The sequence below is a fragment of the Neolewinella antarctica genome (genome assembly GCF_011927835.1).
In the GTDB taxonomy this organism is placed as follows: domain Bacteria; phylum Bacteroidota; class Bacteroidia; order Chitinophagales; family Saprospiraceae; genus Neolewinella; species Neolewinella antarctica.
Genome location: NZ_JAATJH010000002.1, coordinates 979,615 through 1,037,285 on the forward strand (window position 1 = coordinate 979,615; position 57,671 = coordinate 1,037,285).

Here is a 57,671-nt window from a genome sequence, read left to right on the forward strand (position 1 = left end):
GGTACTCCCTGAAATTAAAGCCATTCATGGTAAACTTAGCTGCTTCCTCGGTGGCTTCCAGTCTTTCCTCCGCGGCGGTTTTGCGGCGCTCCATCTGTTCGATCATGGTGCTCAGGTCATCGATTTCTTCCTCGGCCGTCCGGGCGCGGCCCTCTTTTTCACGGATCATTTCTTCCAGGTCGAAGGTCTGCTCGTTGAGGCGTAAGCCATTAGGATTGGCGCGGAGCATGGAGTCGAGGTTGAATTCGAAGGCTCTACTGTTATTACCATCGAAATCGAAGCGGAAAACACCACCTTCTTTGTCAAACTCAAACATTTTTTCGAAGCGTTCCGCCATGCGTTCGCCCATCTGCTCCCACTGTTCGCCCTGCTCTTCGAAGTAGCGTTCGAGGTGCTCGTTCTGTAGGTCGATCCCGTTCATGTCGCGGATAATGTCGAAAGTGAAATTGTCGGACTGCTTGCGGGTAGCCGGGCCGCCGCCCAGCATGCTTTCGACGTCACCGCGGTGCTGGTCGTATTCGCTTTCCGGGATTTCTTTACCGTCGACTTTTAGCATCACGATCTCACCATCCTCGACGATGAACTCGGTGGAGGCACCGTTGCGGAAGGAGCTCACCTGGTGGCGGCCGTGGGGTAGGCTATCCTGAACGCCGGTGGGCGCGGTCCCGATAGCTATCGGGAGTGCCAATGTGAGGGGGGAAGGAGCAAGGGTGGGATTCGCACTGAGGCTCGATCCGCAAAAAAGGAAGAGCCCGCAGGCTAGAAAAGTAGAAAATGGGTGTTTCATACGTAGGTGGTTAAATTGGTTTCGTGACGGCGGCCCCGTGGACCGACATCTACAAAGACGGGTTAATTCAGAGATCGTTGCACGGCTAAGTAAAGTTAGTGCGGAATTTTCTTGAATTCTCGTACAATAACGTTGGGGCTACCAAAACCTTGCTTACCCAAATATTCCTTGCACCCGCGACCGCGCATAAATCTAAGCGACGCCTTGAGAAGTAGTGAGAATGTACAACCGATCCGTTGCCTTGATACCATATTACCCCCGCTCACCGTCGGGCCGCTCCGTACGCTTGGCCTGGTTCAAGCGGTAGACGAAGCCAAGCGTGACCGACTGCGCGCGCCGCCACTGAAAATCCGACGTGCTTTTGTAATTGGGGAGGTCGATAACGCTCCGGCGGATGCGCGTATTAAATATATCCCGACCGCTGAGCGTCAGCGTACCCTTGCCGGCCAGCACGTCGAGCGAGCCACCCACGTCGAAGGAGTAGACCCCCAGGTCGCGCCCCTGAGGCGTATTCTGCGGCGCGTCGTAGTCGAAAGTTACCTGTGTCTGTAGCTTATCCGTAACGTCGAATTTGTTGGCCGCCCGCGCGCTCCAGGCGGTGATGTCGGCACTATAATCGGTTTCCAGGTAACGCCCTTCGACCTTGGCTTGGTAAAGGTTTCCGTCTGCGGAAAATTTCCACCAGGGAAGCAAATCATAGTTAAAGTTTAGTTCCAGCCCGTAAGCATCGCGCGACCCGAGGTTGACCGGAAAACGGATGGTCGTCCCGTCATCGGCCGGGAGGATCAACCGCTGGATTACGCCGGTCGTGCGGCGGTAATAAATGCTGGCGAGAACGGAGCCGGCGGGTAGGTACTTGAGCAGGCCGCCCTCGTAAGAATCCGTGTATTCCGGCCGTAGGGTAGGGTTGCCCAGGCTGTTATTGCGCGTATCGTTGAAATTAGAGAAGGGGAGGAGTAAGCGGAAATACGGCCGACTCAAACGCCGACTGTAGCTCAACTGGAACTGATTAGTCTCCGAAATCTGGTACGTAAAAGCCGCGCTGGGGAACAGGTTAAAATAAAATTGCTTATTCGAGTCGTCCGTTTTCAGCAGCGTCGCCCGCACGTCGGAGTATTCGCCCCGCAAACCGAGTTGCACGCCCGTCCGCCCGAACTCACCGCTGGCGATGAAGTAGCCGGCAGAAATATTCTCCTGGTAATCCAGCTCGTTGTCGAAGTTGTTGACGACGGTCAAATTCTCCGGGTTCAGGCCTTCCCGCACCTGAAACGCGTTCTCGATCGTCCGGAAAGTAGCCCGCAGACCGCCTTCGATCTTGATGCTGTCGTTGAAGGGGTGGACGTAGTCGGTTTGCAGCAAGAAATTGGTTTCGTATTCCGTGTTACTGCTTTTTTGGAATAGCGGATTTTGCTCCCCAACGACGGTTTCCGTGATGTCGCTCAGCTCCAGGTCATCGTCGAGGATGTACTGCATGACGGCCGTCCACTCCCGGTCTTTCCGGTCGAACGTGCGCTTGAAATCAAGGCTCGCTTCCAGGTTCTGGTTGCCGGAATCTTCGACGACGTCGCGCACGGTTTCGGAGAGTAGTTCGCGCCCGGCGTTAAAGTCGCGGTAGGTGACGTCGGTTAGGTTATTGTCTTCACTCTTCCGGTAGAGCAGGTAACCGGTGAGTTGCGTCTGGTCGTTGATGAACCAGTCCGTGCCGAGTTGGAAATTGCCACCGATGCCGCCGCGATCTTGGTCGGTGACGCTTTCGTAGAACTGTCGCAAACTACCGTCCCCGTCCAAAAACCGCTGCTCGTTGGTGCCGCCACCGGGCGCGCGGCGGTAGCTGATGCCGAAGTTAGAAAACAAATTAAAGTCATTACGGCGGTAGTTGAGGTTATAGCTGGCACCGAAGTTTTCGGGGTAGCCGGCGTTGAGCCCAAAAGATCCGTTGACACCCTTCTTCTTGTTTTTCTTGAGAATGATGTTGATGATCCCCGCCTCCCCTTCTGCTTCGTAACGCGCGCTGGGGTTAGTAATCACTTCGACGGACTCGATGATGTCACCCTGCATCCGCCGCAGTGCGTCGATGTCGCCGGAGCTCAGCATGGCCGATGGCTTTCCGTCGACCAGAATCCGTACCCCGGTGCCACCCCGCAGCGACACGTTGCCCTCCGGGTCGACGTTGACCGACGGCACATTGTTGAGGATGTCCGCCGCCGTGCTGCCACTGCCGGTCAGGTCTTTGGCCACGTTAAATACCCGTTTGTCGAGCTTCATCACCATTTGGCTCCGCTCCGCTTCTACCGTGACGGTTTCGAGCGCGACGCTGCTCTGGCCCATCACGATGGTGCCAATGTCCTGCGCTCCGGTCAGCGTGATCCCGGGTAATGACTTGTTGTCGTACCCAAGAAACTGAAATACCAAATAGTAATCACCCGCCGTGAGGGGAAGGGTAAATTGCCCATCCAGATCCGTAGTGGTGTTGGCCACCATGCTGCTGTCCGCCCGATCGTAGGCAATCGCCGTTGCGAAAGGGAGCGCACTGCCGTCGCTGGCCTGAGTAAGCGTACCGGTGAGGTCATAATTCTGCGCCGCAAGGTGAGGCGTTAGACCGCCAGCGGTGGTGACGAGCAGCAATAAAATTTGGGTAGATAGTCTCAAGCGCGCTTTTCGCGCCTAACGCGACCGGTAAGACATTGTTGCGGATTCAACCACTTTCGTTTACCAAACGCCCTGGACCTGGCTCTGCCGGAGGAGTTCGTGCACGTAAACGAGTTTTTTTCGTACGGATTGATTGATCACGAAAGGGTACAGATCTTTACGGCCCATCCCCCGGTTGAGGGTGTTAACGGCGAGGGTCAGCGGGATGCAAGCGTTGATGATGCGGTTAAAGTCGGTCTCCTCGTAAGGGTCGAAAGTGGCGTGCATGGTCATCATACCGTCCGGGACAAGCGCCGGGTCGGTGCGCATCCCGAAGGCATTGGCCGTCTCCAGCATGTCGAGCAGGTGTAAATAATGCGCCCAAGTTTCCGCCCAATCTTCCCAGGCATGGGTCGTGGCGTATTCGCTGATGTAGTTGTCGCGCCAGTTAGGGGGTGATCCATTGCGGTAGTGCTTTTCCAATGCGGCCTGGTAGTCTTCGCGGTCATCACCGAAAAGCTCGCGAAAGCCGGCCAGCGCGGCGGGGTTTTCGGACACGAGCACGTCCCAGTAATAGTGCCCAACCTCGTGGCGGAAGTGGCCGATCAGCGTGCGGTACCGCTCTTGCATTTGGATGCGGGTCGCTTCGCGGTGGACGGAGTTTGCCTCGTTGGTGTTGATGGTAATCAGGCCGGAGTCGTGGCCGGTCATAACGGGCTCGGTGGCGTCGTCTTCGGACAGGAAGTCGAACGCCAGGGGTAATCGCTTGCCGCCCATCTGGCTTTCCAGCGGAAGCTTGAGGCGACGCAGGGCGTAAACGAGCCGGTGTTTGGCTCTTTCCAGCTTGCGCCACTCTGGTAAGTGGCTGGGATCGGATAGGTTAGGAATAACGTTGTTGAGGTCGCAGGATTCACACAGGTTTTCCTTTCGTTCCGTAGGTAGTAACCAATTACATACACCGTGCTGGTGGTTGGCGCAATAACGCAGTCCGGCGGTTGCCGACGCGGGCGCGTCCCACACCGTGCCCCCGGGTGAAAGCGCGATCATCTCGTCGGTTTCGGGCAGGTAGCCGAGCCAGCTCTTGCATCTTTCGCAGGATGTATTGGCAAAATAGACGGGGTGCTGGCAGTTGCCGCACTGGTAAATCTTCATGGGGAAAGTTGTTGGATGGTAACGACTTCGTGGCGGTAGGTGTTCTGGATCCGGCCGTCAGTTACGCTTTCCGGACGACTTATTTCAGCGTCCTATTTCCGGGCGCGCCACGACACTCCACAATCCACCCTCACCAAGGAACGCGCCCGCATCCCGCTTTGTCGCTATCCGCCCGAAACCGTCCTTGCCGGAACCCCGTAACTAATTATTCGCCACCTTTGCGGCACCTACTAATGACGACCAATCACCCTACCGCCATTCTGCTGTTCAGCCGCACCGCTGAAGCCGAAGCCCAAGCCAAAAGTTTCGGGGCCGGCGCGGTCGGTGATGTACGCATTGCGACCGAACTCATCCGGTGTACGGAGCGGATGCTTAACCGCGCCGGGCTTCCGGTAATCCGGGCGGATGAATCGCGGCAACGCGGCCGAGATTTCGGGACGCGGCTAGCTACGGCAATGACGGAAGCGTTTGCGCTGGGTTACGAGAACCTACTGGTCGTCGGTAACGATGCGCCCGACTTAACGGTCGGCCATTTGCAACGGGCTTCGCAGTCTCTGGCGGCGGGAGTGAACGTTGTCGTGCCGGACCGCCGTGGGGGCATTGCCCTGCTCGGTATTTGCCGGGAAGATTTTGCTCCGGCGGCCCTGACGAGTCTGGCGTGGGAGACGGATGCCCTGCGGGAGGAACTACTTCAAATAATACCTAACGCCCAGCTGATGTCGGCCGTGCGCGATATCAATGCACTAGCCGATTTGCGTCTGGAATGGTCGCGCCTACGCTCGCGGCTCGGCCGTTTGGCTCATCTCTTGGTAGAGAACATCCTGGTATTTGCGGGGCGTTCCGCGACACCGGCAAGGTTGTTGCTTTCCACGGTGGTTCGCGGTCCGCCGGTCTGGCGCTAGCCGAGTCTTCACGACGCTGATTTCAAGCGTTCTTTCCCCAAAGATAATTTCTTATTTATGCTACACATTCGCTTGTGGGCCACGCTTGGTGGTCTGCTGCTGACGGTCGCGTTGGCGGCCCAAACCGTGGTCAACGGTCGTGTTTCCAGTGGTGGTGAAGCACTCATCGGTGCGTTCATTTTTCTGGAATCCGATCGTTCCGTTGGTACGACTACCGATCTCGGAGGCAACTTTTCCATCTCCGTGCCGACCTTGCCGGACGTGCTGCAAGTTTCTTACACGGGTTACGAGAACACGCGCGTGGAGTTGGGCGCGGACGCGGGTGCCAGGTTTTTACAAATAGATATCCTCGAAGGCTTGGCCCTCGGCGAAATTGTCGTGACCGCCCTCGGGCTGGAGCGCGATAACCGGGAGCTGGGCTACGCCGTCCAGCAAGTTTCCGGAGCCGACCTGGTCGACGTGCAGGCCGTCAACTTCCTCGATAACCTGGCCGGGCAAGTAGCCGGTCTTCAAGTAACGGCGGGCGCCACGGGCGTCGGCTCCACGAGCCAGATCGTTATTCGTGGACAGTCGAGTTTTACGAACAATAATCCACTCTTCATCGTCGACGGTACGCCGATCAACAACAATACCATCATTAACCTGACGAACGAAGCCGCCGCCGGCTTTCAGGAAGTCGATTTCGGAAACGGTGCAATGGAAGTTAATCCGGCCGACATTGAATCGGTGAGTGTGCTCAAAGGTGCTTCCGCAGCGGCTTTGTACGGCACCCGGGCGGCGAACGGGGTGATCGTCATTACGACTAAGTCAGGCTCCAAGAAAAAGGGACTGGGTATTAGTTTTAATTCCAATTTTACGGTTGATAGCCCGTTCCAACTTCCCGAATTCCAGAACGAGTTCGGTTGGGGCAGTGGCGGCCAGATCGAGTACACCGATGGCCGGACGGGCTCCAACAACATCACGCGCAGCTACGGACCGCGTACGGACGGCCGCCTCATCCGTCAGTTCGACAGCCCGGTCACCTTGCCGGACGGGACGGTAGTCCGCGGCGCCGACCTCGCCCTGCGTGGCGATGCGGAGATCACGCCGACTCCTTTCGTCGCCCAGCCCGATAACGTAAAGGACTTTTACGAAACCGGCACGACCAACATCAACAGTCTCGCGATCAGCGGCGGGAATGAGTTTGGTGATTTCCGGTTGTCCCTCGCCGATCTTCGGAGTAAATCCTACATTCCCGGCGTTAACCTGAAGCGGAAGAACGTCAGCGGTAAGTTTCGTTTCCGCCCGTCGGATGAGCTATCGATCAACGCTAACATCAACTACGTCAACAGTAACTCCGATAACCGCCCGGCGGCGGGCTACGGCTCCGAAAATATCGGTTACAGCCTCGTGGCCTGGTACCCCCGCAGCACGAATACCGAATCCCTGCGCGACTACTGGCAACCGGGCCTCGAAGGCCTTCAGCAGTTCAACTTCAACTACAGCTTTTTCGATAATCCCTTCTTCATCCTCGAAGAAAACCGCAATAGCTTCAACCGCGACCGCTTGTTCGGCAACGTCAGCGCCAGCCTGGAGATCGCTCCAACCCTTAAAGCGACGATCCGCACGGGAATGGACTACAGCAACGAAAACCGCGAGTTCCGGCGCAACTTCAGTTCGAACCGTTTCCAGAGTGGAGGCTACGCCACCAACGACGTGTTTTATCGGGAAATCAATACCGACTTCCTGCTCGATTACAATCCCGAAATCGTTGGCAACTTCAGCCTTAACCTGATTGGTGGAGCCAACCGCCTAAGCCAGGATGCATCAAACACCCAGGCTCAGGCTTTGAATCTAGCGCAACCGGGGGTGTTCCGCCTCAGCAACGCCGCCAATCCGGTCGAGATCTTTGACCAGACGGCGGAAAAGAGAATCAACAGCATATATGGTCTTGCCAAGTTCGGCTACAAAGACTATCTCTACCTGGACGTGACCGGCCGTAACGACTGGTCAAGTGCCCTCGCCACGCCGACGAACGCTGATAATACCAGCTTTTTCTACCCTTCCGTAAGCCTGAGCTTCCTGGCTGACCGAGTGCTGGCGCTACCTGAGGCCGTAAGTTTCCTACAGTTCCGGGCCAACTGGGCGCAGGTCGGTAACGATACCGATCCCTTTCGGACCAGCTCCACCTTCGTGGCCCAGACGCCCTTCGGCGGCCAACCTACTTTCAGTGAGCAGGCCGTGCTGGCCGCGCCGAACCTCGTCCCTGAGCAAACGACATCTGCTGAGTTTGGTGTCGACGTCCGATTATTTGACGACCGTATCGGCCTCGATCTGACCTACTACAATCAGACGACTAAGAATCAAATTCTGAGCCTGCCTACCCCGATCAGTTCCGGCTTTCGCCAGGAGATCGTCAACGGTGGGCAGGTTAGCGCAACCGGGTTTGAAGCCGTACTCAGCGCGACACCGGTGTATAATGATAAATTCCGCTGGTCTACCCGCCTCAACTTCAGCACCAATAAAGCCGTGGTCGACGAACTACCTGAAGGCACCGAGCGGTTTACGCTGGCCTTCAGCCGGGTGTACAACTCCGTGAACCAGACCGTCTTTGTGATCGCCACGGAAGGTGGTGAGATCGGTGACCTGTGGGGGACGGGCTTTCTGCGTAATGACGACGGCGAGTACATCCTCAACGGTGACGGCGGTTTCATCGCGGATAACAACCTGAAAAAGCTGGGTAATTCCAACCCGGATTTCATTCTCGGCTTCCAGAATAATTTTAGCTACAAAAACTTCAACCTCGGTGTCCTCCTCGATTGGCGGCAGGGTGGGGAGTTGGTGTCACGGACGCTGGCCCTCGCGGCGGGTGCCGGCCAGACCATCGAGACGCTGGATCGTCCGGAAGGAGGTTTTGTGATTCCTGGCGTCGTCAACACCGGCACCGAGGAAGCGCCCAACTTTACGCCCAACACCACGGCCATTTCCGCGGAAGACTACTACAAAAGCTTCTACGACCGAAACCACGAAGAGCACAATATCTACGATGCCAGCTACCTGAAAATCCGGGAAGTGGCGCTGACGTACCGCTTTTCCGATGCCCAACTAGCCAGCGGTGTTTTGAGTGGACTGGGTAGCCTTTCCCTGAGCCTTATCGGCCGGAACCTGTATGCTTTTTCCGAGATTCCTCATTTCGACCCGGAGCAATTCGCCATTCAGGGGCAGAACCTGGTGGGCGGCGTAGAGGATATTTCTTATCCGACGGCTAGATCGGTCGGGTTCAGTATTGGTGTAGAGTTTTAAACAGCCTGGAATCAAGCACACACGCTTCATGAACTGAGGTCCTGTTTAGCTGCTGACCTAAAGAAAATAATAATGAAACATATACTATCAGTTTTGGTAATCCTTGGACTTTTCACGGGTTGTACCGAGGATTTTGCGGAGATTAACACCAACCCCAACGGACCAGTGACCGTGCAGCCTGATTTGCTGTTCCGGCAGGTCATTTACGGGTTCGGTAATGACATGGGCCGGGAAGGCTTTGCCGGCGGCGCGTTGCTGAGTCAGCATTTCGCGATGACGGATTTTAACCTATTCGACCGCCACGCACTGAGCTCGCCACAAGAGGGTGGAGACCCCTGGCCTATTTTGTACACCGCGCTACGGGATAACGAGACGGTGTTGGAAATCAGCCGTGCGAACCCTACCGCGGCCGCCTACGAAGGCCCGGCTCTAGTCATGAAGGCTTACCTGGCGATGAACCTGACGGATATTTTTGGTGACGTACCCTACTTCGAAGCCTTCAGTGCCCGTACTAATCAGGTGACTAAGCCTGCGTACGATGCGCAAGAGCGTATCTACACGGAAGCCGGCGGCATCCTGGATAATCTGACCACAGCCGTAGAAGTGATGGACGCCGACGCCGGCTCCTTTCCACTCGGTGGTGACTTGTTGTTTGGTGGTGACCTGGAGGGGTGGATCCGATTTGCGAATAGTCTACGGATCAAGGCGCTAATTCGCATCTCAGCGCGTCGCGCGCCGGGGCAGGAATTACAGGATATTGTGAACGACGGCCGGTTCATCAAGAATGGCACGCAGGACGCTACGTTTGATTTTGCCGCTTCCCCACCCAACAGTTTTCCGATCGCGGAAGAGCGAGCGGGCATTTTCAACGTCTTCCTAATGTCCAGAACGGCGGAGCGAGTATATAACGCCCTAAATGACCCTCGCACCGGAACTATTTACCGGTCTACGCAACCGTTCCTAGGTTTTGCCGGCATTCAGAACGGCATCATTGGCGGAGCGGCCGTTCCCGTCGATACGTTCGCCCGACCCGGTTTGGTGTGGCGGGAAAACAGCCAGGACCTAGACTTCAACTACCTAACCGCCTGGGAAACGGACTTCCTGCTCGCCGAAGCCGTGTTGAAAGGTTTCGTAAACGATACCGATGGAAGTGCCGAACGGTACTACAACGGCGGCATTCGCAAGGCATTCGCCTACTGGCTGACGGACTTGCCGGAATCTTACGTATCCACCGGCCCCGCAGCTTACGACCCCGATCGCGCCCTGGAACAGATCATCACCCAAAAGTGGATCGCCAGCACGGCAAACGTCTACGAAGGATGGAACGAATGGCGCCGCACGGGTTTCCCCGCATTACTGCCCGTTGCCGAGAGCTTGAACAATAATATGATCCCGGTACGGATGCCTTACCCCAGCGAAGAGCAAGCGTTGAATTTTGAGAACTATTCTTCCGCGGCGGCCGCTACGGACGATAACTCGATTAATACTAAGGTTTGGTGGGATGGAGAGTAGGCCATTAGGCGGTAGGAATGTACGTGGTAGGAAGAATTAGGCGGTAGGCTAGTAGGTGGTAGGCGATAGACTCCCGAAATTTACCGCCTACCGCCTACCGCCTACCGCCTACCGCCTACCGCCTACCGCCTACCGCCTACCGCCTAAAATATATTTCAATCAAATCAATCACCAAAAATAAATATCCCCCAAAATTACCCTAGACCTCCCTACCCTCCAATGGCTCCTAGTAATCGGAAGCAGCCTGGCGCTCTTCGCGGTAGCACCCTTCGCCCGGACGGCAGCGGAGTTCTTCGGCGGACGTAAAGCGGATAAGGCGCCACGGATGGCGGCGTTGATTAGTAGTCTGGTGATTAGTTGGTTGTTTGCGAAGTCGATTACGAACGGCGCCAATTTGGGGCTAGAGTTTGGACTGGTCGGGGGCGTGGCGTACGCAGCGTATTACCTAAGTTTTGCGGTGGCCGGCTGGGTGATCTACCGAATGCGCACAGTTGGTGGCTATGCTTCGATTCATCACTTTCTGTCGAGTAAATTCGGGCGGGGGGCAATGGTATTGTTTTCTTTGCTGATCTGTTTTCGATTATTTAATGAAGTATGGTCAAATACGCTGGTCATTGGTAGTTATTTCGGCGGGGTGGGGGACACGGCTTATTACGTTTCCATCGTGGTGTTTACATTGCTGACCCTGGCGTACAGCCTGAAGGGCGGGATGTCGTCGAGCATTCTGACGGACGTGATTCAAATGATTTTATTCGGGGTATTGCTGATGGTGATTCTCGGGGCTATTTTACCACGTGTGGACTACGACGTAGCACCGATTCTTAGCACCGGAGAATGGACGATGGCCACGGGTGGAAATTTACTGTTGGTCGCCATCTTACAGAGTTTCAGTTACCCTTTTCACGATCCGGTGCTGACCGACCGGGGATTTCTGAGCGATCCGAAAACAACCCTACGCGCCTTCCTCTGGGCTACGCCAATCGGGTTTATTTGCATATTGTTATTCAGCGTTGTGGGTATGTACGGACAGCTGGCGGGTGTTACCGGGCAGGCACCGGTGGAGGTGGCTAAATTATTGGGTGGGCCGATCTTGTTGGTAATGAATTTTATTATGATTACCTCGGCGGCGAGTACACTAGATTCTACGTTTACTAGCTTCTCTAAGTTGGCGGTGGTGGACTTAAGGGTAGGGGCGAGGTCGCGGGTGCAAAGTTTAGACGGCGAGGCTAAAATACTGACGTCGTCAAAATTAAATCCATCCGTTTATCTAGGGAGACTAGCGATGGTAACGATCGTGATCCTCGGAACGATTCCGGTATTTCTGGACCCGGCTATTCTGTCGGCGACGACGGTTTCCGGAGCAATGGTATTCGGCTTGGCCCCAGTGTTCTGTTTGTGGCGTTTAAGTGTGCCGAGCCTCAGTTTCTATCTCTCCGTGGGCTTCGGTCTGCTCTGCGGCTTATTCTACGCGTTAGGTCTTTGGCCGACATCCTGGGCGATTACCGGGGGAAAGTACGCCGATTTGTTGTCCGTTAGCCTGGTTGAGTTTGTTGGGTGTTTTGTGCTGTACCTGGTACCCTTGCTCTTCCGAACATCCACTGCATCTACGTCCGCGCCCACTAATATAAACCCTTTCTAATGACCGAAAGAAACCTGACCTGGAAGGAATTCGAACGCGTTGAAATGCGCGTGGGCACCGTGATGGACGCTGTGCCCTTCCCCGAAGCGCGCAACCCCAGCTACCAATTGCGCATTGACTTCGGACCGGAGATCGGCGAACGCAAAACTTCGGCCCAAATCACCGCTAACTACCAAGCGAAAGAACTCATTGGCCGCCAAGTCGTGGCCGTCCTCAACTTCCCGCCCAAACAGATTGCTAACATGATGAGTGAATGCTTGATACTTGGTGGCGTGGAAGGCAAATCAGTCACGCTACTTCGGCCAGATATCGCCGTAGCAAACGGAACCAAAATAGGCTAATGCACGTACCCAGCACCACTCAGGACCTCGGCACCCTCACCGGCCCCCTCCTGATTTTCGGCGGCGCTTACTCCAATTTTCAGGCCCTCGTGGCCCTGAAGGCCGAAGCCGATCGTCTGGGTATCCCACCCCAAAATATTATTTGCACCGGTGACACCCCCGGCTACTGCGCCGACCCCGAAGCCACGCTCGACCTCGTCGAAGCCTGGGGCATCCACGCCATCGCCGGCAACGTAGAAACGAACCTCGTCAACGGTACGGACGACTGCGGTTGCGGCTTCGGCGACGGCTCGCGCTGCGACATGTTTGCTAAGTTATGGTATACCTACGCCGCCAAAAATGTAAGCCCGCGCAACATTCAATACATGGCTGCGCTGCCGGATTTTTTAAGGTTTACTTATGCGGGTAAGCAGGTGGTTGTGCTGCACGGTTCGCCGCGCAATCAATCGGAGTTTGTCTGGGCCAGTACGGACGCGGAATTGAAACGGCAGTTTTGCGCGGACGTGGATGCGGAGGTTTTGGTGGGGGGGCATTGTGGGTTGCCTTTTTTGGAGGAGTTGGGTTTGCCTGCTTCGATAGCCCTCTCCCCCGGCCCCTCTCCGGGGGAGAGGGGAGAAACCTCATCAGTTGTCGAAATAGGTCAGCGAACTGATGTTTATTGGGAGTTGCCGAAGGATCAGGCGCGTACGGTGCTTGGTTATGCTAAGGAAATGCGAAAGAATTCTACAAAAGCAGAAGCACTACTTTGGAATGAGTTGAGAGCAAAGAAGACCGGACACAAAATTGTTAGGCAAAAGCCAATGGGTGGTGCCATCCCCGATTTTGTCTGTTTGCAGAAGCGGGTTATCATCGAGGTTGACGGGGGCTATCATCAGGAGCCTGAAGTGATCTGGTCAGATGAAGTTCGCACTGGTAAGTTTGCTGACGTTGGTTATGAAGTACTGAGATTTGCTAACGAAGAGATTATCCGTTCGCCAGCATTGGTCGCTAAAACGATTAAGGGTATTCTTGACGAGGCTACCCCACGGCCATATCCATTTCCTTCTGAAAACTACCGCCCTACCAATCAATTCACTGGATCTAGTCCACCACCCCTACCCAGTCGAATCATTCCCCCCCTCGACGTCACTTCCTCCCTCTCCCCCGGAGAGGGCCCAGGGGAAAGGGCTACCCAACAGAATTCCCTAATCTACCTAAATCCAGGAGTGATCGGCATGCCAGCCAACGACGCCACCCCAAGAACCTGGTACACCCTCCTCGACGACAAAAACAACCTAAAAATAACCTTCCACCCCCTAACCTACGACCACCGAGCCGCCAAAGCCCGTATGTTGGACGACCGCCGCCTCCCCGTCTCCTACGCCGCCACCCTCACCACCGGTATTTGGGACAACACCGAGATCATGCCCGCCGCAGAAGCCAACCGAGAGGGAATACCGATTGTGGCCTCAGACTTGAATTTGACGGTGACTGATTCGCAATCACCAGCTAACCCGGCACCCGCGACAGCGCCCACTACCGTGAATAATGGCGCGACTAAAAAACAGCAAACCCCCATGAAAGAACTCAAAGAAACCAACAAATACACCGACCCCAAAGACCTGAAGTCTTTCGGTAAAATCGTCGAGTGGCAGGAAGACATGGGCAACAAATTCTTCGACTGGTACTCCGGCGTAACCGAAGGCGACACCGCCCTCACCGAGCGCGAAAAAGCCCTCATCGCCCTCGCCGTCAGCCACGCCATCCAGTGTTCCTACTGCATCGACGCCTACACCACCAACTCCCTCCAGGCCGGTGCCGACGAGGAACAAATGATGGAAGCCGTCCACGTAGCCGCCGCGGTCAAGGCCGGCACCACCCTCATTTACGCTCGCCAGATGCAACGGCAGGTAGAAAAAGTACTGATGTAATTTAAAATGTGTGATTGAATATTGAGTATTTGAAATTTGCGACCATTGTAGTCACCCTGAAAATTTTAAATGTCAAATTCTAAATCAAAAATGTTCAATACCCATGGCCATCAAGCAAAAAACAAAATCCCTCTCCGCCACCGGCTCCGCCCTCTCCAGCAGCTTCGTGCAACTCAACGTGCTGAACGGAAAAGACATTAGCGACGCGAAATTCCCCGTCTTTGCCGGCAAGCTAGCCGCCCTCGGCCACGCACCCTTCAAGCCGACAGAGATCGAGATTTTCCAACTCAACATCGGCAAACTCTGCAACCAGACTTGCGCCCACTGCCACGTCGACGCGGGGCCGGATAAGCGGATCGAGAATATGGACCGCAAAACGCTCGAACAGTGCCTGGACATGATCCGTGCCATCCCGACCGTCACGACCGTCGACATCACCGGCGGCGCGCCCGAGATGAATCCGCACTTTCGCTGGTTCGTAGAGGAATGTACGAAGTTGGGTAAGGAGGTGATCGACCGGTGTAACCTGACGATCATCATGGCCAACCCGAAATACCGTGATCTGCCGGAGTTTCTGGCCAAGCACAAGGTTCACGTCGTTTCTAGCCTACCGTATTTTTCCAAGGCCCGCACCGACGGCCAGCGCGGCGACGGCGTCTTCGAAGACTCCATCAAAGCACTCCAGCTGCTCAACGAAATCGGCTACGGAAAAGAAGGCAGTGACCTGAAACTAGACCTGGTGTTCAACCCATCCGGCGCTTACCTCCCTGGCAACCAGGAAACGCTGCAGGCGGAGTTCAAACGCCAACTCTCCCGAAAATTTGGCATCGTTTTTAACGAACTCTTCGCCATCACTAACCTCCCCGTCAGCCGCTTCCTGGACTACCTCCTCGAAACCGGTAACTACGAGGAATACATGCAGAAGCTAGTCGACGCGTACAACCCCAGTACGGTAGAAAGCCTCATGTGCCGCAACACCATTTCCGTCAGCTGGGAGGGCTACCTCTACGACTGCGACTTTAACCAGATGCTGGAACTGAAGGTCGCCGCCAAGGGCCAGCACATCACGGATTTTGACGTAGCGGAACTACAGAATCGAAACATCGTGATGAATCAGCATTGCTACGGGTGCACGGCGGGCGCGGGGAGTTCCTGTACGGGAGCGGTTGCGGAGTGAAGGAAAGTCTTTGGTATAGGGTCTAGAGTCTGCGGTCTATAGACTCCAGACCAAAGACCAAAGACCAAAGACCAGAGACCAAAGACCAAAGACTTTAGACCCCAGACTCAACCTCCCGCCGCTTCCCATAAGCCACCGCGCCCCGCCAAACCAAAAAACTAAAACCTGCCACTCCAATCCCCAGGTACAGATAGTTCAATTCGCCCGCTTTACCCAGCGTAGCGATGAACGGAATGGCCACCAGGAAGAACGTTGGCACTTCGTTCCAGAGACGTAGTTGCCACGCGCTCCACGGCCGTTCGCCGCTCCGCATCGGGAGCATAATCTTCGCCTTCGTGTAGAGTTGGTAGGCAACCATACCCGCGATAAAGACTAGTTTGACGGCTAGCCAACCCGGCGTCCCCGCCTGAAAATAACCGGGGTTCAGGACGACCATGACGGAGCCCGCCACCAGCGTGATGAACATGGCCTGCCTGACGATGATGCGGTAGACGCGGTCGGCGGTCGCGGAGTACTCTTCGTGCAGCACTTCGCGCTTGATCCGATTACGGATAGCCTCCGGCGTGTTGCCTACGAGGGGCGCAATCTTGTCCGTTTCCGCGTGGTTAACCAGCACGCGACCGAGGTAAAACAGCCCGGCGAACCAGCTGACGAAACCGATGACGTGGAGGGCCTTGGCGATGAGAATGGCGTTCATGGGGCGCAAGTTAGGGGCTGTGTCCACCCGCGGACCGTCACACGGTCGTTTTGAGCTGCCTTATGGCCAAATACTGACGTAACTTGCGCCCGGAAACATATAAGGTCTCGCATCAGTTATACCGCCGTCCCCGTCAACTGACTTTCCCGGGGCCTTCCTCCACGTTTCCACGTTTTGCTTTTACGGACTCATCATTGACCACAAGTGACCAATAACCAACCAACCACCGAGCAGCCGCCCGCGCCGAAAAAGAGCCTTTTTCGCCGGATTCTCAAGGTATTCTTGTGGATATTCGGCATCATCCTGGGCCTCGTCTTGCTGGTCTTTTTGCTCCTCCAGGTGCCCGCCGTGCAGCAGCGCGTTGCGCGCGAAGTGGAGAAAATTGCTTCTAGCAGCCTGGGCACGGACGTTGGCATCGGCGCGCTCGACGTCGATTTCCCGTCCCGCATCGAAATCGACAACTTCTACCTCAACAACCCCGCCGGCGACTCGATCGCGCGCGTCGGGCACCTGGGCGTTGGCATCAATATGCTGGCATTGTTTAAGAAGAAGATTCAGCTGACGGATATCGTGCTGCGTGATGTTTACGCCAACGTGATCACCACTGATTCTACGAGCAACATCCAGTTTCTACTCGACATGGGTGCGCAGGATAGCTCGGCCGTCGTGATGGCGAGTGATACGGCGCTGACGGAAGATACTTCGGGCGGGGGATTCGAAGTCGCGGCCGCGGGTGCAGAGTTGATTCTGGAAAGAGCGGATATTTATTACCAAGACGATCCGGCGGGCATCCTCGCGGACATCGATGCCCGTAGACTAGCCGGTAAAGTGAACGACGTTGATCTGGAAGGACAAGTGTACGATATTAACTACCTGGAACTCGAAGGCGCGAACGCGCTCGTCGGCATCGGCCCCAGTTCCACTCCGGTGGATACGACCGTGACGACGGCCGCCGCGATGCAGCTCAAGGCGGGCCGCGTCACCATCGAAAAATCCAACTTCGACCTACGGATGGAAGGGCAGAACATCACGACCCAGTTACCCTACGTCAACCTCGAAGGAGCCGATCTGGTGCTGGGCGAAGAGTTGCGCTTCAACGGTGAAGTCTTTCAAGTTAAAGATTTAGGCTTCACGCTCGACGCCGATGCCCCCGCCCTCGAGGGTCCGGGCATGGACTATAATCACCTGGCGCTCACCGACGTCCAGGCCGAAGCCACCGACGTGGCGTACATCGTAGATTCCCTGCACCTGCGGCTGCGCCAACTATCCGGCAAAGAGAAAAGCGGTTTGGTGCTGGAGAAAACGGAAGGTACCGTGGTGTACGACCCGAATTTTCTGAGCCTGCAAGATTTCGTGTTACGAACTAGCAATACGGAAATCCGTAGCGACAATACGGAGATCAACTACGACTTCGCCGGTGGAGACCTCGAAGATATGATCGCCCGCCTCCAGCTCGAAGGCTACGTGGGCCTGCGCGACGTAGCCTACCTCGCACCCGACATGCTGCAAACGTCCGTCATCGCCCGCAACCTGAACCAGAAAGTACAGTTTTCCGCCCGCGCGAACGGAACGATGGCGGCCATGGATCTTAGCCGCATTAAGCTGGACGGCCCCGGCATTAAAATTCGCGCCACCGGCCGGGTGGAAAACGCGCTCGACCCGAAAAGAATCGCCGGCCGACTTAATCTGGCGGAGTTCAGTATCGTCCCCGGTCCACTTCTACCCCTAGTGCCCGCCGGCATGTTACCACCCGACATCGACTGGCCCCAAAAGATCGTCGCCGAAGGCCGCGCCGATTACCGCAATGACCGCCTCCAGCTCAATCTCTACGCCCTAGAAACCAGGACGTTTGGCAACGGACTCGAGAGCCGCGTAAAAACAAACGGCGTAATCGAGGGCGTCCAGTCCTTCCCCCGCACCCGGCTCGACGTTTCCCTCGACACGCTGCTGGCTACTAAAGCGACCATCCTTGCCTACGTACCGCCCGGTTCCATTCCTGAAGACTACAAACTACCTGACTTCATCCGGGGCAGCGGCACCGTTTCCGGGCCAATGAATGACCTGATTGTGAACATCCGCCTCGGACTACCCAACGACAGTACGTACGCCAGCATCAACGGTAACATTGAAAATGCGCTCGATCCGGACAACTTGAACATCGACCTCAACGTGTCGGATTTAGCCATCCACATTGCCGACATCGAAGCTATTCTACCCGATTCTACCCTGCCGGCAAACATCAACATTCCCGATTTGCGCATCCGCCAAGCAAAAATTTCCGGCAGCCCCACTAACCTTACGTTCGACATCCCGATGGAGACGGATAATGGCAATTGGAAGATTGCCGGTCGGTACAACCCGCAGGATTTGGACGTAAGCGTGGACGTGACCGGCGTTCGCGTCGCCAAGCTGTTCACGGGCGCAATTGGTGATACTCTGGCTACGCTGGATCTCGGTCCCCTCAGCATCTCCGCAAAAGCGACGGGGCAACTGGAGCCGGCTATGGACCTCAACGTAACCGCGAGTATCGGGGAGACGGACGGTGTACAGTACCTGGACCTCTTAGCTACCGTACGGCAGGACTTTTACGAAGCGGATTTTAACATCACCCACCCTTCCGCCCTCGCGTTGGGGCAAGCGGTTTACGCCATTGGAGAGGACAGCATAGCCCGCGTGAAGGCGCTGGTGGACGTCAATCGACTAGACTTGGAGTACTGGGAAATTACCCAGGTGCCGATGTTGGTTGAAGGCCGCCTGGAAGCAGACGTGCAGGGACTCGATCCTTATAATATGGTCGCACTGGCGCGTTTGGATTCCGTCCGTTTACGGGGTGCCGAAGGTAGCAGCTACGTTGATAGCTTGGTAATAGACGCAAGTCTGGTGGACATGAATAACGAGGTCTACATCAAGTCTGACGTGCTGGACGCCGAGCTGCTCGGTCGCTTCGATCCTTTGAAGACGCCAGAAAAGATGGTCAATTTTATTATGGCTTACTGGGACGAAGATCTACGCCAGCCCGACCCGGTAGAAAATGGGGAGGAACTCGATTTTGCCATGCAGCTCAAGCGCCCCCAACCGCTCACGGGCGGTCTGATTACCGGTTTAACGAAATTATCCCAGTTCAGCGCCTCGTTTTTGTACCGAGACGGTACGCCTCAGTTACTGTTTAACTTCAGTTTACCGGAGATAGAATACATCGGCCTGGCCGCGCACGATCTGCAAATGAAGGCGATCGGCGACCTGGAAACCCTCACTTTTGAAGCGAACTGGTCCGATATTCAGTACGGTGATCAGGTTGGGTTGGGTCGTACCGCCCTCAGTGCGGAGTCGGTCGACGACCAACTCCTCGTCGAGTTGAAGCTCTACTCCACGGAAGATAGTCTACGGCATTACCTGGGCTTCGTGACCGACCCCGAGGCCGAAGAGTTCTTCGTTCAACTGGAGCCAGAGCAAATCCTCAACTTCGAAACCTGGACGGTGCCGGTGGATAACCGGATCGTGATGGCGGGCACCGACCTCACCATCGAGCAGTTCGAGCTGCGCAACGGCGGCCAGAGTCTTACGGCGCGCACGGACGAGCCCAACAACGTGATCGTCAATTTCAACGATTTCGACCTGCGTACGCCCAGCCGGCTGCTCCAGTCGGAAGAAGAATTTATCGGTGGAATCCTGAACGGCCGGGTAGAACTGGACAACGTGCTCAGTAACCTGGGTATCCAGACGGATTTGCGCGTGGACGACTTTGCTTACACGGGGACGAAAGTTGGCGACATCGCGGCCAAGATCGGTAGCTCCGACGAGCAAACTTATAACGTCGACGTCGCCATCACCGACGAAGGCAACGACGCTACGGTGAAAGGATCGGTCGTCCTGGACGGACCGGTCGACCTGACCGTCGACCTAAATAAATTTCAACTCACTTCCGTGGAGCCTTTCAGTATCGGTTACCTACAAAACTCCGAAGGGTACCTCGCGGGCCAGATTAAGGTTGGCGGCACACTCGTCGCGCCGAGCCTGAACGGGCAGGTTGCCTTTAAGGAAGCTAGCACCGTCATCAGCTTACTCGGCGAGCGTTTCCGTATGGACGACAAGCCCATCACGTTCCGCGACAAAACTATTTCCTTTGGCGATAACTGGCAGATATTTGACAGCAAGGGGGGGACGGCCACCGTCCGGGGTAACGTGGTAATGACGACACCCACGGACATCGACCTCGACGTGCGCGTCGTGGCGGATAATTTTCTCGCGATTAACTCCACCGAAGAGCAGAATAAGGACTGGTTCGGTGAAATGTACGTGGACGCGACGGTAGAGATTTCCGGGACGGCGCTCCTACCGATCGTGAACATCGTAGCCACCACGGCGAGTGAATCCGAGGTTACTTACATCTACCGGTTGCTCCAGCAGGGTTTGGTGGAGAGCGAGGGCATCGTCACGTTCGAAGAGCAGTACCGCTGGCGGGATATTCTGCGGCGGGACACGATGGGCGTGGATACCAACACCGTGCAGGTAGCCGGGATGGACATGACGCTCGATCTGGCGGTCGACCCGAATCTCGAAGTAACGGTGGTCGTCGACCCGGTCACGGGGCAGACCTTCGTCGGCCGTGCCGAGGGCGACCTCACGATGCGCATTTTTCCGGACGGCCGGATGGAGGCCAGTGGCCGCGTGGAATTGACGGAAGGTAAGTACGACTTTATTTACCAGGGCTTCATCAACAAGGAATTCATCGTACTGCCGGGCAGCAACGTATCGTTTCAGGGCGACTTAGAAAACCCCATCATGGACTTGCGCATCCGCCACGTAGTGGAGGCGACGCCGCTGCCGCTGGTGCAGGGTGTGCAGGGAGGGACGGCGGACTTGACGGGCCTGCGGCGCGACCAGACCTTTTACGTCGACATAACCATGAAGGGGGATATGCAGGCGAGCGACATTACGACCAACGTCACCTACCCCGAAGACGCTTACGGGAACCTGGGTTTAGCGCCCATCGAAAACTCACTGGCCACGCTGCGGCAGGACCAGAGCCGACTGACGACTACGGCTTTCCAGCTGCTTGCGTTCGGCGGCTTTAACGTGCCACTGCTCGATTCGGGCGGAGGGGGTGGCGGACCCGGTCTGGCGGCCACGACGCTCACGGGGCTGATGGATAACTACCTCAACAGCTTCGCCGACCAACTCGTCGGGTTTGTCGACCTGGATTTTGGTCTCGATAACTACGAAGACGAGGGCGGTAAGACACAGACCAACTTGCGGGTCAGCCTGCGCAAAACCTTATTTGACGACCGCGTCGTCATCAGCGTGGACGGCGTTGCGGGTACGTCCGACGACGAACTGGCGGGGACGCAGTCCACCTACCTGGACAACATCACGGCTGAGTACCTCATTAACGAGGACGGTACCTTCCGGTTAAAACTATTCAACGACCGGGACCGTACGAGCCTGATCGGTGGCAACGGTAACGTACTCCGGTTCGGTGGGCGGCTGACTTTTGGTAAGGATTTCGAGCGCTTGGGCTGGTCCGGAAAATCCGGTAAATAATAATTGTCGTGAAGGGAAAATTTAATAAACGGGAAGGAATGACCCAACCACATTTGCTATTTACCAAGGCACTTCGCACCTGCGCCAGCGCCCTGCTGCTGGTAACGATTTACGGCTGTAGTATTACCCAGTATTTGCCCGAGGATAAGTACTTGTACAACGGCTCCTCCATCGAAGTCATCGCGCCGGACGAAACGGCGACGGCGGAACTGACGGCGGAGGTAACCTCGGTGCTCAACCAGAACACCAACGGTAAAATACCCTTGCTGGGTTACTACGGCATTTACCGCTGGTACAAGTTCGAGGAGAAGTTGAAAGAGAAACCCGAAAAATTCCAGGACAAAGAACACTGGGGGGAGGAACCAATCTTCTACGACGAAAACGTGGTGGAAACAGTCAATACTTTACTTGAGAACCGCGCCAGCAACGAAGGCTATTTTAATAACGAGAGCGAGTGGGCGCTGGATACGAACCAGTCGCCACCCCTCATCAGTGCCGATTACGTACTCACCGTCGGCCAGGCCTACCGATTGGATTCCATCCGCCTGGTCTGGTCCGACTCCTCCATCGCGCGCAGAATCGATGAGTTGTCTCCCGAAACGCGCCTCGACAAGGGGGAGCGTTACGAACTCGACGACGTCAAGGCCGAGCGGCAGCGTTGGGAAAACAAGCTCCGCCAACAGGGGTATTACTACCTCCGCGCGGACGACTTCATGTTTCTCGCCGATACCGTTTCCGGCGACCACCAGGTGGACATGCTCGGCAAACTCAAAGACGACATCCCGACCAACCACACCAAACCGCAGCGCATTTCGCGGATCAACGTGTACGCCAACGCCGACACGCGCGACACCCTGAATGCTTACGGCCCGGGCGATACGATCGTCTCGGGTGGTCTGCACATCATCTGTAAGGAGTGCCCCCTGCGGCCAAAAATTATGGATGAGGCCTTCCAGCAACGGGAGGGTGACCTGTACAGCCCGGTATCCCACCAGACGACCCTCAAGCGGCTGGCTAACTACAATACCTTCCGTTACATTGCGATGGACTACCAACCGGTCCCCGGGTCGGACAGTACCCTAGTCATGAATGCCTACATGGAGCCCCGCTTACGCCGGCGTTTCGAAGGCGAACTGGGTCTTAGCTACAATAGCGCTGACTATTTCGGCCCGAACGTCAAACTAGCTTACGTTAACCGCAACCTACTGCGCGGGGCGGAATTACTGCGCATCGAAGGAGAGTACGCACTAGCCCAGTTCCTGGGTGGCCAGGGCGAGACACGCGTCCCACGGTCCAGTATTTTTGGGCTTAAGGCTACCTTATCCGTCCCCCGCCTGTGGTTGCCGAAGAAACGTAAACTCATCCCGCGGGTCACGACGAGTGGTTCGGTGATCGAGATTGGCGGGAGGGTGGAAGCACTGAGTATGAACCTTCAGCGCTTCAAGTCCGAGATCCAAACCAATCGCCTGACGGAGCTCGCGGAAAAACTGGAGAACGACGAAGAGGCAACGGAAAATCTTTCGCTCGGGCAGTTCACCGTCCAGTTTGGTTACACTTGGCGACGCCGGGTAACGACGAGCCACGCCCTTAACCCGTTGAGCATCCGGTTGCAGAACCCGACGGTAAGCACCGAAGAGGTGCTTGATCTGGCGCGCCTGAGCAACCTGGCGCCCTCCGTGGCCGGCTCCAACGGAAATAGTCGCTTCGACCGGATGCTCGTCTTTAGCCCGAATTACACTTACACTTACGACAGCCGCCTGGCGGGGTCGCGGCCGCACTCGTTTTTCCTCAACCAGTTCATTTCGGGCAACGTGAACAACGTCTTCCCGGTCGGTAGCGACTCTGAGTTGCGGGACCCGGAGACGAGCTATTACCCGTTAGTAGAAACCGACGCGCGGTACTACTTTCAGATAAACAAGCAACTCCAGATCGCCACGCGCTTCCACGGGGGCGTCGCCTTCCCGCTGGCGAGTAAGCGAGTTATCGTGCCCTATTTCGACCTCTTCAGTATTGGCGGGCCGAACAGCCTGCGTGGGTTCGCACCACGGCAGGTGGGGCCGGGCAACACCGTTCCGGAGCAAAACAGTCCGCTCTCGTTTGGCGGTTTTGGCAATCTTTTGTTGGAGACGAGTCTCGAGTTCCGGTACAAAGTCAATTCCTTAATCGAGTTAGCGGTCTTTGCCGACGCGGGTAACATCTGGACGTATAAATCCGAGCTGCAACCCATTCCAACGGATTTCAATACCCGCGCCTTTACCGGTCAGTTAGCGGTGGATGCCGGGATCGGCTTTCGTTTCGATCTCCAGTTTCTCGTCTTCCGGATCGATCTGGCGCAGCCGCTGCAAACGGCATACGGGGAGGAAGAGTTGAAGTTGTTGAAAATACCTTACGAGGGTGCCCGGGCGGCACCGGCGAATGATTTACGGTTGGTGGTGGCTTTTGGCTATCCTTTTTAAAGGCCGAGACGGCTACCTCCAACGGTGCCCCGGCCGGGTTGCCGGAAGTAGGTGGGCGCATCCGCAACTACATTTATTTGTATTTAATGTGTCGAGTTCCACGTGCCGGAGCACGGCTTGACGAATCAGCGTGAGTTTACGTTACTTTACTTTGAGCGGTACGGAAGCGTTGTAATTATCAGCATTAATCACTACGTCGTATTCGCCGGCGCGCAGATAATAAACGTCGTTTTCCGCCGCGTCTACGGTCGTTAGTGGCCGACCTTCTTTACGGTCTTTATCCAGCTCCGCCGCCATCATTTCCGCGAAGCGGCCGTCGAAACTTAGGTCGTAGGTGAATTGATTTACGCCCGGAATTAGCTTGACGTCCCGCCGGTAAAGAACCGTACCGTCTTTGCGCTTCACCGATAACTCCGCACCCGCGCCAGCGCCCGGATTATACACCGCAATCGCTACTTCCGGTTCCCGCGCGTTCAGGTCGAAATCCAACGTGCCGTAGCGGGTGGAATAGCGGGCCGTTTCCAGTGAATCCATCGCCATGCGGCCGGGCTCGATCGCAGCGCCCTGCAGCAAACCGATGTTTACCCGGTAAAGACTCCGCCCGTGCGTGCCGACGATCAGGTCTTTGGAGGGGTTGTGGATGACGAGGTCGTGTATCGCAACGGCGGGCAGACCACCGGACATCGTACTGAACTTGTTGCCGCCGTCGAGGCTGACGTAAAGCCCGTGGTCGGTACCGACGAAGAGTAAGTTGGCGACAAGGGAATCTTCTAGAATGACGTTGACCGGCTCCTCCGGCAGGAACTTCCCGATTTCCGACCAGGTAGCGCCCTTGTCCGTGCTTTTGTAGACGAGGCTGTTGAAATAGTCATTGCGGTAGCCATTCAGCGCGAGGTAGACGACGTTTGCGTCGTGTTTGCCGGCGGATACGCGCGAGACCCAGAGGTCAGTCGGCAGGTCGCCGAGAATGTTAGTCCAGGTGGTGCCGCCGTCTTCGCTACGGTGGATTAGACCGTCGTCGCTGCCTACGTATAAAAGGTCTTTTTGTATTGGGCTCTCGCTGATCGAGGTTAGCGTTCCGAAGGCTACGTCGCCCGGCTTGCCGCCATGGGTTAGGTCGTCGCTCGTTAACGTCCAGTCATCGCCCCTGTTCGTGCTCTTGTGGAAGCGATTGGAGCCGAGGTAGAAGATGTCCGGATCGTGCGGGCTGAGCAGGATCGGTGATTGCCAGTTCCAGCGGTAGGGGCGTTGGCCCAGTTCGTGTTTTGGCGTGAGAAATTTACTCGTGTCCGCGTTCATGTCGATGCGGTAGTAGTTACCGTACTGGTAACCGACGTAGGCGGTGTTGTTGTCGCGTGGGTCGATCTCGACTTGCATACCGTCGCCGCCGAAGAGCATTTTGTAGGGGTATTCGCCACCTTGCATCCAGCCGGGACCGGCTTCGTAATCGTGGGGGCCGCGCCAGGTGCCGTTGTCCTGCAGGCCGCCGTAAACGCGGTAGCCGTCCGGGTGATTATCCACCGCGATGCCGTAGAATTGGCCGAGGGGCGGGTTGTTGCACTTGCGCCAGTTTTTGCCGCCGTCGTAGCTGATGTTGATGCCGCCGTCGTTACCGTTGATGAGGTGGTCGGGGCGGTCGGGGTTGATCCACAGCGCGTGGTGATCGGCGTGGACGTTGTCGGCGTTGATGCCCTTCCAGTTGGCACCGCCGTCGGTTGATTTTACGATCGGGACGCCGAGGGCGTAGACGATTTCGGGGTCATTCGGGAGGGTACGGATCTGGCCGAAGTAGTAGCCGTAGGAGTTGTACAGTCCGTCGATGAAAGACTCGTGGGTACGTTCCCAGCTTTCCCCGTTGTTGCGGCTGACGTAGAGTTCGAAGCCTTTTACCGGGGTGCCGAAAAGCAGGCTGTTGGCGTCTTCGAGATATTCGACGAGGGCTTGCGGGGAGATTTTTTCGCCGCTTGCGTCGGCCATTAAAGATTCAGCAGTTACGTCTTTTGGGAAGCCGTTACCACGAAGGAAGTCATCGACTAAATAGGTCTCCAAGCGCTCGAAATCTTCGCGTGGCATGGTGCGGAGTAGTTCCTTGGTGAGGCTTTTGTCGCTCGTGTCGCGTGGTTCGGCGTCGCGTCGGAAGTAGTTGTCTATGCTGGCGTAGAGAAAGCGTTCGCCGTCGGTGTCGTAGCTGATGCTGAGGCCAATTCTACCTGCGCCTTCGCCTACGGGGAAGCCGGAAGTAGCGCCCGTAATCTTCGACCAGTTCGCGCCGCCATCGGTGCTGTGGTAAACGGCGCTGCCCTTGCCGGATTCTTTGAAATCCCAGGCTTTGCGGGTCCGCTCCCAGGCTGCGGCGTAGAGTTCGTTAGGGTTACGGGGGTCGCGGATGAGGTCAACGACGCCGGTACTGTCGTTGATGAATAGTGTCTTTTGCCACGTCCCGCCGCCGTTGGTGGTCTTGAAAACACCGCGGTCCGGGTTGTCACTGTAGAGGTGGCCGAGGGCGGCTACCCAGACGGTGCTCGCGTCGCGCTGATCGACGATGACGCGGCCCACGTGGTGGGTTTCGGGGAGGCCGACAAAGGTCCAGGAGTTGCCGCCGTCGGTGCTGCGGTAGACGCCATTTCCGGCGTAGGAGGAACGGCTGGAATTGACTTCACCGGTGCCGACGTAGATGGTTTTCGTGATCCAGTGCACGTCGATATCGCCGATGGTCATGACGGGTAAGTCGTCGAAGAGCGGTAGGAAAGTGATGCCGTTATCCTTCGTTTCCCACAGGCCACCGCTGGCGTAGGCGACGTAGAAGTGGGTCGGGTCGGCGGGGTCCACGGCGATGTCGGCCACGCGGCCGCTCATGATGGTGGGGCCGATGTTTTTGAATTCGAGACCGGCGGCGGGGCTGCTTTGGGCCAGGAATAAGCGTTGCTGGAAGGCCTGGTCGCGGACGGCGGCGGCGGTGGGGCTCTGGGCGCTTGTTTGGGCGTGGACGCAGGTGCAGAGCAGAAGGGTAAGGAGCAGGGGGAGGGGGCGCATCGGGATGGTTTGGGGACGGCTCAAGGTACGCGTTTGCGCAGGAATATGGAACGACGAAATCCATACGTCGATGCAGGTTAATAGCTGAGGCTTGTTGGTGATTTCTTGTAGTGGAACTATCCGATAGACTTCGCTCTTAAGGGACCTCCCCGGCACCCGCGACCGCGCCCCGAAATCCCATAACGTCAACATTACACGGACCTTGTAAAAATAACAATCCGCAACCGTAAATCTTCCCCCAAAAGCATAAACTCCCTTCGCTAACCCACGTCTCATAGTGGACGTCTCGGAGCTTTTTTGAGTTACCGGGGCGTCAATTTTGTAACCTTTTAAACAAGTCCATTATGTCTAATCAAAACGACCACCTCAATTCGACCATCGAATCCCTGAACCGGGGGCTAGAGAAAGCTAAGCCGGGCGCCACCCGCAGCCTCACCAGCTGGGTAAAGGCGCTCAAGGATAGCAAAGATGAGAAACTGACCAAGTTGGCCGACGAGCTCCAGCAGCTCCACGACCACCTCGGTAAGGACTCCATCGACACGGCCCAAGTGAAAAAACTGATGACGAGCATCGGTAAACACACGACGGCCGCGGCGAAAACCGCCGAAGGCACGACCGCCGAGAAGATCAGCGAACTGGGCAAGGCCCTGACCGACGCCGCGGGCTCACTGAAGTAAGCGCGCACTAGGTTAATTAAGGGAAGCCCCCGTAGTCCGACTCGTTTCGAGGGTGACTGCGGGGGCTTCTTGATGTTGGGGGTAACGACACCATCACGACGAAGCCTTCATGCGTTGAACGCAATGGCTCGATGGTTGGATCACAGTTTTTTTACTGACTCATCCGCCCCGATCCATCCCTCGCGCGCGTCGCATGGTCCAGTGACGATTGTTACGAGCATGGTAATATCAGTGGGGTTCCCCGAACGACTTTCCGCCGCCGAGCGTTCTTTGCTCCCGAACCAACTTCCCCCGCACCAGCGACCGCGCCCTTAAATGCCAAAAGAAAAACAAGTCACCCCTAAAGCCGAGTGCTGCCAAAAGTACCTGAAAAAGAAAGATAAATACTGCAAGCGCTGCCCGCTCATCCTTACCCCCGATGCGCCGGTGAAATTCAAGAAGAAGAAACAAAAGTAGGCGGCCCGACGGATGGGCACCACAAAAAATAGTACTTTTAAGGTATGCCTCAACACCCCCGTCTGCACGGCCGTGGCGCGCAGATCAATACCGCCAACCCCTACCACGAGCTCCGTTACGACGAGTTGCCCGACCCGGAAGACGAGTTGCGCACCCAGCTCATCCCCACCCACCCGAAGACGATCCTCAACAAGATCACCAGCCCGGATTTGGGAAGTGGGTATGGCCTGAATTGCTACCAGGGTTGCGAGCACGGCTGCGTTTACTGCTTTGCCCGCACGACCCACCAGTACTGGGGGTACAGCGCTGGAATCGACTTCGAACAGAAGATTTTGTACAAAGCCGAGGCCCCGGTTTTACTCCGCCAGCGTTTGCTCAATAAGGCCTACCAACCGCTGCCGGTCATGATGTCCGGCAACACGGATTCTTACCAGCCGGCGGAGAAGAAATTGCGGTTGACGCGTCAGTGCATCGAGGTATTGCGCGAGCTCGAACACCCCTTCGGGCTCATCACCAAAAATAGCCTCATCCTGCGCGATCTCGATTTGATCGCCGAGGCTGCCAAGGACGATCTCGTCCACGTTTGCCTCAGCATCACGACCCTCGACGAAGACGTCCGCCGGATGCTCGAGCCCCGCACGTCCAGCATCGCCCAACGCTTCCGCGCGGTGGAAGAGCTCAGCAAAGCCGGCGTCCCCGTAACCGTCAACATTGCCCCCGTCATCCCCGGCCTGACGGAACACGAAGTACTCGGCATCGCAAAGAGGGCCGCGGACGCGGGTGCCAGGAAGATTGGGTACAGCATTGTGCGCCTCAACGACGAGATTGGCGAAATCTTCACCGATTGGGCCCGGAAAGCTATTCCCGATCGGGCGGATAAAGTGCTTAGCAAAATCAGGGAATGCCGGGGCGGGACGCTCGAAGAAAAGCGCTTTGGCTTCCGCCACCGGGGTGAAGGGGAAGTTGCGCGAATGATCGGGCAGCACTTTGCGTTGGCGCAGCGGAAGTTCTTTGCCGGAGAAGCCGACTGGCCGGATTACAATTTCGAGTTGTTCGAGCGGCGTCGTCGGCCGCAGCTTAGTTTGTTTTAACAAGCGCTAGTCACTTTGGAAAGGCTTTTCGCTTAGGCTATTACCGGAAAGACGATCCGCCTTTTGTTGGCACCGCAATCCTAACTGTGAGATCAGTTTTTCACTTCAATGCTTTCTCACCAGAACCGGATAGAGGACCCAAAAACCAAACATCGGCGCGGCATTTTGCGTAGTACCTACACAACAATAACCGACGTTACGCAGATTTTTAGCCATATAAACACAAAAGCACAAAGAAGCTTTTTTCGGCAACGCCGAACCATTTTTTGCCCACGCTTTTGTGGTTCTGTGTTTTTGTGGCAGAATCTGGTTGCGGAACGTCAGTTAGTAACCAAAAAATAATTATTATGAAACGTACCGCACAAGCCGAATGGAATGGCACCGTCAAAGAAGGAAAAGGAAACTTAACGACCAAGTCCAAGACCCTCGACAAGCAAAATTACAGCTTCCACAGCCGCTTCGAAGACGGCAAGGGCACCAACCCCGAAGAACTCATCGCCGCCGCCCACGCCGGCTGTTTCACGATGGCCCTCAGCGCCGGACTTTCTGAGGCCGGTTACACGCCCGGTGACTTGAAGACGGACTGCGCCGTCGACTTCCAGGACCAAAAGATCATCGAATCAAAGCTGACTACTACTGCATCCGTGCCGGGCATCAAAAAGGACGAGTTTGATAAGATCATCAACACGGCCAAAGAAAATTGCCCGATCTCCAAGGTGCTGAATACTAAGATCACGCTTGAGTACACACTCAACTAGTCGTTTGTAGATAACTAATGATGCAATTGAAATGCCTCTTCGAAACATCGGAGGGGCATTTTAATTTTCGGAAGAGGAAAGAGGAAAGAGGAAAGAGGCTAATATTCTACTGCTTGGCCTCTTCTCCGCCGGTCCAGTTCTTGCTGGATGATGAAGCGCAGGCGTTTCGAGCGGTCCATGCAGGCGTAGTTGCGGCGGACGTGAATTTGGGTTAGCGCCAAGACGACCACACAGATAGGAATGACCGCCACGCAGAGGCTGACGAGGTATTTATGACCTACCAGCGCGAGTGAGCAGGCCGCAAACATTAGGAATGGAATGGTCAGGCCGATGCGGAACATAAAGTCCTGAATAAAGCTTAATCGCGCATTCGCCAATTTGAGGCGGCGGAGTAGTTGATGGAGCTCATGCGTAGCAAAGGCCTCCGCCCCACCGGTGAGGATGAGGGCGAAATCATTGTTGCCGGTCCGTTCCAACCGGTTAATTTGACGTCTGATCTTGCCTTTGAGCATAGTGCTTCAAATTTACGTCGTGTACTACCGAAATGTCAAGAGTGGACGTAAATAAGGTTATTTGTTAGGGATTAGGGTAGCGATTATGAGGACATGGGCCAATCGTTGTACCTGTTTGCACGGTTGCGGGTGCAAAGTTGCCGGGGAAATAGCCAAAAAATACCGCTAAATACATACATCTAGGCCCGGTAGGGTCGCCTTTTGTAGCGTGGGGTGTAGCCCCACGTTTTCGTTATTTGTTGTTATTTTGGTTGTGATTTTTGCCAAATTATCAAAGTCAATCTATACGACGGTCGCAAAATCAACCCAGTCACGCCGCCTTCCCCACCACCGCCATCAACTGGCCAAATTTAAGCGAGCCCAAAAAATATATTCCCAACAATTCCTACCATTCCCCCACCTTTTCACCATATTTGTATCCTTACAGCAGCTTTTTAGACACACACCATGACACCCGAACTCGCCAAAACGGCCCTGAAGAAGTACTTCGGCTACGACGGTTACCGCCCGCTCCAGCTCGACATCATCACTAAAGTTTATAAGGGTCAGGACGGCATCGTCCTCATGCCCACCGGCGGCGGTAAATCGGTTTGTTTCCAGATCCCCGCCGTGACGATGAACGGCACCGTCGTCGTCGTCAGCCCACTAATCTCGTTGATGAAGGACCAGGTCGACGGCCTAAATGCCGTTGGTATCCGGGCTGCTTACCTTAATTCCAGCCAATCGGGTGGGGAGAATCACCAAGTAGAAACCGCCTTTGAAAACGGCGAACTGCACTTACTTTACGTCAGCCCCGAGAAACTGCTGAGTAACGGCTTCCTCACCTTCCTCAAGCGCCGCAATATCTGCCTTTTCGCCATCGACGAGGCCCACTGTATTTCCTCCTGGGGCCACGATTTCCGCCCGGAATACACCCGTCTAAAAAGCCTTCGGGAAGTATTCCCGAAAGTTCCCATCCTGGCTCTCACCGCCACCGCCGACCGCCTCACCCGCCGCGACATGGCCGAGCAGCTAGGTATCCCCGACGCCGAGCAACACATTGCTAGCTTCAACCGGCCGAACCTGAGTCTGGCCGTCCGCCCCGGCAAGAAAAAGCGGGAACAGATTATCCAGTTCCTGCGCGAGCGCCCCGATCAGGCCGGTATCGTATACTGCCTCAGCCGCAAGCAAACCGAGAACCTCGCCGAGAAACTCCGCGAAGCTGGCTATAACGCCCAATCCTACCACGCCGGGTTGCATTCTCAGGAGCGCGCCGAACGCCAGGCCGATTTTATTAACGACCGGACGCTGATCATTTGCGCCACCATCGCCTTCGGGATGGGCATCGATAAGTCCAACGTCCGCTGGGTCATCCACTATTCTCTACCCAAAAACCTGGAGAACTACTACCAAGAAATCGGCCGCGCCGGTCGCGACGGTGCCGCCGCCGATACGCTGCTTTTCTACAGCTACAATGATTATACGGTCCTGAAGAGCATGATCAGCGAGAATGCGAATAGCGAACTACAAATCGCTAAGCTCGACCGGATGAAAGAGTACGCCGACAGCCTCGCCTGCCGCCGCCGCATTCTGCTCAATTACTTCAGCGAAGACCACTCCGAAGACTGCGGAAACTGCGACATCTGTGCCAACCCGCCCGAGCGTTTCGACGGGACGATCCTCGCCCAGCAAGCTCTTTCCGCCGTCTACCGCCTCAAACAGAGCACCGGTGTCAACCTGACCATCGACGTACTGCGCGGCTCCGCCCGTAGTGAGATCCGAAATAACGGATACGACCGGATCAAGACCTACGGCGCCGGCCGCGACACCAGCTCTTTCGACTGGGGGCAATACTTTAACCAACTCATCAGCCTGGGCTACCTCTACGTTGCCCATGAGGATTACAATAAAGTAAAACTCACGCCGGCGGCGCAACGGGTTCTGTTCGAGCAAGAAAAGGTCGAACTGGTGAAGATGTCCATCATCAAAGACCGACGGGAACAAGAAAAAGCCAAGACGCCGAAGCGAGAACGCGCGGCCCGTGTCGGTCAAATGAACGATAGCTTGTTTGACCTACTCAAAGAATTACGGAAAGAGACCGCCCGCGCGAAGGGCTTACCTCCTTACCTAATTTTCCATGATTCTACCCTCCAGGAAATGGCGACAACCTTTCCCGTCACCGAGGCGGATATGGCCCGCATCAGCGGGGTAGGGGAGGTGAAGCTGACAAATTATGGTGACGATTTCATGAAAGCCATCAAAGAGTCGGACGCTTACGCCGCCGAACAACGCAAGAAGGCCCGGCGGGTTGATAAGGAGCGCATCGGAGATGTGCCCACGCACGAGTTCAGCCTGAAGTCATTCCAGTCCGGAAATGATATCAAAACAATTGCCAAGAACCGTAGCATCAACGAAGCCACCGTGTTGGGGCACCTAGCTAAATGCTACGTCGGTGGGGCTGACATCGACCTGGCTCAATTCATCCCCGCCGGCGCGGCTACCTGGATTTCCGAAGCCCGCGCCGCGCTGCCCGAAGCGGAGGGTAACAAGCCCATCGTGGAATGGGTGAACGAAAAATACGGTACGCAGTCCGTGGGTTACGGAACGCTAAAGATTTTGGAAGCGCTGGAGACACGTGCGGCCGTCGGGTAGTTCATAAGTTAATTAGAAGAATCCAAGCAGAATTTTTAACACATGAAATGAACGCAGTAAAAACTATGAAGAGCTGAACTTGGCCACGGTGGAGTGCTTCTATCGGACTACCGGTCTTCCGTAGTTTACTTGGCAGTACGTCAATGCCGTGTTTTAGACAGCAAATTACGGTTGGATTAAAGTCATTATTTTAATCGAGCATCGTAATGATGCTAGCTGCGGGTAAGTCTCGGAGGGGCGTCTATCGTAGCGTGGGGTGCAGCCCCACGTTTTCGTTAGTACCTACATATTTTGGTTTGGACCGACGACCCAAACCCGGCGCGGCCCGTTATGATTGAAAAAAACACATCACCACCCATGAATTTATTCGTCTACGGCACCCTCCTTTCCGATGTCCCCAGTTCCATGGCCAAGTTTTTACGCCGCCGGGCGACCTTGCTCGGGCCGGCGACGGTCACGGGGAAATTGTATGACCTCGGTATGTACCCCGGTTTCAAAACTAGCGGTAGTGGAGAAGTATACGGTGAGTTATATGAGCTAGCTGCTGGAAGCGAAAAGGAGACGATTACCATGCTGGATGCCTACGAGGGCGTCACGGGAGAGAGCGAAGATGAATACCGGCGGGTGAAGATCGACTGTCAGCTCAATGGTCGGAAAAGTGTTGATGCACAGACTTACGTATCCAAGAACATTCCATCATCGGCCAAACGCATCGCGACGGGCAAGTACGCTAAATTTTACGCCACCAATAAAGAGCATCAGCGCTTCGTCAATGGCGCATAATCTTATTATTAGGTTAAACCGAATGGCTAACCAGATGAGTGGCGAACTTTGGGGGACGTACCTGCCTTAGCGGTGATATGTACGAATTTCTCCAACCAGACTGGGTAAGCATCAGTCAGATTCTCATCACCGCACCGTTATTATACCTCGTCGTTATCATCGGAATAAGAACGGTCGGTAACCGGTCTACCTCCGCGATGAATAATTTCGATTGGATCGTGACGGTAGCCATCGGTGGCATTTTTGCTTCGACGGTGATCATAGACAGCGCGAATCTACTTGATGGGGTGATTGGTATTTGTCTCCTCCTGGGCTTACAGTACTGCTTGACCCTGCTGGTCCGGAAATCAAAAATGGCCCGAGGTTGGCTTAAAGCCACGCCACAATTACTGGTGTACGAAGGGAAATTTTTGGAGGATAATATGGATGCAGAAAGAATTGTCCGTGAAGAAGTGTACGCCGCCATCCGCGATAAAGGGTACAAAAGTATTGACGACATCTACGCGGTCGTTCTGGAAACCAACGCCCGGCTCAGTATCATTCCCAACAAGGACGACGACCAGAAAGGCTTCTCTCTCGCCGACGTCGGCGGTCTGCCGGACGGGTTAACCAAAGACCTCGAGGACCGGGGCGATGGTGACGATACGGATGAGGAAGACCGAAAGGCGGAAATGACGTCAGCTTCATTAGTGACCGCGTAGTCAGCCCTTAGCTGAGCATATGCTTCACCTAACCCGTAAACGACTTATCTTTAATTAGTGAAAACACACGGCAATCTTTGAATTTTCGCGGGCCAATCCGTTACTTAGCCGCCCCGAAAATCCCTGATACTTTGCGCATTTTACACACCGCCGACTGGCACCTCGGCCACCGCCTTTACGACCAGGACCGGACGCCCGAACACACCGCCGCTCTTGCCTGGCTACTGGAATTAATTGAGTTAGAAAAGATCGACGTCGTCATCATCGCCGGCGATATTTTTGACGTCACGAACCCTTCCAACCAGGCGCGAGAACTCTACTACGGTTTTTTATCCGGCTTACTGAAGTCTTCCGTCAAGGGTGCCATCGTCGTTGGGGGTAATCACGATTCACCCTCCATGTTGGACGCGCCACGTCAATTGATGCAGGCGCTCAATCTGCACGTAGTAGGTGCGGCGCGGTCGCAGGTGCAAGATCAGGTGGTAAAGCTGGGTTGGGGGGAAGGCCTCGATGAAGAAGAATTAGTCGTCGCGGCGGTTCCCTTCCTCCGGGAGCGAGACGTACGGAAATCTAAGTTCGGGGAAACTACCGAGGAGCGGAAAGAAGCCCTCCGGCAAGGTATTCAGGCGCATTTCGAAGCGGTCGCCGAGGCGGCAAAATCCGCTCGTTCTGATGATACGGTACCAATCGTAGCAACCGGTCATCTCTTCGTTGGCGGCGCGACTGATGCGGAAGACAAAAAGTCCCACATCTACCAAGCAGACGAGAATAATATCGAGGCCGGCCAGTTTCCGGATTGTTTTGATTACGTCGCCCTGGGTCACGTCCACCGGGCGCAGAGTATTGATGGGAACGAGCGGGTTCGGTACTGCGGATCACTCATTCCCCTGACTTTCGTGGAAGGGCAACGGCAGCGGAGCGTCAGAATCGTCGACGTCAATAAGGCTGGAGAACCGATTTCAACCCGCAAGGTATTTGTTCCCTCCAGCAGACCACTGCACCGGCTACACGGGGAATGGCCGAAGCTGGAAAAAGATATCCAAACTCTGGTGGCGGACTGGAAAGCTAGCGACCGGCAGGGGCTTTTAGCCTGGGGAGAAGTCCGGATTAAAAGTGACGAACTCATCCCCAATCTCCGCGAAAAGCTCGCTGATTGCGTTCGGGAAGCGCTCGGTGATGACGCTGATGGAGAGCCCATTCGCTTTCTACGCGCTTCGCGCGACCGCCTTAACCCGGCACCCGCGTCCGCGCAAAAAGAAATGCGAGAATTGGATGAATTGGAACCGGCCGACGTATTCAAAATCGTTTGCGAGGCCGAAGACTTAAGCCCGGCACTAACCGAAGAAGTCACGCAAGATTTCCGCGCCCTCATTAACTGGCACCAGGACCAGGACCAAGCCGCCACCGCATGAGAATTTTACGACTACGCATTCTGAACCTGAATAGCCTGCGCGGGGAGCACACGATCGACTTCACGAAGGAGCCGCTCGCCCACCACCAACTTTACGCCATCGTCGGGCCGACCGGGGCGGGGAAAACGACCATCCTAGACGCAATCACGCTCGCGCTTTACGACCAGACCGAACGCAATAAAGGAGAAAACGACCGCAAAGACGGCACCGGGAGCGTGCTCAGCTACGGCGAAGGAGAATGCGCCGCCGAACTGGAATTCGAAAACCCGCAGGGAAGATTCCGCTGTCTCTGGACGCGCAAACGCGCCCGCAAAAAATCCGACGGTGCCCTGCAGAGCGCCAAACATAGCATCGGCCGGGTTGACGTTGAGACCGGTGAAATTGAATTGCTCGCCGAGAAAAAGCGCGAAACACTCGCCAAAGTAGAAGAAATTGTTGGGCTGGATTACGAACGCTTCGTCCGCTCCACCATGTTGACGCAGGGAGAATTCGCCCGTTTTCTAAAATCGGATGCGGGAAATAAAGCTGCCATCCTCGAAAAGATTACCGGGACAAAGATCTACCAGGAACTAAGTGAAGCCGCTTTCCAACGGAACAAAATAGCCAAGGAACTCTACGATGATGCCGTGAAAGCGCTTGAATCCGATCCGCCACTGGCCCCGGAAGACCGCGAGCAGCTGGTGCAAGAACGGAGCGAGCAAGAAACTACGCTCACCACTGAGCGCACAAATCTCGACCGTGTCAGCACGACCATCAATCAGTATAAAGAACTAGCTAGTCTTGAAGAACAACTAGAAGCGACCGCAAAAGAAAGCGCCATCCTTGAAGAAGCATGGCTCGCCTTAAACCCCGAACGAGCCGCCCTCGCACAGAGTCAGGAGGTGCAGGACCTGCGCGCTGATCTAGACACCACAGCGCGATTGGATAAAGAATTACTTCGTCTCGACGAGGAGCTCAGCCGGCTTTCCACAAGCAATGACGACCGACGAGCGGTCGTGGCTACGGCAAACAAACTCGCCACGGATTGCCGATCGAACTTGTCAGAATTTCTCGCAAAACTGCCCGCTCGGGAAAGAAAATTCGATCAGGCTGCTACGTTAGAAAAGGAGATCGACGCGGTAATCAGCGGCCTGAAAGTGATGGGCGAACAACGTGTCGTCAACGAGAAAGAACGCGCACGAATCACCGGAGCAATTGCCGAGCGCAAGACGGAGGTAGACCGGCTGGAAAAAGCGCTTGGGGGAAGGACCGCCGAACAAATCGAACTCCAGGCGAAAACGATTGAAGACCGATTATCTGATTACCGAAAGGAGATAGAGCAGCTACGGACCTGGCTCGATATCCGCAAGATCAAAGATCGAGTTGCTAAGGGTGTAGCGGAAAAGGAGACCCATGAAATAGCAATCACCCAGTATAAAATCGATCTGACTGCTAAGCAGCAAATATTAGCTAAAGCCGAGACTGCGCGCGCTTCGTGCGAGGACCGAGAGAAATTTCTCCTCGTCCGGGAAAGCCTGGAAAAACACCGCCATGATTTGAAGGATGGTGATTCCTGTCCGCTGTGTGGTGCGCTGGATCACCCCGCGTTGAAAGATTACGAGCCAGTCACGGATGCCGCTAGGGGAGAAGCGGCGATGGCGAGAGCCGTAGCGCAGGATGAAGCTACTCGGGCCAACGAAGCGTTTGTCCGCGCTCGTGAAATACTGCGTAATACGGAGCTCATCAGGACAAAAGTGCTTACGGAGGTAGAGGCGTTGGAGAAAGAAGTAACCGGTATTAAAAAACCGGCGGGTGATAATACCCAGGCCGCCGACCAGCTCATTCTTCAGATTGATGCGGAGAGAAGTAACTCCCGCAAAGCTGAAACCGAACTGAAAGAGATCCAAACTCTATTAACCTCCCTGCCCCAACTGCGAAAGGCGGAAACCGAACTCGTGAGTTACCGAGATCAAATTTCCGGGTTCGATGCAGCGGGGAAAGAACTGGACGGCAAAATTGAAGCAGCGGAGCAGATTTCCGCCGCCAGAAAAGCTAAGGTTGAAGAACTTCTGGGCGGATGCCACACCTCCGCGCACTGCCGTAAACTAACGGCTACCAAGCGCCAGGAATTAGAGGCTGCCTCGGGCGGTGCCGAGCAGCAAGCTTTGCGGCGTCAATCCGAATTAGACCAGGTAAGTACTCAGCTGACGGAAGCGAGTAAACGCCGCGCGACGTTTCACGAAGACAACACCCTTACCAAAGTCAAGCTCGGAACGGAACTAGCTAAGCTAAATCTTACCGAAACCGAAGCACGAATTCGTCTGCTCTCTACCGCTGAAGAAGCGCAACTACGCACCACGATTACCGCCGCCAACGACCGCCGTACGGTAGCCGGTACGCGCTTCACTCAACTTACCGAGGATGCCGAAAAGCGGAAACGGGTATTGGCCGGAGAACCATCGCTTACGGCGCTAACCGAGCAAAAGACAGTCCTTGAGCAAACCGTCGGGGCCACGCAGGAGACGATCGGCCAACTCAAACTCCGCCTCCAGCAAGACGACGACCGGATTACCCGAACCGCCGCGGGAAGAGAACAATTAGACGGGCTGCGCAAAGAACGTGATCGCTGGTCGCGCCTCAACGACCTCATTGGTTCCTCGGACGGTAAGAAATTCCGGAGCTACGCGCAAGCCATCACCCTCCAGCGGTTGATCGACATTGGTAACGCTCACCTGGAAAACATCAGCCCGCGTTATCGGATGGAATACGAGCCACCCGAGCGGGGCGGTAAGGAGGAACTCAATATGATCATTATCGATCAATTTCAGAACGACAATCGGCGGACTATGGCCACCTTAAGTGGTGGGGAGACATTTTTGATCAGTCTCGCGCTCGCGCTCGGCTTGTCCGATTTGGCGAGTGGGAAATCACTTATTCAGTCACTCTTCATTGACGAGGGCTTCGGTACGTTGGACGGCAAAACGCTGGACAAGGCCATGACGACGCTGGAAGGATTACAGGCGCAGGGAAAAACTATCGGCTTGATCAGCCACGTGCCTCAGTTGCGGGAGCGGATTCAGTGTCAGTTGGTGCTGGAGCCGGTGGGGGATGGGTTTAGTAAGATTGAGTTGGTGGGTTAGTTCCGCATACTCGACCCGTGTCCGTCCTTACATCGCCGCTTTCCAGAACCGGGCGCTGCCCGTCAGGCCGTGAACCCAGGCGATCGGGGCCTTGGTGGCGAGCGGATTGCGGTGGATGATCAGGGCCGGCCGGTGGCCGGCGTAGCTTACGTAAGTGAGTTTCGGGATGCGAAAGGAAATTTTGGGTAAAATCAGTGAAGTAGACAATAACACCGCGTGGTAACTTTTGCCCTCGCAACCGAACGATTGCGGCAACCCGCAGGTTTGGAAAACACGGACTATATTGTCCCTCCCGCACAAATGGCTGGCGCACTCGACTCCGTCAGGACGCCTACCGGCTACGGTTCTCATGAAAAGCTCATTTTGCCAGCCACCGGGATATTTTTTTTAAACCCAAAACTGCACGATTATATGCAAATTACTATCCAACAATCTTCCGATTTACTCGACAGCACCATCGAAGTAATCCACGAGAAACTCAACAAGCTAGAAACCTATTACGACCGCATCGAACGTGCCGACGTGTACATAAAAGAGGACGACGGCACTGCGGCCAATGGCTACAAAGTAGAAGTCCGCCTCGCCATCCCCGGCAACGATCTATTCGCTGAGAACAGCAACCAGAGCATTAAGAAGGGAATCGCTGACGTAGCCGAAGCACTTCGCCGCCAGATTAAAAAGCACAAGGAAAAAGAACAGGACCACCAAGCCGTCAATCCCAATACGCAGCAGGCGGCCGTTATGCCCGTTGATGATGAGACTGATGAGGACATTGCTGTATCTGAAGAGCAACTTTAATGGTCTTGGGTCTGTGGTCTGGAGTCTCTGGTCCGTGGATTACCGATAACTTAATACTGATGGCTCGATCTTAGCTGGTCGGGCCATTGCTTTGTCTGGAGGAAAGAATATAGCGTATAGATTAAAGACCGCAGACCACAGACCAAAGACCAAAGACTATACTTTACCTTCACGCGACAATCCCGACCCATGCCCAAAGCCCTGCGCCAAACCGATTTTACCTTCGACCCACCCGCCGAATTCTACCGGGGAAAAGTACGGGATGTCTATCGCCGAGGTGGTGAATTGTTGATGGTGGCCAGTGATCGAATCTCGGCTTTTGACCACGTGCTTCCACGAGCCATTCCGCATAAAGGGCAGATTCTGAATCAGACGGCCATGCATTTTTTGGAGGCTACGCGGGACATTTGTCCGAACTGGTTGGAGCTTTCGCCCGATCCGAACGTCGCCATTGGTAAGGCTTGTGAGGCGATTCCGGTGGAGATGGTGATTCGCGGTTATCTGGTTGGTCATGCCTGGCGGACCTATAAAACGGCTGAGGATAATGCGCGGACGCCAGTGCTGTGTGGATTGGAATTGGAGCGGGGAATGCGCGAGAACGACCAATTTCCGGAACCCATCATCACCCCGGCCACCAAAGCCGAAGAAGGCCACGACGAAGACATCAGCCGGGAGGAATTACTCGAGCGCGGTATTCTTACTAAAAAGATCTGGGAAAAACTCGCTGACTACACCCGTCGTCTTTTCGCCCGGGGCACGGCCATGGCCGCCGAGCGTGGACTGATTCTGGTGGATACTAAGTACGAATTCGGCCTCCTCAACGGAGAAGTTTACCTCATTGACGAAATTCACACGCCTGACTCCAGCCGTTACTTCTACGCGGACGGCTACGCCGAGCGCCAGGCAAATGGCGAACGCCAGACACAGCTCTCCAAAGAATTTGTCCGCGAATGGCTAATGGCCAACGGTTTCCAAGGCCTCGAAGGCCAAACCATGCCGGAGATGCCGGATGAGTTCGTGAACCTGGTTACCCAGCGCTACACCGAGCTTTACGAAAAAATTACGGGTAAGGCTTTCCAAGCCGCTGACACCGATGACATCAACGGACGCATTGCCACCAACCTGGAGAATACCGAATGGGCACTGAATATTCAGCTTCCGATCTAAGCTTCGAGACACTGCGCTAACTGAGTGATTAGATATTGGTCTACTGACACTTAGATTAAGTAGATACGTTAGGTTATCTCATAACACTGCTCCTTTACCCTCTTCTTCGCACTCCCGATAGGGATCGGGACCGCGCCCAACTCTAAATTGACACCATGAAAATTTTCTGCATCGGCCGTAACTACGCCGCTCACGCCGCCGAACTAGGCAACGAGCCTCCCGGAAAACCAATGGTTTTCATGAAGCCCCCCACGGCCATCCTCCCGAACAACAAGCCGTTTTACTACCCGGAATACTCAAAGGATATTCATTATGAAACCGAGCTGGTCATCAAGATCGCCAAGAACGGCCGCCACGTCCAGCCCGAATTTGCCCGCGACTACGTCGGTGCCATTGGCCTCGGTCTCGACCTGACCGCCCGCGATCTCCAGCAGGAACTCAAAGCGAAGGGCCACCCCTGGGAAATTGCCAAAGGCTTCGACAACTCCGCGCCGATCGGTGCGGAATTCTACGCCCCGGATAAATTTGAAGACCTGAACGACATCGCATTCCGGCTGGAGAAAAATGGCGACGAAGTGCAGCGCGGTCGTACCCGTAACATGATCTTTAACGTCGAGACCCTAATTTGTTACGTGAGCCAGTTCTTCCGTTTGCAAAAAGGAGATCTGCTGTTTACGGGAACGCCGGAGGGCGTGGGACCGATTGTGCAGGGGGATGAATTGGTAGGGTATCTTAGTTTACTCTCGGGGGAGGTAGAGATGTTTCGGACGCGGGTGAAGTAGGGTGTTATAAAGAAAATTCCACCGTAAAGTGGAAATAGCGCGATTTTACGAGCACCTAGTTAGTAGAGTTAAAGTGGCATTACCGGCTGAGTTGTCGTACTGGATACTACCGGCGAGCGGAAGAAGTCAAGGCGGGTTTGTGTTTCAAAGTTATCGCTAGCGCAGAATAAGCGCGGGACGAGCAGCCGGGGGGGGGGTAAATCAATAGCCTCTAGCTCTTTTGTAATCTTTCACGATGGTCCATCTGTCTTTGATGATGTCATGATTGGACGGCGGGTTGCCGTTTGTCGTCGTACTGCTCTCTGTTGACAGATTCTCTACACTCAGTAAAAGGTCGATGACGTACTTTTCGAAGTCCTCATCCGTGATGTACCTGGCCAGCGTCGGAGGGTGAATATTATCACCGTTATCAATGGGGCGGAGGTACTCAAAAGCATAAGCGACTAGACCATCGTCGGACTGCATCTCCATGATGAGACCCGGCAGGCCACCAAATAAATAAGGGCCGAAAGGGACGGGAATCTCTGGAGAAAAATAAGCGGTATAGTGTCGACCTCCGAAGTCCGTCTCGGCACGGTAGGAAGTATAGCCACCAATAACCACCGTATCCCCACTAATGGACCAATCAATTTTGTTGAGCTCATGCGTAAACACAAAATTAGTTCCGTTCATGGAACTGTACTCATTCGTCTCGTACTGAACGTTCATCGTTAAGCTGGTGTAAGTTCTGAATTGTTCCTGATCGGGGAAAATACGGTATGTGCCGCCTCCATCATCGCTGAACATCCAGCCCTCGATCGGCCAGTCGGGGTAGAGATAGACCGATGCGGTATCGTTAAATTGCAAAACCGTCTTTCCCGTCCTGAAAGTACCGTTCCTAGTTCCGATAAATCCATTATACGTGACTTCATAGTTCTGAGCGGATAGTGGAGCTAATGACCAGAATAATAGTAAGATAAGTATGGTGAGTAATTTACTCATTGATGAATCTTGTAGGGTTAATAGACACCGATGTTGCAGGAGGAATCACAAAGAAAAATCAACGGTAAAGTAAAAGTAGCGCGGCAGGGCCGGCACCGATTCGGTAAAAGTAAAAATATCACCCACAAACTGGCTAGCGTAGTTTGATTGATTGAAGGGGTTGTAAAGCCGCCCCGAGAATAGCACGTCGTTGTCACCCAACTGAAAGGTGCGCCGAACCCCCAGGTACAAGCCCCGCGCAACCTGCCTCCCGGACCGTCCGCTAGTCCGCAAGTAAGAAAAGCCCGTGGCAAAGTTGCCCGTTTTGAATGATACGACAGATTCAACCTCACTATTCCAGGCCGTAAACCACGCCGCCCCGTCCGAAATCAAGCGGCGTAAGCTCAGACCACTCCGTCCTTTTATGCGCCAGCGGCGGAATAGTAAAACGCCTCCGTCCAGGTTTGCCGATGGGCTCAGGAAGCGCAGCACTTGTTCCTCTTCCCCGATCCGCACGCCCGTCCGGGAATACCCGACCGCCGCCCGCGCCTTAAAATCAGATTTCAACCCGGTAATAAACTTGCTGTACTGACCACTGAGCGTGGCGCTACGTCGATCCTGCCCGTAGCCATATTCCGTCAGGGAAATATTGTCAAGGAAAGTGCCGGTAAAGGTCGCCGCGTTGCGTTGTTCGCTCACGTTAAGGCGGATGAGCGTCTGGGTAAGTTTCAGGTAATCCTTGCGTAAGTAAGTCAAACTTGCCGACCGAACGCCCACCAGCTCAATGGGTGGGGCAGGGGTCACGACCTGGAAAGCATCGTAGAGATATCCGAACGTCGTCAGTTGCCGGGTAAGATTAGGCTGCTGCGTGCCGATTGAGATGGTGCCGTTCAGTTCTTCCTCCGCTGATAACCGATGCTCCAGGTCGGCGGAGAGTTGGTAAATGAAGTTTGGCGCACTGACGTTTTGCAGAAATCGACTGTACTCACCGCCCGCCGAAGTTCGTAAAGTAGTTTTCGAGCTGAACTTAGATTGAATACCAAGATCAAAAGAGGTGTAATCGCGGTCTGCCCCAAATTTGTTGAGCCTGACGGACCCGGCGTTAACCTGCGCCCGATAAAGCTGCGGCCCCCGCGTGAGCAGCCAGCGGTTCTTGATCCCGTACGTCGCCTGATTGATCCGGTAATTAGTACTAATGTCCTGCTCCGCTATGACCGCTTCCAGCGCGGGCGACTCAACCACAAAGTCTACTGGCTGCTCCCCCGCGCCGTAAAAAAGTTCTAGCTGGGTGACGAGGCCCGGCCGCAAAGCGTGGCTAATCAGACTACGGAGCGTAAAGTGCCGGAAAGCGGTCGTGGGCGAAGTCGTGACCGTATCGCCCGGCCGCTCGAAGGTCTCCCGAAAACGGTCCTTAGCGCTGGCACCACTTACGTAAATGTCCACCGAAGTATTTTGATCCGGTGAGATCCGGTTCAGAATAATCTCCGCCTCCTGACGCGCCGAGCGCCGGTTCCAGTTATGGGTGTTTTGTAATAAGTACGTGCTATCGTCCGCCGTGTAAGTCTGCTGGTTGAAGGTTCGCTGCGCCAATCGCTTGCGGTCCGTACTACCACTGAAGGTGAGTCGCCAGTTTCGGGAGAGCTGGCTGATGTGGCGGAGCGTTCCGAAAGCTACGTCGGTGTTATCCGTATAGGCCGCCGAGAGCCCGGCGGTGGCGATGGTTGGCGGACTGTTCAAGTCCTGCTGATCAATCACTGGTTGCCGAAGATCATCGCTTTGCTGGTTACCGTAGTTCGCGCCAATGCCCTGAAAACCCAGGCCACTGGCAACATTGTCTAAGTCACCGATGAAGATGCTTTTATTCTTGCGGCCGATTCGGTAGAGGCTGGCGTAGGCACTGTATTTAATTTCCTCCCCGTAGCCCAGCCCCGCGATGATGCTTCCCGCCAGTGCAGCTTTTACGTCTTCCTCCAGTTTTAAATTCAGTACGATATCTTGGGAATTGTTGACGGACTTCAATACCGGGTTGTCCTCGTAGTGCTCAATGATTTCCACCCGCCCGATGTCGCGGGCGTTAAGATTTTTGGAGCCGAGTTGGTAGTCCGCGCCAAACAGGTCGCTACCCTCCACGAGGAGGCGGTGGAGCGGCCGGCCGTAGACTTCGATGGCTCCATCTTCCTTGATGTCGACGCCCGGTATCTTTCGCAACACCTCTTCGATCCTGCGGTCCGTCGAATCGCGAAAATCACGCACGTTGAAGGTAGTGGTGTCTCCCCGTTCGAAGACGGTCGCGCGCTTGGTGCGGACGGTCGCCTGTGGAAGCTCGGTGTCGGACGCCACGAGTTTAATCAGTAGGACTTCTGGGTAGGGTAGGGTGATCGTAGTGGTATCCGAGCGCATCCCCAGCGACCGCGTCCTGATCTCGATCTCGCCGACGTAGTCAACTGATTTTTGGAACTCGCCGCGCGCGTCCGCAATGGCCCAGCCCACCATTGAATCTGGACTGACGGAATGAATGGTGACGGTTGCCGAGGGCACGATTTCGCCGGCGCTATTGACAATATTTGCCTGGATAAGCGTTTGGGCGCTGGCGCGGGTGCCAAGGAAGCTGGTAAAAGCCAGGATAATTAGTAGACGGATCATCATCAATAACCACGTTCGCGTTTATAATCTCTGATGGTGGTGTACCGGTTTTTAATAATTACGTAGTCGGGGTGAGCAATACCGTGGGTGACGGTCATGGTACTGGTCGATAGTGCTTCCGCCCGTAATAAAGAAAAGATAACAAATTTTTCAAACTCTTCCCTAGTCGCGTATTTGCCGTCAACGGGTGGAGTCACCGTGAAACGCTCATCCTGTATTCTGTCGTGGTACCCATCGAAAGTGTACGTTACGAGTCCGTCGTCGGAGGTGATCTCTAGTATTAACCCGGGCAGCCCGCCGAAATGGTAGGGCCCGAAGGGCACCGGGAAGCTCGGTGCGAACCAGGCGGTGTAGTCGCGGCCGCCGTACGTTCCCCGTGCTCCAACAACGTCGATCTTGGAAATTATTTTCTGGTCACCCATTATGGTCCAATCCATTTTGGGTATAGTGTCGATGAAAATAAAGTTCCAATCATCGGGAGTTTTGTAGTTGGACTTGTGATGAAATTCTTCGCTATTTAAGTTTGTATATATCTTCATGCCCTCAGAATCGCCTTCGACAGTATGAAATTTACCATTGCGTTCAAAAAAATCACTTTCGGTCGGCCAATCCGTATGGATAAAAGCAGCGGATGAATCATTGAATACCAGTGAAGTGGCTCCCGACCACCTCTTTCCCGATAGTGTTTTTATATCCGCTACGTAGTCGACCTGATAATTTTGCCCTCTTGTCGGCGATAATGTTGTAAGTAGAAGAATAACTACTAATGAAGATTTCATTGTTAATTGGAGTTTGTAAAAGCGTGGGTGTGTTTTGTTCACCCACGCTGTTCGATAACTAATATCTTCGGCTAGAGTCCACCAATGAAGAATTAGACGAATAATGACTTCAAAGATAAAGATGGTTTAAGCACATAATTTAGTCAATGTCATCTTCAGTCCTAACACGCTAAAGCATATCCGCCGGCGCACATACATGCCAAATATCCAGCTCCTGATTCACGACATGTGGCAGCAGTAATTCTACAATCGTCATCGCCATTAGCGCTCTCAGAAGTGCAACTAACTACATCATTTATATTGATGTGGTTTGGAAGAAATTCATTCATTAATAAGGCATTTTCAGAAACTAAATCTTCAAAAGTAGTCCCATCCTGCAAGAGAACCGTAACCTTAACGGTAGCCTCCACGGCCACTGCTGCCTCGGGAGCTTTGAACCCAAACAACGTCATGGTGATAAGCAAAAGTAACAATTTCATAAGAAAAGTATTTAGAACGCCATTTTAGTACATACGGAGGCGAAATTAGCCGCTTTGACATAATTGTCAACATGGTAATGCCCCCCCCCCTTTAAGTTCACTATAAAACTAAATTTTTACGATTTGAAAGAATTTAAATCTGTAAAGGGACGGTCGCCGAGGGCACGATTTCGCCGGCATTATTGACAATATTCGCCTGGATGAGCGTTTGGGCGCTGGCGCGGGTGCTAAGGAAGCTGGTAAAAGCCAGAATAATTGGTAGACGGATCATCATCAATAACCACGTTCGCGTTTATAATCTCTGATGGTGGTGTACCGGTTTTTGATAATTACGTAGTCGGGGTGAGCAATACCGTGGGTGACGGTCATGGTACTGGTCGATAACGTTTCCACGTGTAGCAGAGAAGAGATGATGAACTTTTCAAACTCTTCCTTAGTCGCGTATTTGCCATCAACGGGTGGAGTCACCGTGAAACGCTCATCCTGTATTCTGTCGTGGTACCCATCGAAAGTGTACGTTACGAGTCCGTCGTCGGAGGTGATCTCTAGTATTAACCCGGGCAGCCCGCCGAAATGGTAGGGCCCGAAGGGCACCGGGAAGCTCGGTGCGAACCAGGCGGTATAATCGCGCCCTCCGTACGCTCCCCGTGCCTTTATAACGTTCATATTGGAGACGAATTTTTGCTCATCTGTGATTGTCCAGTCGATTTGAGGAATACTATCTATAAAAATGAAGTTCCAACTATCAGGGGTCATATAATGGTCCTTATGATGAAACTCACGACTCTTTAAATTCGTATATATTTTCATTCCTTCTGAATCACCCACGACGGTGTGGTATTTACCGTCGCGCTCAAATAAATCATTCTTGGTCGGCCAATCTGTATGGATAAAAGCAGCTGATGAATCGTTAAACACTAGCGAGGTAGCTCCGGACCATCTCTTTCCCGACAGCGTCTTGATGTCCGCTACGTAATCAACTTGGTAGTCCTGCCCCTTTATCGCTATCATTCCCGCAAAGCAAAGCAACAGGGTGAATAACTCTCTCCAAGAAATAATCATAGCGCGGTTATAATGGGTCTCTGCTTATTAACAGTAGTTCACAGCGTGTAATTGTCCCATACGTCTGCTAACCTAAAAAAAGGCAGGATACTTTTAGGCATTGCTCTCCAGCAAGTAAATTTCCCTTATGGCGCAAGTGATCAACTACCAGTCTACCGCCTACCGACTACCGCCTACTCCCCCCATTTCTGAAAAACCCAAAACAATAACCCCACCCACCAGAACTAATCCCACCCACCATCCGTTAACCCCACCGAAGGTCCGCAAGTCTACCCACCGCGGAGCCCTAACGGGGGCGTACCGGAATCGACAGGGGAGTAAGCTTTGTAGTAAGCACGCCGGAGCATGATTGGTTACTCCGTAAAAAATAACGATTACACTCTAGTTGGCACACCCAGCTACGCTATGGCAGCCTAATTAAGTTTAGTCTACCTAGCTTCACAGACCGCATGGTTGAGTCTCCATACACACCTAGCCGTCTTCAACCCTCTTGGAGATAGTCGCTGACCCTAGTCTGAGTCAGTTGGCGAAATTAAAGACTTAAGGCCTTGGACTAGAGGGTAACCAATCTTCCCCTCGGCTCGAAAATCTAACTGGTTAATAAGCGTGTAGAAAGCTGCTTTGCGCTTTCGCTGGACGCGAGTTCGAATCTCGCCGCCTCCACCCCATTTTAAACAGTACGCCGTTGGTAGACAGCGGCGTACGCACGATCAGCCTGAATTTACTTCAGGCTAAGAAAGGGCTCCGTCTCACGACGCAGTCCGACCTGCCTCGAACCAACCCGCCTACGGTTCGGGGCTTTTTTTATGTCTAGTTGGGAGTGATCATCTTTCAAGTCGCTAGACATTTACAACTCCACATAAATCAAAGTCAGTCCTCATCGGATGTATCTTTTCTACGTCGGTGCGCAGCATCGATGTAGAAAAGATACATCCGATGCGTGACTGACAACACTTTTACCACCCGCCCCTAAACAGTCCTAACCAAAGCGGGTTAGGAGGACAAATCAACCAAATATGACCTTCCCCGCTCGAAATCCGACGAAAGTCCATTTCCTTCTTTTTCTCTGCCTGGCCATCTTCACCGCCTGCGGCAGCCCCACCGATTCCGAAAACATCGGCCAGGACCAAGCCCCCGAAACGGTCGATGGCATCACCGCCACCCCCGGTAACCCCAACGCCGGCAACGCCCAGGCCAGCCCCGTCGACATCGAACCCATCGTGCACGGCAGCGTTGCCATGCGCTACGCTGGTTTAGACATCCTGATCGACCCCTACGACGGCGCCGAGCGCTACGCCAGCTATTCCGCGCCCGATCTGGTGCTGATTACCCACACCCACTCCGACCACATGGACAAGGCAACCCTCGCCGGCCTCGACCTGAGTAAAGCTACCCTCGTGGCCCCTCAGGCCGTCATGAATGAGATCGGTAATCTTAACTGGGCGGACAAGCAGACCATGGCCAACGGCGATACGCTGGACTATAAAGGCAACAGCATTATGGCCGTCCCCGCCTATAACTTCCCCGCCGCACCGTTTCACACCAAGGGCGAATTCAATGGCTACGTAATCGAACTTGGCGGCGAGCGGATCTACTTTTCCGGTGACACCGGCCCCGCCCCGGAACTGGAGGAATTGAGGAACATCGACGTCGCCTTTGTCTGCATGAATCAACCCTACACGATGACGGTCGATAAGGCCGCCGATCTGGTCAGCAAATTCCGTCCGGGTCTCGTGCGTCCTTACCACTACCGCAATAAGGACGGTAGCTTTAGCGACCTGGAAGAGTTCCGTAAACTCGTGAAGGAAAAGGCCCCGGCCGTCAAGGTCCTGATCGAGGACTGGTACGCCGAGAAGTAAATTTTTAATTGAGCCCCGAAACGCGCGTCGTCCCTTACCTTGGGGCGATGCGCGTTTCATTTGAAGGTACCCAGTTTGATTTTCCGGCCGAAGCCCTCGGCGGCACTAATCTAGCTTCCTTGTTAAAGCCGGCGGATGAGTTGCTGCTTAACTGGTTGCAGGAAAAAGACACCACGCGGGAGCTTGTCATCTACCACGATCACTACGGGGTGCTGGGGACGGTTCTCGCGGGGCGACCGGGCGTCACTTTCGTGTCCGACAACATAGTGCACCACGATCGCCTTCGCACCAATTATCTGAAAAACGGTTTATCGGAGGCGGAGCTCCCGGCTCCATCGGCCACGCTGGCACCCGTCCCGCACTTAGTCGGGACGCCACGCCTCGCGATTATGCATTTGCCCAAATACCTTAATCTTTTTGAGTGGTATTTGAGCGACCTCGCCCGCCACCAACACCCTGACCTAGAACTGGCCGTCGCCTTTCAGACGCGCCATTTCACGCCAAAAATTCTGGAGATTGCCGGCCGCTACGCCAATAATTTGCAACAGTCTCGTGCCTACAAGAAGGCGCGGACGCTGGTGCTGAGTGATTGGAAAAAGCAGGGGGATGTGGCACCCCTCCTCCACGAAATGACCTACCGCGAGCAAAATTACCGGCAGTTCTACGGGGTCTTTTCCGCTAACCACATCGACTACGGAACCCAGTTCCTGCTGGAATCCTGGGCCAGCAGCGATCAACTGCGGGGTCTCCCCGAGCCCGCCAAAATTCTTGACATCGGCGTTGGTAACGGCGTCATTCTCAGTGAGCTACGGCGCGACTTCTACCCCGACGCACAACTGATCGGCACGGATGCTTCGCACGTCGCCATTCAGTCCGCCCGTATGAACGCCCCCGCAGACGCCGACCTCCGTTGGCAGTCCGACTTCGCGGGTATCCCCGCCGGCTCCGTCGACCTCGTCGTGACGAACCCACCGTTCCACGAGGGGCACCGCAACGCGATTGCGCCGACCCTGGCCCTGTTCAAAGAAGCCGCTAAAGTGCTGAAATTCGGCGGCCACTTTGTGGTGGTCGCTAACGGGCACCTCAACTACGCCACCCACCTGGAGCGCATCTTCGGCGACGTACGGGAAGTGGCGAACAACGAAAAGTTCGTGGTGTACCGCTCCCGTTCCGTGCTCTAGTTTTCCTTGTCGTCGGCGTCTAAGTCCGGCGCGCGGCCGGTTGCAACGTCATCCAGTAGTTCGTTTAGGTATGCCTTGATGAGGTCCGGCGTTCGGTAGATAAGGTCGTGCTGGCCACCGTCCACCATGTGGTGGATCAGTTTACTGGCATTCGTCAAGCGGCCGCAGGCGAAATAGGCGTTGCGGGGGTAGATGAGCCAGTCGTCCGTGCCGTGGATGATAACCGTGGAGGCGTCGATGTTGTCCCACTCGTCCACCATGTCTTCCAGTTGTTGCTGGTGGTTTAACTTCTCCTGGTTAGCGGTACGGATGCCGGCCGGTAGGGCCCAGCGGATCAGCCAGTGACTGGTGGGGTGGCTGAGCCAGTAAACATACTCTTCGTTCGGAGCCATGCTGGCGGACTGTAGCAGCAGACCATCGACAATGTCCGGAAAATCCATCGCGATGCGCGCGCTCACCGTGCCGCCGTAGCTACTCCCGTGAATGATAACCGGCTGATCCGGTCCGCTCATCTTTTCCCTGATCACTTCGACTACGTTCTCCGCCTGTTCACTGACCGAAGTCATGGCGTTGCCGAGCCCACTACCTCCGTAGCCGGGTCGGTCGATGGCCAGTAGGTTTGCGCGGGAAAGTAGTGCCGAGTCCTGCATCATCTTCACCCAGAAGACGCTGCTGGAGGGAGAGCCGTGAATGAAAACGAGGAGCGGTTTATCGGGCTGACTACCGATTTCGAGGTACCGTAGGTCACGACTAGTGCCTTCCACGTAACCGAGGGTGATGTCGTCCGCACTCAGGTCGGTGAAACTGTGGATAAGGTCTGCATCCGTCGGCTGGTTTTTGTAGTAAGGATACACCCGGTAACCGGCGTAAATCAAGAACACAACCAGGGGTACGAGAACCAGGTAGGCGAAGTGGCGTTTTTTGCGGAACATGCTACTTTGCGGAACACCAATTCCCCCCCGGTAGTTGCTCAATTGTTTCCCTCACTAACGACCAACATTCCTTTGATGCAAAGATTATTAATGAGCTGCCTTTTTCTCCTGCCCAGCCTTTTGTTTGCGCAGGATACGCCCGGAGAAAATGCTCCCAAAAACTGGTTCGACGACTGGACGGTGAAACCAATTCTGGCCGTGCAGGGGTGGGGCACCTACACGATGGGTCACGAAGATTACGACCCGGATACGGATGCATACCTGCCTACCGACGACCGGTTAAATTTCATGATCCGGCGCCTTCGCTTTGGATCGACGGCGCAGATCGGTGACCGTCTGTTCATCAAGTTTCTCGGAGCGGCGGATTTTGTCGGTACCGATCAACGGGCCGGCACGGTGGGTGGCGTAAATAACGGCGGTTTCCCGAACGCGCAGATCTGGGATATTTTTGCGCAGTACAAAATTAGCCGGACGAGCGAGGCGCTTTACGTGATCGGCGGTTATTTGCGACCACCGATCGGCCGGGAGAGCATGTCGGGTGCACTGGGGGTGAGTAGCTTTGAAAAAAGCTGGACGCAGTGGTACGTTCGCCAGCATCTTGTCGGCACGGGGCCGGGCGGGACGGGTGGCGTTTACCTGGGGGGGTTGGTGCCGCTGGCGGAGAAGGTCCACCTGGACTACCGGGGCGGCGTTTTTAACGCGCAGAACAGCGGAATCTCGGCGGGGCGGGAGACGAGTAGCCTGCTGGTCGGCCGGGTAAATTTTATGTTCGGTGACGCGGAAAGCACTACGTGGACGTACGGATTGCCCGCCGCCAACAGCTTTGGTCGGAGAAATACTTTTGCCGTAGCCCTGAACGTGGCTACGGAGGGCGGCACGCAGTCCGCTCCGGCCGGGATCGGTTTGCTTGGTGTGGATGCCGTAGCCAACTACGGTATGTTCCACGTAGAGGGCGAATACCACCGCATGATGCGCGGCGCTGAAAATGATGACCGGTACAACAGTTCCACTTACGCCATTCGTGCGGGCTACAACTTTGTCATGTCGACCAACGACCCCGACCGCCCGCGCTACCTCGAACCAACCGCCATGGTGTACGGATTCGTAGGAACAACGGACGCAGTGGAGTACCCAACCGTCGTGGCCACTAGTTTCTTCGGCGGTACGGAAACGGTCTACGACATTGGCGTGAACTACCACGTCGACCCGGGGAAGATTCGCCTCGGCCTGCACTACGTCGGCCGGACGGGCGACATTGGTGACCTCCCCGCCGACGGTCGCCTGAGCTGGCACAACATGCAGAACGGCATCGGTGGCATCCGGCGGGGCGATTACGTCGGCTTTGAAGTGATTCTGGCGTACTGAAGTCCCGCTAGTCAGCCCACACTTACCCCACTAATTTACCCGGTGAAATGCTGACCGCTGACAAATGACCGCCATAGACAAATTTGCCACCACGCTTAACCCCTTCTCCTGGCTACCTTAGCCGAGACTTAAGTACCTCAGCCAAGCAATGACTAAATACCTTTCCCTTTTTCTTTTTACGCTGTTGCCACTTTTTCTTCCCGCGCAGGTCAGGTTGCTCGTAGCTGGTAACACCGCCGACGCTAAACCGGAATTTTTTACCGCGCTGGACGGCGAGATTCGTTCGGGAAGCACGCCCGCCACGGTACTCTTTGCGGGCGATTACGTCCCCGACTGCTCGGACGCCATGATTGGTTACCGCAAGGAGGATGCAACCACCACCGCAGCATTCGCGAGCCTACAACCCTTACTGGACCTCATCCGAAGAAACCCGGAGACGGATTTTTACCTCCTGCCGGGCGACCGGGACTGGGATAAATCAGGCAAAGATGGCCTGGCCTGCGTCTGCGCCCTGGAAGATTTTCTGCTGGATCAAAATCTAAAAAACCTTAACTGGCCCCTCGCAAAGGGCTGCCCCGGGCCCGAGTTCGCTCAGCTTTCCCCAACCGTGCGGTTGATGATGGTTAACACCCAGTGGTGGAACCACCCCTACGAAAAACCGGTACCGTCCGACGCGGCTTGCAATTTTTCCGATCCTTCCATCTCGCTCGACGAGATCATGAGCACCATCGAAGAGAACCAGGATGAGAACATCATCATTGCCGGCCATTATCCCCCCAAATCACAGGGGCGTTACGGAGGTAAATTCCCCGCGCGCGATCACTTCATTCCGCCGATCATCGGCAGCATCCGGCTTTCTTTCCGCCAGAACATCGGTACGGCGGAAGAACTAACCAACGTCCGCTTTGCCAACTACGCGGATAAGATTAAAGACTACAACAGCCAATTCGAGGGCCTGATGTTTATCGGCGCGCAGGACAAAAGCGAGCAACTACTGGGCTTCGGTCGTAACTACATCCTGAACGCCGGCGCGCCCGCCGCGGGGCGCTGGGTGGCCAAGCACAAACCAGCTCGCCACACCAGCCAGGAAGCCGGGTTCGCTGAACTGTTTTACGCCGAAGACGGAGAAGTGACCTACCGTTACGTCAGGGTCGACGGGTCGACGGAAGCGACGGAAACAATTTACCACGCACCTTGCTCGACCGCCAAGGACACGTTTGACGTCAACCCAGCCTTTCCCCCGTGTGAATTAGCGGAAGCAGCCATGGTGCAATACGATAAGCCCGTAGGAGTAACGACGGTTGCCGCCGCCGCCGGGCCCCAGTACGAACGCTCGGGCTTCGGCTCGTTCTGGCTCGGTGCGCACTACCGGGATTCCTGGACGACGCCCGTGGCGTACCCGGTGCTGGATTTGGCGAGCAATCCGCTCGGCCTCGAACCCATTCGGCAGGGCGGTGGGCGACAGACGACTTCCTTGAAACTGCGGGCGGACAACGGTGAGGCTTACGTTTTTCGCTCGGTGGACAAGGACCCTTCGGGAACTTTCAACTACGAAATTCGCAATACATTGGTGGGCGAAGCCATCCGTGACCAAACGAGCAGCGGCTATCCCTACGGTGGCTTAATCATCGCACCACTTTTGGACGAATTAAATATTCTCCACGCTTCGCCGAAGCCCTACTTACTGGCGCCCGGGCGTACGTTGGGGGAGTATAATCCCGTTTTTGGCGATCTCCTGGGAACCTTGGAAATCAGCCCCCAGGGTGAGAAAAAGAAGAAAGACCGGCCGGGGACGTTCGGGGCGGACGACGTCCTGAAAAGCTTCGAGCTCTTTCGCGAGCGGTACGACGATCAGGAAGTCCTCATCAATCACGAAGAATTTCTGCGCGCACGGCTGTTCGACATGCTCGTCGGTGACTGGAGCAAGCACGAGGACAACTGGAAGTGGGCCCAGTTCGACGTGGGGGAGGAGGAACGCATCCGGCCCATTCCGCGGGACCGAGATAACGCCTTTTCCCGGATGGACGGAGTTTTCCCCTGGATCGCCTCCCGGCGCTGGGCGGTGCCAAACTTAGAGAATTTTGGATATAATAACCCAGACGTGCGTAGCCTCACCCATCAGGCCCGGCACATGGACCGGCTGCTGCTCAGCCCCCTCGGTAGGGATGAATTTCGGAAGCAGGCCGCACTCATTCAGGCTAGTCTCACGGATGAGGTACTGGCGAATGCCGTCGGTCAAATCCCCGCACCCGCCCCTTCGGCTACCGGAGCACCGACCGATAATAATTTGGGCGCGGACGCGGGTGCAAAGTTTGGTTCGGAATACCGCGCGCAACAGGCCGAAATACTCGAGAAACTTAAACGCCGCCGGGACGATTTGCAGGCATACGCCGCCGATTACTACGAACTACACGCCGGCGTGGTCGACATTATCGGTACGAACGACGAGGAAGAATTTACGATTGAAGCATTAGCGAACGGTGCGCTGCACGTAACGAGTACCGACCTGAAGGGAAAGAGCGAAGGTAAGATTCTGTACGACCGAACCTTCCTCCCGACGGAGACGAAAGAAGTGAGAATCTACGGACTGGGCGACGATGACCGCTTCGTAACGAAGGGCCCGGTCGGCCAGAAAATCCGTGTCCGCGTAATTGGTGGGGAGGGCGATGACCTGGTGACCTCCGAAGGCGAGCGCCCCCGAAAAGTATTGGTTTACGATAAATCACTCGCTCCGGAAAGTAGCGACGACGGCGTCCGCTACGTCAAAACCTGGCACGACGAAGCTTACTACTACAACCGGACGGACTTTGAGTACAATACCACCGCCCCCGTCATTTCGGGCGGGTACAATAGCTTCAACGGCGTCCAGTTGGGGGCCGGTATTTTGCACACCCGGCGCAATTATTTGCGGCGCGACTTTAGTTCCCGCTACCGTTTCTACGTCGAGGGCAGCACGGTTGGTAACGCCGCCCTGGAGGCGAGTGCGGAGTTCGGTCAGGTCATCCGTTACGCCGATCTGATCTTGGGGACGCGCGTCGGGCGCCCGGACTTCTACAACTTCTTTTTCGGCCTGGGAAATAATACCGTTAAGGTTCCGGACGTCGTGCGTAACGACTTCAACCTCGTTAGCCTCGACCACTTTTCCGTCGAGGGCGGCCTCCGCCGGCGCTACGCCAAACGCAGCTACTTCAACTTGATGCTGGGTTACCAAAACAACAAGATCACCAACCGCGAAGGAACCATTCTCGACCCGGAGGACGGCACGCGCTTTTACGGTGACGGCGACTTCGTCTTTGGCTACGTGCGCCCGGAGTTCCGGCTCGATCTGCGGGACCACGCCGTGTTCCCGTCGAAGGGCGTGATGGTGGAGGCTAGCCACAAGCAGGCGTTCGGGCGGAAAAACGCCGTTGACTTCGGCGTCAGTAAGGTAGCCGCGGAGATTCACATCAGTACCCGCCGCTTCCCGATATCGGTAAGTTTCCGGACGGGGTACGCCCGTAGTTCCGGACGCGCACCGTTTTACGAGCTACCCTCGCTGGGCCAGCGCAACGGTTTGCGGGGCTTCCAGCGCAACCGCTTCGTCGGGGATGGCTACTTCTTCTACAACGCGGAGTTTAGGTCGCCCGTCGCGCTGGTACGTAGTCGGGTCGTTCCCTTTGCGGTGGGCATCCGGGCCTTTTACGACCAGGGGCGCATCATTCAGCGGGGTGACGGTTCGAATGAATTTAAATCGGCGTACGGTGGCGGCATTTACGTGATTCCGGCCTCCCGCTCGTTTACGTTGAGTGCTTTGCTGGGCTGGTCGGAAGAAGAATCCGCGCTAATTCAGGTTGGGTTGGGAACTAATTTTTAGGGCGGACGCACCATTTTCGCGACCGTTTGCATCGCCTAATCTATGCGCCTACTCCTGCTTTTGCTTCCCCCGCTCTTTTTTACCGCTTGCCAATCAGAACCTACGGTCGATCCGCTCGTCGGTACCACCTGGGCCTTCGCCACGCAGAACCCGGTGACCACCGAGCCGTCGCGCGAACCCATGCAACTGGGCGACGTGCTGACCGTCGCGGCGGACACGGTATTTTTTACCAGCCTGAAGATGCAGGGCATGAACGGCGTGCCCCGCTACGATGCGCAAAGGGGCGGCGATACGCTGGCAAAATCCGTCAGACTTTCCCAACCGGCGGAAGGCGTGTTGAACGTCGATCTGCTGGAAAAAGGCCAGGTCACGGTTAATCGTTATTTCACCCCCGAGCCTACGGGGCGTACGCCGCTGGTCGCCAAAGAGGTAGCCGGCCAGACATTCCGTTACCAGCCGGCGGAAGGGGAAGCAACCCTGGTCTACTTCGACGTCGTGGTGGAGGGAACGCGGGGCAACTTCCTTTCGAACGGGTTCATCGTCACGGTCCCGACGGCATTCTGGAACGAGCGCACGCTGCTCACCCCGGGCGGTACTTTTCCAGATGGGAGTTT

Annotated in this window: 39 protein-coding genes, 1 other RNA gene and 1 pseudogene (2 of these 41 only partly in view); 27 read left to right on the forward strand and 14 right to left on the reverse strand. The window is 55.2% G+C overall.

Annotated features, from left to right (window positions below; all coding sequences use genetic code 11):
* The 3 genes from GGR27_RS09165 to GGR27_RS09175 form a co-directional block, all read right to left on the reverse strand.
* Nucleotides 1-787, reverse strand: partial view of a hypothetical protein gene (locus tag GGR27_RS09165; protein ID WP_168037117.1) — the 5' portion only. Its footprint begins 191 nt before the window's first position; only the first 787 of its 978 coding nucleotides appear in the window; it begins with the start codon at nt 785-787; its stop codon lies off the left edge, out of view.
* Nucleotides 788-1,039: 252 nt separating this feature from the next.
* Nucleotides 1,040-3,436 (reverse strand): outer membrane beta-barrel family protein, encoded by a 2,397-nt coding sequence (locus GGR27_RS09170; protein ID WP_245184501.1) that lies wholly within the window; start codon nt 3,434-3,436, stop codon nt 1,040-1,042.
* Between the two features lie 60 nt (nt 3,437-3,496).
* Nucleotides 3,497-4,567, reverse strand: coding sequence for a zinc-binding metallopeptidase family protein (locus tag GGR27_RS09175; protein ID WP_168037118.1), 1,071 nt, complete (start codon nt 4,565-4,567; stop codon nt 3,497-3,499).
* Between the two features lie 233 nt (nt 4,568-4,800).
* Here GGR27_RS09175 and GGR27_RS09180 point away from each other — a divergent pair, with 233 nt between their 5' ends.
* The 8 genes and pseudogenes from GGR27_RS09180 to arsS all read left to right on the forward strand — a co-directional run bounded on the left by GGR27_RS09180 (nt 4,801) and on the right by arsS (nt 15,330).
* Nucleotides 4,801-5,469: a DUF2064 domain-containing protein gene (locus GGR27_RS09180; protein WP_168037119.1), complete on the forward strand. Its 669-nt coding sequence runs from the start codon at nt 4,801-4,803 to the stop codon at nt 5,467-5,469.
* 57 nt (nt 5,470-5,526) lie between these two features.
* A complete protein-coding gene (locus GGR27_RS09185; RefSeq protein ID WP_168037120.1) occupies nt 5,527-8,751 on the forward strand; it encodes a SusC/RagA family TonB-linked outer membrane protein in 3,225 nt (1,074 codons plus the stop codon).
* A gap of 72 nt (nt 8,752-8,823) precedes the next feature.
* Entirely contained in the window at nt 8,824-10,263 is a 1,440-nt protein-coding gene (locus GGR27_RS09190; protein WP_168037121.1) for a SusD/RagB family nutrient-binding outer membrane lipoprotein, read from the forward strand.
* A gap of 325 nt (nt 10,264-10,588) precedes the next feature.
* On the forward strand, nt 10,589-11,902 hold the full coding sequence (locus GGR27_RS09195) for an SLC5/6 family protein (RefSeq protein ID WP_245184503.1): 1,314 nt from the start codon (nt 10,589-10,591) through the stop codon (nt 11,900-11,902).
* Nucleotides 11,902-12,243, forward strand: a complete 342-nt coding sequence (locus GGR27_RS09200) for a tRNA-binding protein (protein WP_168037122.1) — start codon at nt 11,902-11,904, stop codon at nt 12,241-12,243. The genes GGR27_RS09195 and GGR27_RS09200 overlap by 1 nt, the downstream gene beginning before the upstream one ends.
* A 710-nt stretch (nt 12,244-12,953) precedes the next feature.
* Nucleotides 12,954-13,232: pseudogene (locus tag GGR27_RS20575) on the forward strand (endonuclease domain-containing protein); the annotation flags it as partial.
* A gap of 567 nt (nt 13,233-13,799) precedes the next feature.
* The gene (locus GGR27_RS20580; protein WP_406603639.1) at nt 13,800-14,153 is read left to right on the forward strand and encodes an arsenosugar biosynthesis-associated peroxidase-like protein; all 354 of its coding nucleotides are present in this window, start codon (nt 13,800-13,802) and stop codon (nt 14,151-14,153) included.
* A 103-nt stretch (nt 14,154-14,256) separates the two neighbouring features.
* Nucleotides 14,257-15,330, forward strand: coding sequence for an arsenosugar biosynthesis radical SAM (seleno)protein ArsS (arsS, locus tag GGR27_RS09210; protein WP_168037124.1), 1,074 nt, complete (start codon nt 14,257-14,259; stop codon nt 15,328-15,330).
* Nucleotides 15,331-15,424: 94 nt separating this feature from the next.
* On the opposite strand, the gene GGR27_RS09215 is transcribed toward arsS, so the two are convergent.
* Nucleotides 15,425-16,027 (reverse strand): CopD family protein, encoded by a 603-nt coding sequence (locus tag GGR27_RS09215; RefSeq protein ID WP_168037125.1) that lies wholly within the window; start codon nt 16,025-16,027, stop codon nt 15,425-15,427.
* A gap of 204 nt (nt 16,028-16,231) precedes the next feature.
* Here GGR27_RS09215 and GGR27_RS20435 point away from each other — a divergent pair, with 204 nt between their 5' ends.
* Complete coding sequence (locus GGR27_RS20435) at nt 16,232-21,568, forward strand: translocation/assembly module TamB domain-containing protein (protein WP_168037126.1); 5,337 nt, start codon at nt 16,232-16,234, stop codon at nt 21,566-21,568.
* A 38-nt stretch (nt 21,569-21,606) separates the two neighbouring features.
* Nucleotides 21,607-24,024, forward strand: a complete 2,418-nt coding sequence (gene tamL / locus GGR27_RS09225) for a translocation and assembly module lipoprotein TamL (protein WP_168037127.1) — start codon at nt 21,607-21,609, stop codon at nt 24,022-24,024.
* Nucleotides 24,025-24,165: 141 nt separating this feature from the next.
* Here the strand turns inward: tamL and GGR27_RS09230 are convergent, their stop codons facing one another.
* Nucleotides 24,166-27,081: a WD40/YVTN/BNR-like repeat-containing protein gene (locus tag GGR27_RS09230; RefSeq protein WP_245184504.1), complete on the reverse strand. Its 2,916-nt coding sequence runs from the start codon at nt 27,079-27,081 to the stop codon at nt 24,166-24,168.
* A 320-nt stretch (nt 27,082-27,401) separates the two neighbouring features.
* On the opposite strand from GGR27_RS09230, the gene GGR27_RS09235 reads away from it, so the two are divergent.
* The 3 genes from GGR27_RS09235 to GGR27_RS09245 all read left to right on the forward strand — a co-directional run bounded on the left by GGR27_RS09235 (nt 27,402) and on the right by GGR27_RS09245 (nt 30,039).
* Nucleotides 27,402-27,734, forward strand: coding sequence for a hypothetical protein (locus GGR27_RS09235; protein ID WP_168037128.1), 333 nt, complete (start codon nt 27,402-27,404; stop codon nt 27,732-27,734).
* A gap of 500 nt (nt 27,735-28,234) precedes the next feature.
* Nucleotides 28,235-29,281, forward strand: coding sequence for a PA0069 family radical SAM protein (locus tag GGR27_RS09240; RefSeq protein WP_168037129.1), 1,047 nt, complete (start codon nt 28,235-28,237; stop codon nt 29,279-29,281).
* Between the two features lie 347 nt (nt 29,282-29,628).
* Nucleotides 29,629-30,039: an OsmC family protein gene (locus GGR27_RS09245; RefSeq protein ID WP_168037130.1), complete on the forward strand. Its 411-nt coding sequence runs from the start codon at nt 29,629-29,631 to the stop codon at nt 30,037-30,039.
* 98 nt (nt 30,040-30,137) lie between these two features.
* Here GGR27_RS09245 and GGR27_RS09250 read toward each other — a convergent pair whose 3' ends face one another.
* Nucleotides 30,138-30,551, reverse strand: a complete 414-nt coding sequence (locus tag GGR27_RS09250; protein WP_168037131.1) for a hypothetical protein — start codon at nt 30,549-30,551, stop codon at nt 30,138-30,140.
* Between the two features lie 447 nt (nt 30,552-30,998).
* On the opposite strand from GGR27_RS09250, the gene recQ reads away from it, so the two are divergent.
* The 5 genes from recQ (at nt 30,999) to GGR27_RS09275 (ending at nt 39,197) form a co-directional block, all read left to right on the forward strand.
* Entirely contained in the window at nt 30,999-33,182 is a 2,184-nt protein-coding gene (gene recQ, locus GGR27_RS09255) for a DNA helicase RecQ (protein WP_168037132.1), read from the forward strand.
* Between the two features lie 357 nt (nt 33,183-33,539).
* Entirely contained in the window at nt 33,540-33,965 is a 426-nt protein-coding gene (locus tag GGR27_RS09260; protein ID WP_168037133.1) for a gamma-glutamylcyclotransferase family protein, read from the forward strand.
* A 77-nt stretch (nt 33,966-34,042) separates the two neighbouring features.
* On the forward strand, nt 34,043-34,666 hold the full coding sequence (locus GGR27_RS09265) for a DUF421 domain-containing protein (protein WP_168037134.1): 624 nt from the start codon (nt 34,043-34,045) through the stop codon (nt 34,664-34,666).
* A 131-nt stretch (nt 34,667-34,797) separates the two neighbouring features.
* Entirely contained in the window at nt 34,798-36,078 is a 1,281-nt protein-coding gene (locus GGR27_RS09270) for an exonuclease SbcCD subunit D C-terminal domain-containing protein (protein WP_168037135.1), read from the forward strand.
* A complete protein-coding gene (locus GGR27_RS09275) occupies nt 36,075-39,197 on the forward strand; it encodes an AAA family ATPase (protein WP_168037136.1) in 3,123 nt (1,040 codons plus the stop codon). The genes GGR27_RS09270 and GGR27_RS09275 overlap by 4 nt, the downstream gene beginning before the upstream one ends.
* A 27-nt stretch (nt 39,198-39,224) precedes the next feature.
* On the opposite strand, the gene GGR27_RS09280 is transcribed toward GGR27_RS09275, so the two are convergent.
* Nucleotides 39,225-39,404 (reverse strand): hypothetical protein, encoded by a 180-nt coding sequence (locus tag GGR27_RS09280; RefSeq protein WP_168037137.1) that lies wholly within the window; start codon nt 39,402-39,404, stop codon nt 39,225-39,227.
* Between the two features lie 204 nt (nt 39,405-39,608).
* Here GGR27_RS09280 and hpf point away from each other — a divergent pair, with 204 nt between their 5' ends.
* The 3 genes from hpf (at nt 39,609) to GGR27_RS09295 (ending at nt 41,944) form a co-directional block, all read left to right on the forward strand.
* On the forward strand, nt 39,609-39,995 hold the full coding sequence (hpf, locus tag GGR27_RS09285) for a ribosome hibernation-promoting factor, HPF/YfiA family (protein WP_168037138.1): 387 nt from the start codon (nt 39,609-39,611) through the stop codon (nt 39,993-39,995).
* 189 nt (nt 39,996-40,184) lie between these two features.
* Nucleotides 40,185-41,162, forward strand: a complete 978-nt coding sequence (locus GGR27_RS09290; RefSeq protein WP_168037139.1) for a phosphoribosylaminoimidazolesuccinocarboxamide synthase — start codon at nt 40,185-40,187, stop codon at nt 41,160-41,162.
* 155 nt (nt 41,163-41,317) lie between these two features.
* Complete coding sequence (locus GGR27_RS09295; protein ID WP_168037140.1) at nt 41,318-41,944, forward strand: fumarylacetoacetate hydrolase family protein; 627 nt, start codon at nt 41,318-41,320, stop codon at nt 41,942-41,944.
* 201 nt (nt 41,945-42,145) lie between these two features.
* On the opposite strand, the gene GGR27_RS09300 is transcribed toward GGR27_RS09295, so the two are convergent.
* From GGR27_RS09300 to GGR27_RS09325, 6 genes are all read right to left on the reverse strand, one after another.
* Nucleotides 42,146-42,925, reverse strand: a complete 780-nt coding sequence (locus GGR27_RS09300) for a GLPGLI family protein (RefSeq protein ID WP_168037141.1) — start codon at nt 42,923-42,925, stop codon at nt 42,146-42,148.
* Between the two features lie 45 nt (nt 42,926-42,970).
* Entirely contained in the window at nt 42,971-45,550 is a 2,580-nt protein-coding gene (locus tag GGR27_RS09305) for a hypothetical protein (protein WP_168037142.1), read from the reverse strand.
* On the reverse strand, nt 45,550-46,326 hold the full coding sequence (locus GGR27_RS09310) for a GLPGLI family protein (protein WP_168037143.1): 777 nt from the start codon (nt 46,324-46,326) through the stop codon (nt 45,550-45,552). The genes GGR27_RS09305 and GGR27_RS09310 overlap by 1 nt, the downstream gene beginning before the upstream one ends.
* Before the next feature lie 161 nt (nt 46,327-46,487).
* The gene (locus tag GGR27_RS09315; RefSeq protein ID WP_168037144.1) at nt 46,488-46,805 is read right to left on the reverse strand and encodes a hypothetical protein; all 318 of its coding nucleotides are present in this window, start codon (nt 46,803-46,805) and stop codon (nt 46,488-46,490) included.
* A 133-nt stretch (nt 46,806-46,938) separates the two neighbouring features.
* Nucleotides 46,939-47,079 carry a hypothetical protein gene (locus GGR27_RS09320; RefSeq protein WP_168037145.1) on the reverse strand — a complete coding sequence of 47 codons (141 nt, stop codon included), beginning with the start codon at nt 47,077-47,079 and terminating at the stop codon, nt 46,939-46,941.
* Complete coding sequence (locus tag GGR27_RS09325; RefSeq protein ID WP_320060345.1) at nt 47,079-47,867, reverse strand: GLPGLI family protein; 789 nt, start codon at nt 47,865-47,867, stop codon at nt 47,079-47,081. Before GGR27_RS09325 ends, GGR27_RS09320 begins: the two co-directional genes overlap by 1 nt.
* Nucleotides 47,868-48,158: 291 nt before the next feature.
* On the opposite strand from GGR27_RS09325, the gene ssrA reads away from it, so the two are divergent.
* The 3 genes from ssrA to GGR27_RS09340 all read left to right on the forward strand — a co-directional run bounded on the left by ssrA (nt 48,159) and on the right by GGR27_RS09340 (nt 50,907).
* Nucleotides 48,159-48,533: a transfer-messenger RNA gene (ssrA, locus tag GGR27_RS09330) on the forward strand.
* A 350-nt stretch (nt 48,534-48,883) separates the two neighbouring features.
* Complete coding sequence (locus tag GGR27_RS09335) at nt 48,884-49,726, forward strand: MBL fold metallo-hydrolase (protein ID WP_168037147.1); 843 nt, start codon at nt 48,884-48,886, stop codon at nt 49,724-49,726.
* A gap of 47 nt (nt 49,727-49,773) precedes the next feature.
* Entirely contained in the window at nt 49,774-50,907 is a 1,134-nt protein-coding gene (locus GGR27_RS09340; protein WP_168037148.1) for a class I SAM-dependent methyltransferase, read from the forward strand.
* Here the strand turns inward: GGR27_RS09340 and GGR27_RS09345 are convergent.
* Complete coding sequence (locus GGR27_RS09345; protein WP_168037149.1) at nt 50,904-51,839, reverse strand: alpha/beta fold hydrolase; 936 nt, start codon at nt 51,837-51,839, stop codon at nt 50,904-50,906. The genes GGR27_RS09340 and GGR27_RS09345 overlap by 4 nt on opposite strands.
* Before the next feature lie 75 nt (nt 51,840-51,914).
* On the opposite strand from GGR27_RS09345, the gene GGR27_RS09350 reads away from it, so the two are divergent.
* The 3 genes from GGR27_RS09350 to GGR27_RS09360 form a co-directional block, all read left to right on the forward strand.
* Nucleotides 51,915-53,204 (forward strand): hypothetical protein, encoded by a 1,290-nt coding sequence (locus GGR27_RS09350; protein ID WP_168037150.1) that lies wholly within the window; start codon nt 51,915-51,917, stop codon nt 53,202-53,204.
* 148 nt (nt 53,205-53,352) lie between these two features.
* Nucleotides 53,353-57,057, forward strand: a complete 3,705-nt coding sequence (locus tag GGR27_RS09355; RefSeq protein WP_168037151.1) for a BamA/TamA family outer membrane protein — start codon at nt 53,353-53,355, stop codon at nt 57,055-57,057.
* A 42-nt stretch (nt 57,058-57,099) separates the two neighbouring features.
* Nucleotides 57,100-57,671, forward strand: the beginning of a protein-coding gene (locus tag GGR27_RS09360) for a hypothetical protein (RefSeq protein WP_168037152.1). 619 nt of this gene lie beyond the right edge of the window; the window shows 572 of its 1,191 coding nt (coding positions 1-572); it begins with the start codon at nt 57,100-57,102; the stop codon falls past the right edge of the window.

Bases quoted from the DNA above. Each gene is read 5' to 3' on its own strand.
- GGR27_RS09300 (WP_168037141.1), bottom strand. From the start codon at position 42,925: ATGAGTAAATTACTCACCATACTTATCTTACTATTATTCTGGTCATTA.
- GGR27_RS09190 (WP_168037121.1), top strand. From the start codon at position 8,824: ATGAAACATATACTATCAGTTTTGGTAATCCTTGGACTTTTCACGGGT.
- GGR27_RS09305 (WP_168037142.1), bottom strand. From the start codon at position 45,550: ATGATGATCCGTCTACTAATTATCCTGGCTTTTACCAGCTTCCTTGGC.
- GGR27_RS09335 (WP_168037147.1), top strand. From the start codon at position 48,884: ATGACCTTCCCCGCTCGAAATCCGACGAAAGTCCATTTCCTTCTTTTT.
- GGR27_RS09275 (WP_168037136.1), top strand. From the start codon at position 36,075: ATGAGAATTTTACGACTACGCATTCTGAACCTGAATAGCCTGCGCGGG.
- arsS (WP_168037124.1), top strand. From the start codon at position 14,257: ATGGCCATCAAGCAAAAAACAAAATCCCTCTCCGCCACCGGCTCCGCC.
- GGR27_RS09245 (WP_168037130.1), top strand. From the start codon at position 29,629: ATGAAACGTACCGCACAAGCCGAATGGAATGGCACCGTCAAAGAAGGA.
- GGR27_RS09310 (WP_168037143.1), bottom strand. From the start codon at position 46,326: ATGAAATCTTCATTAGTAGTTATTCTTCTACTTACAACATTATCGCCG.
- GGR27_RS09250 (WP_168037131.1), bottom strand. From the start codon at position 30,551: ATGCTCAAAGGCAAGATCAGACGTCAAATTAACCGGTTGGAACGGACC.
- GGR27_RS09260 (WP_168037133.1), top strand. From the start codon at position 33,540: ATGAATTTATTCGTCTACGGCACCCTCCTTTCCGATGTCCCCAGTTCC.
- GGR27_RS09350 (WP_168037150.1), top strand. From the start codon at position 51,915: ATGCAAAGATTATTAATGAGCTGCCTTTTTCTCCTGCCCAGCCTTTTG.
- GGR27_RS09240 (WP_168037129.1), top strand. From the start codon at position 28,235: ATGCCTCAACACCCCCGTCTGCACGGCCGTGGCGCGCAGATCAATACC.
- recQ (WP_168037132.1), top strand. From the start codon at position 30,999: ATGACACCCGAACTCGCCAAAACGGCCCTGAAGAAGTACTTCGGCTAC.
- GGR27_RS09320 (WP_168037145.1), bottom strand. From the start codon at position 47,079: ATGATGATCCGTCTACCAATTATTCTGGCTTTTACCAGCTTCCTTAGC.
- GGR27_RS09195 (WP_245184503.1), top strand. From the start codon at position 10,589: ATGGCGGCGTTGATTAGTAGTCTGGTGATTAGTTGGTTGTTTGCGAAG.
- GGR27_RS09175 (WP_168037118.1), bottom strand. From the start codon at position 4,567: ATGAAGATTTACCAGTGCGGCAACTGCCAGCACCCCGTCTATTTTGCC.
- GGR27_RS09325 (WP_320060345.1), bottom strand. From the start codon at position 47,867: ATGATTATTTCTTGGAGAGAGTTATTCACCCTGTTGCTTTGCTTTGCG.
- GGR27_RS09180 (WP_168037119.1), top strand. From the start codon at position 4,801: ATGACGACCAATCACCCTACCGCCATTCTGCTGTTCAGCCGCACCGCT.
- GGR27_RS09200 (WP_168037122.1), top strand. From the start codon at position 11,902: ATGACCGAAAGAAACCTGACCTGGAAGGAATTCGAACGCGTTGAAATG.
- tamL (WP_168037127.1), top strand. From the start codon at position 21,607: ATGACCCAACCACATTTGCTATTTACCAAGGCACTTCGCACCTGCGCC.
- GGR27_RS09235 (WP_168037128.1), top strand. From the start codon at position 27,402: ATGTCTAATCAAAACGACCACCTCAATTCGACCATCGAATCCCTGAAC.
- GGR27_RS09355 (WP_168037151.1), top strand. From the start codon at position 53,353: ATGACTAAATACCTTTCCCTTTTTCTTTTTACGCTGTTGCCACTTTTT.
- hpf (WP_168037138.1), top strand. From the start codon at position 39,609: ATGCAAATTACTATCCAACAATCTTCCGATTTACTCGACAGCACCATC.
- GGR27_RS09340 (WP_168037148.1), top strand. From the start codon at position 49,774: ATGCGCGTTTCATTTGAAGGTACCCAGTTTGATTTTCCGGCCGAAGCC.
- GGR27_RS09315 (WP_168037144.1), bottom strand. From the start codon at position 46,805: ATGAAATTGTTACTTTTGCTTATCACCATGACGTTGTTTGGGTTCAAA.
- GGR27_RS09345 (WP_168037149.1), bottom strand. From the start codon at position 51,839: ATGTTCCGCAAAAAACGCCACTTCGCCTACCTGGTTCTCGTACCCCTG.
- GGR27_RS20580 (WP_406603639.1), top strand. From the start codon at position 13,800: ATGAAAGAACTCAAAGAAACCAACAAATACACCGACCCCAAAGACCTG.
- GGR27_RS09265 (WP_168037134.1), top strand. From the start codon at position 34,043: ATGTACGAATTTCTCCAACCAGACTGGGTAAGCATCAGTCAGATTCTC.
- GGR27_RS09295 (WP_168037140.1), top strand. From the start codon at position 41,318: ATGAAAATTTTCTGCATCGGCCGTAACTACGCCGCTCACGCCGCCGAA.
- GGR27_RS09215 (WP_168037125.1), bottom strand. From the start codon at position 16,027: ATGAACGCCATTCTCATCGCCAAGGCCCTCCACGTCATCGGTTTCGTC.
- GGR27_RS09290 (WP_168037139.1), top strand. From the start codon at position 40,185: ATGCCCAAAGCCCTGCGCCAAACCGATTTTACCTTCGACCCACCCGCC.
- GGR27_RS09185 (WP_168037120.1), top strand. From the start codon at position 5,527: ATGCTACACATTCGCTTGTGGGCCACGCTTGGTGGTCTGCTGCTGACG.